The organism is Embleya sp. NPDC059237 (assembly GCF_042754105.1).
Lineage (GTDB): Bacteria > Actinomycetota > Actinomycetes > Streptomycetales > Streptomycetaceae > Embleya.
Genome location: NZ_JBHZAE010000006.1, coordinates 247,541 through 303,104 on the forward strand (window position 1 = coordinate 247,541; position 55,564 = coordinate 303,104).

Sequence of the window (55,564 nt, forward strand, 5' to 3'; positions counted from 1 at the left end):
GCCGCCGCCGCGGCGTTGGCGGCGATCGTGGTGGGCGCGGCGTTGGCCTTCTCCTGGCGCTACTTCGAGGAGGTGGAGGCGCATTTCCACGCGCTGATATTGCTGTTCACGGCGGGCATGCGCGGATTCGCGCTGACCGGCTATCGGGTCGAGGAGTCGCGGGCGGTGCACGGCGCGCTGAATTTCGGCCTGCTCAACTCGCTGGGCGCGTACTGCACACTCCTCGGCATCGGTCTGCTGTACGCGCGCACCGACCGGCTGGGCTTCGCCCGGATCGGCGCCGAACCGGCCGGGCATCGGCCGGATCCGCTGGTCGTCGCGGCGTTCGTGCTGGTGACGACCGGGCTGCTGGTCAAGGCGGCGGCGGTGCCGTTCCACTTCTGGCTTCCCGACGCACACGCGGTCGCGCCCGCGCCGGTATGCCATGGTCTTCTCCGGCGTGATGGTCGAACTCGGGCTGTACGGCCTGGCCCGGGTGTACTGGATCGTCTTCTCCGGCACCGTGCCGGCCGCGACGATACACCGGGCACTGTTTACGCTCGGGGCGCTGACCGCGCTGGTCGGCGCGCTGATGTGTTGGCGACAGCGGCACCTGAAGCGGCTGTTGGCGTTCTCGACCCTCGCGCACATGGGCCTGTTCCTGATCGCGATCGGCGCCGCGAGCGGGCCGGGGGTTGCCGGTGCGGCGGTGTACGTGGCGGCGCACGCCGGAGCCAAGGCCGCGTTGTTCGCGTGCGTGGGCATCCTGCTCGACCGTCTGGGCTCGGTCGACGAACTCGATCTGTACGGGCGGGGCCGGCAACTGCCTTTGACCGACGTGCTGTTCGCCGTGGGCGGGCCGGCCCTGGCGGGGCTGCCGCCGTTCGGGGTGGGGCTGGGCAAGGCGCTCGCCGAGACAGCGGCCGGCGAGTCGGGCGCGCCCTGGGCACCGGCGCTGTTCGTCCTGGTGTCGGCGGTGACCGGTGCGGCCGTGCTCCGCGCCGGGCTGCGCGTGTTCGCGGGGGCGGGCCCACGCCCGAGCGACCGGAAGGAGGCGGACCGTACCGCCGGCGACGACAGCGATCCCGACACGGGCCGGCCGCTGCCGCGCACTCCCGCGACGATGCTCGCCACGCCGCTGATCCTGCTCCTGGGCACCCTGGCCGTGGGAACATGACCCGGTTTCCCCGACGTGGTCGGCCGCGCGGCCGAGGTGTTCACCGACCCGACGGGCTACCTCGCCTCGGTACAGGGCGCGCCGCCCGCTCCCCCGGCGACGGCGACGGCACCCGGTTGGACCGGCGAGGGCCTGCTTCCGGGCGCGGTGTCCACGGTGCTCGCTGTGGGCGGGGCCGCGGCGGCGGTATGGGGGCCGCGCCTCCACGGCAGGAGCGCCGACCGAGCCCGCACCGGACTGCGCCGACTCGACCGCGCCGCGGCCCCGCTCCGCCGCCTGCACTCGGGCCACGTGGGTGACTACGTGGCCTGCCTGGTCACCGGGATGGCGGTGTTGGGCCCGCGGGTCCACCCCTGGACGGCCGGCGGATAGCCGAGTTCGCGCCGGTGGCGGCCACGCGTCGTCTCAGCCTCGGGAGGAGCGCCGGGCGATGCGCTCGACGAGCCCGAGGGCGGCCTCGGGGTGCTCGCCCAGCCACCTGCCGAGCCGGTCCCGAACCGCGTCGCGGACACAGGCACGCACCGGGGAATTGCCCAACACCTGACGGGTGGAGCCCTCGAACTCGGGGCCGTCCAGCTTCACCGACACGACCGCGGTCAGGCCCACGCCGATCCGGTCCATGTCGAGATCGGGGTCCGTCGCCGTCAGCAGCCCTTGCTTGCGCGCGTACGCGGTGAGCGCGGCCGTCAGCCCATCGCGGAAGCCCACCAGGTGCGTGCCGCCGATGGTGGGCCGGCTGTTGGCGAAACCGCGAACACGCTCCTCGGTGAAGCCGCCCCAGCGCAGGGCCACCTCCAGCGTCCCCGCCATCCGCGCGTCCTCGCATTCGACATGGACGATATCCGTGGAGGTAGCCGCCGTCGGCGAATCGTCGAGGAACGTGACGAAGTCCCGTGCCCCGCCCGGGAACCGATACCGCGTCGGCTCGGGCTCGCCGGGGCCCCGCCGATCGGTCAGCGAAATGTGCAACTCCCGGTACAGGAAGGCCAGTTCTCGGCAGCGCGCACCCAGGTCGTCGAACGAAGGCTCCGTGGTGGTGAAGATCTCGGCATCAGGCTGGAAGGTAAGGGTGGTCCCGCTCCCGGTCGCCGCCCCCGATTCGGTGAGCGGGGTGACGGCCTCGCCACGCGCGTACTCCTGGACCCAACGGACCCCGTCCCGCCGCACCTCGGCCGTCAGCCGGCTCGACAGGGCGTTGACGATGGACAGTTCCACACCGTGCAGGAACGACACGTCGCGACGGCCGATGGGCCGCGGCCCGACCGACAGCCGGGTCAACAGGCTTTCCGGGTCGGGCACTCCGGGCCCGTCGTCTGCGACGCACACGGCACCGTCGGGCAGGAGCGTGATGTCGACGGAGCCGCCGGCGGCACCGGCCAGGGTCTCGTTCACGGCCCGATCGACAACCTCGCACACCATGTGATTCAGGCCATGTTCACCGGTCGAGCCGATGTACATCCCGGGCCGCGCCCGAATGGCCTCCGCCCCGTGGAGCAGCCGGATATGGCTCGCGTCGTACGTGCCGGCGTCATTGCTCACGATGTCCCCTTCGACAATTTGCGACAGGACCCCCAGCCTAGGCAAATCTCGGGAAAACACCAGGTCAGAGCCGGTATGGCGATCCCGCGAGCGGCCGGCTGAACGCCTCCCCGGAGGGGGCCGCCCCGACCCTCGCGAACCCCCGCCCGAGCACGCGTGCGGGTCGGCCCAGCCCCCGTGCGAGGCCATTCCCGACGCCCTTCGGGTCACCGATTCTTTTTTCCGCCGGGCCCGTTCCGCGCCGGCGATCGGTGGCCCCGCGAACTGCCCGGACGACCGGGCCCGTTGGTCGTCCGGGCGACACGGGCGCTACGAGTGGTCGACTGCTCGCCGCGCCGGAGGGAAGCCGGTACGGCGGGCGAGGGCGGTGGTCAGGACGGCTGCGGCGAGGAGCGCGGAGGCCGTCCACGGCAGGGCCTCGCTGCCGGCGCCGGAGAGCACGGCGCCGCCGAGGAGGGATCCACCGGCCATACCGATGTTCCAACCGGTGACCCACAACGAATTGGCGGTGTCGGGGTCCTGCGGTGCCGCCCGGACGCCCGCGGTCTGCATCAGCGTCGGGATGCCGCCGTGCGTCGCGCCCCACAGGAACGCGCCGAGCAGCACGGCCGCGGTGATGTCCGCGAACAGCCCGAAAGCCGCCAGGCACAGCGTGGCCAGGGTCAGCAGGGTGAGGGTCGCGGCGCGCAGCCGGCGGTCGGCGGTGAGGCCGGCGAACCAGACGCCGACCATCGAGCCGAGGCCGAAGACGAAGAGCACGGTGCCGGTGCCGACGCCCGGATCCGCCCGCTCCAGAAAGGGTGCGATGTAGGTGTAGAGCACGTAGAAGCCGAGGACCATCGCCATCGAGGCGGTGTTGATCGCGGCGATCCCGGGTGTCCTGATCGTGGCCGTCAGTCCGCCGCCGCGCCGCGCCCGCTCACCCGGCAGTTGCGGCAACCAGCGCAGGGCCGCGCCGAGCAGGGCCAGGGCCGCCAGGGTGAGCAGGGCGAAGGTCCAGCGCCAGCCGATCAGGCCGCCGAGCGCGGTGCCGGCCGGGATACCGAGCGAGAGCCCCACAGTCATGCCCGCCAGCGCGGTGGCGATCGCCTTGCCGCTGCGCTCCGGGGCCAGTCGTGCGGCGTACGCGGGCACCATGGCCCACAGCAATCCGGCGAACACCCCCGAGACCACGCGGGCGCCGAGGGTCAGGGCGAACTCGCCGGACACCGCCGTCACGGCGTTGGTACCGGCGAAGCCCAGGAGCAGCGCCACCAGCAGGGTGCGCCGCGGCACGATCAGCGTCCGGGCCGTCATCGGTATCGCGGTCAGGGCGGCGGCCAGCGCGTAGACGGTGACCAGCAGCCCGGCGCGGGCCTCGCTCACGTGCAGATCGGCGCTCATGGCCGGCAGCACACCGGCCGGCAGGGCCTCGGTGAGGATGGTCACGAAGGCGGCGCCGGACAGTACGAGCAGCCCGCCGAGCGGCCATCGCGGCGTGCCCGGCGCGGTGTCCGCGGCCGGGAGGGAATCCGTGGTCGAAGTCATGCCCGGACGGTAAAACCCTCACGTTTGCGTGAGGGTCAAGCGCGCACCGCCGCCTCGTGCTCGCGGTCCGCGCGAGCCGCCGTGCGCGCGGCGCTCAGGTAGGCGTCGATGGCGTTGCGGTTGCGGGTGAGGCACCGGATACGGCGGTCGAGTTGTTCCCGCTCCGCCGCGACCTGATCGAGCATGCGCGCACACGGGATCTGCGGCAGCAGGTCGGCGGGGCCGTCGAGGTAGGGCAGGATGTCGCGGATGATCCGGGTGGGCAGCCCACAGTCGATCAGCCCGCGAATCTGCCGAACCACCTCGTCCGCTCCGGCGCAGTATTCGCGATAGCCGTTGCCGCCGCGCGCGGGCCGGATCAGCCCCTCTTCCTCGTAGTAGCGCAACGCCCGCACACTGACCCCCGTCAGCCGGGACAACTCCCCGATTTTCATGCGATCCACCCCACAACGACTCCGTCGACCCTCACATCGACGTAAGGGTTTCACCTTCACGCTACCGCCGACGCGTGAGCCGGCGGCGTCAGCGTGCCGCGATGAGGTCGATCACGAAGACGAGGGTGACGTTCGGGCGCATCGTGCCGGGTGGGGTCGCGCATCCCGTGCCGCCCGTGCCTGCTCGGCCGCCTCACCACGGCCCGTATCGCGCCACCGCGTCGGACAGCGCCATGCCGTCGACGTACACCGTGGCCGGCCACGGGCTCGGCGCGTCCGGCGCCGCGTCGACCACGGCCGCCGTGAACGCCCCGCTCACCGCCCGGGCCGCCGCCACCTCACGGGCGAACCGCCCCCGGAAGTCCGCATGCTCGGCCAGGTCCGGCCGCACCACCTTGACCGCCACGGCCCGCCCCGACGCCGACCGCCCGAGGTACACCCGGCCCATGCCGCCCTGCCCGAGCCGCCGCTCGATCCGGTAGGGCCCGATCCACGCCGGATCCTCGCCCGTCGGCCCGCTCACACCGTCCCACTCGCGTCCCCTCGCCACGTGCCGCCCCGGCGCCACCCGCCGCCCGCGCCGCGCCTCACCCGACCGGGCCCCGGCCCGGGTGTCCGCGATCATCCCACTCGCGAGCTCATCCGCGCGCCGTGTTCCCGTCGGCGCCCTCACCCCGAGGCAGCAACCCCGTCTCGATCGCGGTGACCACCGCGTGGGTGCGGTCGCTGACGTCGAGTTTGGCGAAGATGCGGAGCAGGTGGGTCTTGACCGTGGCCTCCGCGATCACCAGTCGGGCGCCGATGTCCGCGTTGGACAGCCCGTCCGCCACCGCGTTCAGGACCTGGATCTCGCGGGTGGTGAGCACCACCGGGGCGGGTCGGCGCATCCGGGCGACCAGGCGCTCCGCGACCCTGGGCGCCAGTACGGTCTGGCCCCGGGCCGCCGAGCGGATGGCGTCGACCAGTTGTTCGCGGGTGGCGTCCTTGAGCAGGTAGCCGATGGCGCCGGCCTCGACCGCGCTCTCGATCTCGGCGTCGGTGTCGTAGGTGGTCAGGATCAACACCCGGGTCCGCTTGGGCAGTCCCACGATGCGGGTGGTGGCGGCCACCCCGCCCAGGACCGGCATGCGCAGGTCGAGCAGCGCCACATCCGGTTCGAGCCGCTCGACCAACTCGACCGCGGCCAACCCGTCGCCCGCCTCCCCGACGATCTCGATCGTGGGATCCGCGGCCAGCAGCGCGACCACCCCCGCCCGCATCACCGAGTGGTCGTCGACCACGACGACGCGCAGCGTGTCCCCGCTCGTGTCGCTGCTCATGTCGTGCTCTCCCGCCGGTAGTCGTGCACATCCGCCACATCCGCCCCGGCCGCGCCGTCGACGGGAATCATCGCCAGGATCCGGGTACCGTCCCCGATCGAACTGGTGACCGTCAACTCGCCGCCCAGCTCGGCCAGTCGCCGACGCATCCCGTCCAGGCCGAAGCCTCGGGCCTCGTCCACCACGAACCCCCGCCCGTCGTCGGTGATCTCCAGCTCCACACCATCCGCGACCCGGGTGAGCACCACACCCACCGTGCCGGCGTCCGCGTGTTTGCGGATGTTGGCCAACGACTCCTGCGTACAGCGCAGCAGCGCGATCCGGGTGCGCTGGTCACACTCGACGTCGGGCAGTTCGGCGTCGACCGTGATCCCGGTGTCCTGGGCGAAACGGTCCAGCGTCCGGCGCAGCACCCGGGCCGGCGACCCGGTGACCAGGCCGCTCTGCGGGGCCGCGCCGACCAGTACGCGCGCCTCGGCCAGGTTCTCCCGGGCGGTGCGCTCGATCGACGCCAACTGCCGCGCGCTCGTGTCCGGATCGTTCGCCAGGCCCGAGCGCGCGGCCTCCGCGAGGACCACGATGGACGCGAACCCCTGGGCGAGGGTGTCGTGGATCTCCCGGGCCAGCCGCTCCCGCTCCTCCGCGGCGCCCCGGCGCAGATCGGCGTCGGCCAACCGCTCCCGGGCGCCGGCGAGTTCGCTGTCCAGGGCCCGCACACGAGCCCCGTTCTGCTCGATGTAGCGATGTACCGACAAGCCGACCGGCACGCTCACCGCGTAGGCGATCAGGGTCGCCGTGGTGTTCCCGGTGAGCAGGTCCGGGCTCCAGCCCTGCGGGGCGACGCCGCCGAGCACGGTCCCGGCGGCGGCGACGCCGCTGCGCATGATGGCGGGATAGGGGGCGCGGGCGGCGAACCAGAAGTGCGGAAGGCTCGCCACGTACAACGACGCACCGCCGTCGCGCACGTAGGCCAGCGCGACCAAGCCGACGATCAGCACCGCCGGGAAGGCGCTCGGCCGCAGCACCCGGTTGCCCGGGAACACCCGGACGACCAGGTAGCACAGGCCGAGCAGAACCGGCAGCCCGACCGCCCACAGCCGCCTCGCACCGGAATCGCCCGTCCCGGCCAGGGCCATCGGGCCGAGCCCGAGCAGCACCCAGAACAGGATGTACCAGCGGTGCAGCGTCCACGTCGGGAAACGCTCGGTGGACCGCGGCCGTTCGGACATGACGCTCAGCCTACGTTTTGGACCGGTCGAACCTCGGCTGCGGGGGTGTGCCCCCGGCTCCGGCGCAGCCCGATCGCCGGCCACCAGCTGCGTTCGCCCAGCAGCAGCATGGCGGCGGGCAGGATCATGATCCGGATCACGAACGCGTCCAGGAGCACGGCCACCGCGAGGCTGAAGCCGAACTCCTTCATCTCGATCAGGTGCAGGCCGATGAAACTGGCGAACACCGTGACCATCACGAACGCGGCGCTGGTGACCACGCCCGCCGAGTTGCCGATCCCGTCGAGTACGGCCTGCCGGGTCGACACGCCGCGCTGCACGGCCTCGCGGATCCGACTGATCACGAACACCTGGTAGTCCATGGACAGTCCGAACAGGATCACGAACAGGAACAGCGGCACCCGGGAGCCGATCGAGCCGGTCGAGTCGAAGTCGAGCAGCGCCTCGGCCCAGCTCCCCTGGAAGACCAGGACGAGCAGCCCGAGCGCGGCGCCGGCGGACAGCAGGTTGAGCAGCATGCCGAGCAGGCCCAGGACCACCGATCCGAACGCGATCACGGTGATCACGAAGGTCACCAGGAGCAGTGTCGTGACGATCATCGGCAGCTTGGTCTTCTGGTGTTCGGGATAGTCCGCGTAGCGGGCCACGTCGCCGGTGACCGCCACGTCGACCCCGCGCAGTCGGCCGATCGTGGCCGGTACGTAGTCGTCGCGGACCCGGTCGAGGGAGTCCTGCGCCGTGTCGGTGCCGACGAAGTGCGGTACGCGCAGTTCCAGCATGGTGATCCGGTGGTCGGGCGAGGTGCGCAGTTCGGCGATGCCGGCAAGCGCCGGGTCGGTCTTCGCCCGTACCTCCAGCTCGCGCAGCGCGCCGGCCACCTCGTCGGCCCGGGCGGCGTCGGCGCGGACCACGACCTGGTGCATCGACTTCAGCTCCGGGAACGCCTCGTTCTGCCGGTGCCAGGTGTCCATGGCGGGCAGGTCCCGGGAATAGGTTTCGCGGCCGATGTCGGTCAGTTTCAGGTTCGCGAGCGGGGCGGCCAGGGCCAGCATGGCGAACACGGCGACGGCGAGCGTCGCGGCCGGGCGGGCGGCGGTGACCCGCAGGATGGTCGAGGTGATCCGGCCGGCACCACTGCGCGCGGGCTTCGCGGCGACCGGCTTGCCCCGGCGGGCCGCGCGCTCGGCCTTGGCCGCGGCGCGGCGTTCGGCCCGGGCGCCGAGCTTGACGAGCAGCGCGGGCAGCGCGGTCAGCGAGCCGATCACCGCGACCAGGGTGACCACGATCGCGCCGGTGGCGATGGAGGAGAAGATCACGTCGTCGGCCAGGAACAGCGTCGCGCTGGAGGCGGCGACCGCGAGCCCGGAGACCACGACGGCGTGTCCGGAGGTGGCGGCGGCCAGTTCGACCAGGGCTCGGGAGTCGAGTCGCCCGCCCGAGCGGGCCCGTTCCTCGCGTTCGCGCTTGAGGTAGAAGAGCGCGTAGTCGACGCCGACGGCCAGGCCGATCAGCAGGATGACGTTGGTGCCGACCCCGGCGTCCGGGAAGACGTGCGACGCGATCATCGACAGGCCGACGGCCGCCACGATCGCGGACAGCGCGAGCACCAGCGGCACGGCGGCCATCGCCGCCGAGCGGAACACGATGAACAGCGTGATCAGGGTGATCGGCAGTGCGATCATCTCGGTCTTGGCGAGGTCGTCGCCGCGTTGGCCCTGGACGTCCTTGCTGATCGAGGGGCCGCCGCTCTCCTCGATCCGCAACCTCGGATGTTCCGCCCGCACCTTCGCGGTCTGCGCCAGGAGCGGGTCGACGTGCTTCTTCCCGTCCTGCTCCTCGCCCTTCATGGTGACGTCGACGCGGACGGCCCTGCCATCGGCCGCGCGCACCGGCGCGCCGACCGACGCCACCTCGGGCAATTGCCGCATACGGTCCGCGATCTCGCCGGCCGCGGCGTCCGCCTCCGGGCCCACCCGTTCCGCGCCGGCCTTCGCGGTGATCAGCACCCGCTCCATCGGGCGCTGCTCCAGGCCGCCCTGGGCGGCCAGCGCTTCCCCGCGACCGGCCTCGCCCACCCGATAGTCCTCGCTGGTGGCCGTATTCGTACCGGCGGCGATGCCGGCCCCGAGGCACAACGCGACAAACAGCACCCAGCCGGCGATCGCCCACCAGGGACGCCGAGCACTCCACCCGGCCACTCGAACAGGAAGTTTCGTCATGTCCGAATCCTGTTCGTCGGGCCGGTTGGCTCAACAGCCTCGACCGACGGAACCCGTTGTCCACCGATCGGTGGACAACGGGCCCGGAGAGTGGGGTTCAGTCCAGGATCGCGATGGCCTCGACCTCGACCAGATGGGCGGGAATGTCCAGCGCGGCGACGCCCAGGAGGGTGGCCGGAGCCGCGGGCGTGACCCCCAGCGCGGCGGCGGCGCGGGCGATGCCGTCGAGGAGTCGCGGCATCTTGTCGGGCGTCCAGTCGACGACGTGCACGGTCAACTTCGCGACGTCGTCGAAGGTCGCCCCGACACCGGCCAGGGCGGTGGCGACGTTGCGGTAGCACTGTTCGACCTGGGCGGCGAGATCACCCTCGCCGACCGTGACCCCGTCGGCGTCCCAGGCGACCTGCCCGGCCAGGAAGACCAGCTTCGACCCGGTGCCGACCGACACCTGGCGATACACGTCGATCTCCGGCAGACCGGCGGGGTCGGTGAGAGTGATGGCCATGGTGCTGCCTCCGTAGTGGTCTCCGATGGTTACTCGGGAACCATAGGAGAGCGATCCCCGACCTGGAAGAACGCACTTTTCGGTGCCCGAGGAACCCAAAGGTGACCACGGGAGGGCCGGAATCGCCATCGTCGCCCGAGCCCGGTCCGTCGGGCCCGGCCAGGCGTGTCCGACGAGGTGCCGGCGAGGCGTCGGCAGAGGTGCCCGCGCCCCCGACGGGAGGGGTTGGCGGACATTGCCCGAGCGAGTGGTCGGCCGCCCCGAAACGGGTCCGGCCAGGGGCGGAGCGTCGCGGCTCGCAAAAATGGTCTAGTCCATTTTTGGTCCAGACCATTGACTTCGATACCGCGTGAGCTATCTCATACCGATGCCGCCGAGAGCCACGCGAAGCGACGGCGGTCCGTCCCCTCTCACAGTCTGGACGCACGCACATGCGACTCCTCCGTACGTTACGAGCGGCCGTCGCCGCCACCGTCACCGCCGCCGCGGCGGTGAGCCTCACCGCCTTCGGAGCCGGCCCCGCCCAGGCCGCGACTCCCCTGCCCGCACACGTCTTTGCCCCCTACTTCGAGGCGTGGACCGGGGACAGTCCGGCCGCGCTGTCCGCCCAATCGGGCGCGAAGCACCTGACCATGGCGTTCCTGCAGACCGCCACCTCGGGCTCGTGCACGGCGTACTGGAACGGCGACAGCGGCATGCCGATCGCCCAGTCCACGTTCGGCGCCGACATCAAGACGATCCAGGGCCGGGGCGGGGACGTGATCCCCTCCTTCGGCGGCTACACCGCGGACACCACGAACACCGAGATCGCGGACAGCTGCACCGACGTCAACCAGATCGCCGAGGTGTACAAGAAGGTCATCACGACCTACGACATCTCCCGCCTCGACATGGACATCGAGGTCGACGCGCTCGACAAGACGGCCGGCATCGACCGCCGCAACAAGGCGATCAAGCTGGTCCAGGACTGGGCCGCGGCCAACGGGCGCAAGGTCGAGATCTCCTACACGCTGCCCACCACCACCCACGGCCTCGCCGAGAACAGCGTGGCGCTGCTGCGCAACGCGGTGAGCAACGGCACGCGGGTCGACGTGGTCAACCTGATGACGTTCGACTACTACGACAACGCCACGCACAACATGGCCAACGACACCGAGACGGCCGCGCAGGGCCTGTACAACACCCTCGCGCAGCTCTACCCGGGCAAGACCCCCACGCAGCTCTGGGGCATGATCGGCGTCACCGAGATGCCCGGCATCGACGACTTCGGCGCGGCCGAGACATTCACCCTGGCCAACGCCAACCAGGTGTACAACTGGGCGGTGTCGAAGGGCATCAACACGCTCTCCTTCTGGGCACTGCAACGGGACCGCGGCAACTGCGGGGCCTCCTCCGACAGTTGCTCCGGAATCCCGGGCAACCAGTGGGACTTCAGCCACGTCTTCGCGCCGTTCACCAGCGGCACGACGACCCCGACCAACGACTTCGCGGTACAGACGACGCCCGCCTCCGGAACGGTCGCCGCGGGCAACTCGACCACCAGCACGGTGAACACCTCGGTGACGACGGGTTCGGCGCAGACGGTGAACCTCACCGTCAGCGGCGCCCCCGCCGGCGTCTCGACCTCGCTCAGCCCGACATCGGTGACGGCGGGCGGCAGTTCGACGCTGGCCATCACCACGACGTCGGCGGCCGTCTCGGGTACGTACACCCTGACGGTGACCGGCGTCGGCACGTCCGTCAGCCACTCGGCGACCTACACGCTGACCATCACCGGCGGCAACGGCCACCAGTGCACGGCCCCGCCGTGGGCCTCCGGCACCGTCTACACCGGCGGGCAGCAGGTCTCGTACCAGGGCCACACCTGGAAGGCCAAGTGGTGGACAACCGGCGAGACGCCCGGCACCACCGGCCAGTGGGGCGTCTGGCAGGACCTCGGCGCCTGCTGAGTCCGGCCCGAAACGCCTGAACGCACGGTGTCGCCCGGCGGATTTCCCGCCGGGCGACACCCGCGTGCCCCCATCGAGAAGGTTTCCGCGTGTTCGGCCGAATTCGGGCGCATACTCGACTCCACGGCGGGTGTTCTCGGGGGAGGAACGCGATGCGGGTGCGGCGGGTCGGGACACGGGCGGGACTGGTCACGGTGTGCACGGTGATGGCGTTGTTCGGCGCCACCTCGTGCGGCTACCTGGGATTCGACGAGGACGGCGAACGGAAGACGGGTCTCGACGATCCGGTACTCGGCTACGCCATCGGGCCGATCAAGTTCTCCATCTCGACGCGCGGGAAGATCTCCGTATCGCTCGGGGCGCGCTGGGTCACCCCGGCGGGCACATTCAGCGTCGACGGCGGCGTCGACTACTCGAGGAAGGCGGCGACCGCCGGGAACGAACTCATCGTGGTGATCCGGCATCGCGAGGACGGTCGGGTCAAGGAGGACGTCTTCCGCGTCACCGCCGCGAAGGGGCTCCGGGTGACGCTGCAGGGCAGGGTGGTCCAGGAGTTCTCGCCGGGGCGAGTGCTGCTCGAGGCCGACCCGGACACCACGATCACGATCGATTCCCCGGGCGGCGGCGCAAGCCCGGGCCCGACACCGGACGCCGACGCGAGCGCGAGCGCGAGCGCGCGTGCGAGCACCGGGTCGACCACGAGGCCGTCCGACAGTCCGCTGCCCACCGGCTCCGGGCCGAGCAGGAGCACGAGCCCGCGCCCGACCGCGCAGCCGACCACCCGCCAACTGCCGACCGATTTCGCCGCAAGTTGGTACGGCAGCGCCGTCAGTACCGCCACCTTCATCGTCGGCCTGCGACTCCACGTGGGCAAGGCCGGAACCGTCGTCGGCGAGTCGGACTACCCCGGCAACTGCTCCGGAACCCTGACCCTGGAGACCGAGGACCGCGCCGCCATCCGCGCCGACCGGGTCGTCCTGCGCGAGGACATCGTCCGCAACCCGAAGCAGGGCTGCGCGCGCGGCGGCTGGGTCGTACTGAGCAAGGTCCCGGGGAACAAGCTCAAGTACGACTACTACACCACCTTCCCGACCGGCAACGCCCCGGCCCAGGCCGCCGGCCTCCTGCTCCGCAACACCGGCTGACCCCGCCCGAAACCGCCCCGCAGCCCGCCCGAACGGCCCCGCTCCCCCGGACAACCGGCCCCGGCCCGCCCCCCGCAGTCCCATCCCGGCCGCCCGCCCCACACCACCCCCGCCTGCCCCGGCTCGGGCGGCACCACCCCGCGCCCCCGGACGACCGGCCCCGACCCGCACGGGCCCCGCTTGCCGCGGCTCGGGTGGAGGGGAAGCATGGAAGCAAGATCGCTCCGCACTCGTACGGATGCGTCGTTGTCGCACGGACATGGAGCCGGACGATGTCTGGTCCTTTTCAACAGTTTCCGCTCGAAGGGGGCTCGACGGCGGATCTCTACCTGCTCCGCTACGACCGCGACGGCGGGCTGCGCAGCCCGGTCGCCGAGCAGGAGATCAAGGGCCGGCTCGCCGGGGTGAGCGACGTCTTCCTGTTCTCGCACGGCTGGAACAACGTGTTCGCGCAGGCCCTCGACCGCTATCGCAGCTTCGTCAACGGGTTCATCGAGCAGCGCCGGCAGTTCGCCCTCCCGCTCCCGCCGGACTACAAACCGCTGCTGATCGGCGTCATCTGGCCCTCCACGAGCTTCGTCATGCCCTGGGAGGCGGGCCCCGACATCGCCGCCGAACCGGATCCCGACGGTGCGGAGGCGCGGCAGGTCGAGGAGATGTTCGGCCTGGTCTCCGGCGCCCTGAAGGCCGAATCCGACCCGGAGTTCGTCGAGTTGACGGACGGCCGCACCACGATCGACGTCGACGACGCGCGACGGGCCGCCGAGATCGTGCTCGGCTCGCTGCGCGCCGGGCGCGATCCGGACGACGGCTCACCGCCACCCACCGCCGAGGAATTCCTCGACGTCTGGGCGGCGTTGGACGGCGGCGGAGCCGCGGCCCCGCCCGCCGCCCCGGAGGATTTCGGCGTCGCGCACCCCGCCGCGTCGGGCCTGCAGGTCGCGGGCGGCGGCTTCGATCCGCGCAGCCTGTTGCGTGCCGCGACGGTGTGGACGATGAAGGCCCGTGCGGGTGACGTGGGCGCCAAGGGGGTGGGGCCGCTCGTCGCGCACATCCTGCGCGAGAGCGGCGTGCGACTACATCTGGTCGGCCACTCGTTCGGCGCGAAGGTGGTGTTGTCGGCGCTGGTGGCCGCCGCGCCGACCCGTCCCGCCCGGTCGATGTTGCTGCTCCAGGCGGCCGTCAACCGCTGGTGCCTCGCGGCCGACGTCGCCGGCACCGGCCGCTCCGGCGGCTACCACGCGGCCCTCGACCTGGTGGACCGGCCGCTGGTCACCACGTTCTCCGCGTTCGACGATCCGCTGACCAAATTCTTTCACCTCGCGATGCGCGGCAGTCAACTGGGCGAACCGGGCGTCGCGGCGATCGGCGATCCCGAACTGTACGGCGCACTGGGCGGGTTCGGCCCCGCCGGCGTCGACGCCATCTCCACCCGGCGATCCGCCGCCGTACCCGGCCAGGACCACTACGACCTCGGCGGCGGCCTCCGGGTGATCGCCGTCGACGGCGGGGTCCAGATCGACGGGAAGCCCGCCATCTCCGGCCACGGCGACGTCAGCAATCCGGCGACGTGGTGGGCCATGCACGCCCTGGCCGGACCGGACTGAGGAACCGGATCCGCCGACCCGCCCCGGCCCGAACCGCCGGGAAGGCACGGTTCGCCGCCCGCATCGAAGGAGTCGTGATGTCCGAGGTCTCCGTCGAGAAGTGGCACCTGGCGATGCTTCGGGTGCGGCTCGATCTCGGGCGCGCGTCGCCGACCGCGACGGTCGAACTGCTCGGCTTCCCCCCGGGCGCGACGCCGGCGGGCACGAAGACATACTGGCGGGGCGACTTCGACTACGGCGGGTTCGGGCTCTCGGAAGGTGTCGAACCCCCGCGCGCCCCGACCGTGCCGGACGATCTGGTCGAGGGCGTCGTACGCTGCCTGGGCGCCGAGTTCCCGGCGGATACCGCGCTCTGGTTGCGACTGGTCCCGCCCTACGGCCACCTGGGCGGGGTGCCGTGGGAGGGCGCCTTCGTCGCGGCCACCGGCAGGCCGCTGGTCCGGGTGCCCGATCGCCTGCCACCCGGATCCGATCCGGGGCGGGTATGGACCGTGGCCGTCGCACTGTCCACCGCGCCGGACGCACCGTGGGTGGCCGGATACCTCTCGGCGTTCGTCTCCTCGCTGCGTGCCTGCGTCGCCGGCCGGGTGGACGTACACGTGTTCACCGAGCGGGGCGGCGAACAGGCGTTGCGGGCGCTGTTGTCGACCGGCCGCAACGGCAACCTGATCCACGTCCACGACCCCGACGGCGCACAGCGCTACGCCCGGTCCGGTCCGCCACGGCCCGAGGGCCCGGGTCCGGCCACCGGCCCGCCGCTGTGGGGCAATTGGATCGCCGGCGGCCTCGACGGCAAGGCGGTCCGGGCCCTGCACATCGTCACCGACGGCACGTTCGACGGCATCCGACCGGTGCTTTCGGTCAACCCCGATCCCGCGACGGGCACCGACCGGTCCACCCGCGCGTTCGTCACCGCCGACCGGGTAAGGCGCCTCGCCGACCGCGTCGGGGCGACCGTACTGTCCCTCGGCTCACCGCCGGACAATCCGTGCGACTCGGCGATCCGCATGATGGCCGACCACATCGGCCTGCGCCGGGCCGGGCCGACGATCTACAGTTCGCTGGCGCACGATCCCGCCGGATACGCGTTGGCCCAGGCACACGCGTTCGTCGCCGGCGGCCCGGGCGCGGTCCCGATCCCGCGTGATCCGTCGCTGTTCGTATACCTCCAGCCCGAGTTCGTCGGCGCCGCGCTCCGGGACGCGTGGCCCGATCCGGAGTCGCCCGGGATGTCCTGGCTCAGCGGGCGGGCGCCGATCGCGAATTCGACGAGCAGCACCGAGATCCTGCCCGATGCCCTCGGCATGGCCGGCGGCGACGAGATCACCGCGCGCTACGCGAACGCCGACTCCGTGCCGATGTGGGTCGCCTCGTCCACGCGCTACATCGAGAACCAGGTGGCCTCCCTGGTCCGCACCGCCGGCGTCCCCGGCGAGACCCCGGCCGCCAAACAGGCATACGACCTGGGAGTCGGCCAGGCCATCGCCGAGTTGCGCGCGCTTGTCGACGAACGTATCCGGGAGACCTGATGCGCACCGTGCTCGGCTTCGAACCGCTGGGGGACGAGCGCACCGTGCTCAAACTGCGCGAGGCGCCCGCCAACATCCCCGGCCTCGGCTCCAACCGGGTCACCGACGTCTCCGATCCCGGCGGCACCGTCTCCAGCCGGGGCGAGGCGCTGCTGAAACGGCTGTGCCGGCATCCCGCGGTCGGTCAGGGCCTGAGCGCCGCCCTCGCCCAACCGCCCGCCGCCGGACCGACGCCGCTGTACCTGCACATGGTCTCGAACCTGGCCGACCAGCTGCCGTGGGAGCAACTGCGCTCCGCCGCCCAGGGGTTCATCGCGCTCGACGCGCGCTGGCCGATCGTGCGTATCGCCGCCATCCGCAGCCCCGTCGATCGCCGCACGTTCACTCCGCCGCTGCGCATCGTCGCCGTCCTGTCCGCGGCGGGGCGCACCGGCGCATCCCAACTGGAGGCGCTGCTCGCGGCCTGCGCACTGCCCGACGCGCGGGCGCTGGACACCCGGCTGCACGTGATCAGCGCCGAGCGGGCCGTGCTCGACCGCGTCGCGGCGGCCGGGCGCCCCGACGTCACCGCCGACGTACTCCCCGGCACCGCCCCGGAGTTGGCCAAGCGGATCACCGCGGCCAAGCCGCACCTCGTGCACCTGCTCTGTCACGGCGGCGCGGCCGGTGGTGTACGAACGCTGGCCTTCGCCCACACCGCCGACTTCGACGCGGGGGAGCCCGTCGGCTCGGTGCAGTTGAAACTGCCGGACCTGGTGGTCGCGTTGATCCCGTGCGCGCCGTGGCTGGTGGTCCTGGGCGCGTGTCAGACGGCGCAGACCTCCGACACCCTCTCGCTCGCCCACGACCTCGTCTCGCAGGGGCTGCCGGCGGTCGCGGGCATGCGCCGGCTGATCGACCTGAACGACACGGACCGGTTCTGCGCGGCGCTGTACCCGGAGGTGCTCGCCACCGTGCGCGGCACGCTGAAGGATCCGGGCGAGCACGAGATCGACTGGGCGGCCACCTTCACCGCCCCGCGCCAGGCGCTGGCCCGGGACGATCCGGCCCAGACCGACGCGTGGTCGGACCCGGTGCTCTACCTCCAGGACGACCCACTGCGGATCGCGGCGAGTTCGGCCGCGGACTCGTCCGAGCTGGCGAACCTCCAGGGACGGCTGGACACGCACGAACGTTTCCGGGCGACCCTGGATCCGGTCACCACCGATCCGGCGCTGTTGGCGCAGGTGGACGCGTTGATCGCGGACCTGCGGGCACGTTTGGCGGAGGCGGGCCGATGACGCTGCCGGCGGACATCCAGCTCGACGCCTGGACCGGGGATGAGGTCGCCCAGGCCACGATCGACGACGGCGCGGCGTCGTGGGGCGCCGGGAGGGGCGGCATGCCGCGCTCCCAGGCAGTGCTCCCGTTCGCGGCCCCGGCCGATCCGCGGGATTGGCGTTCGGCCGACGTCGGCTATGGAATCCTGCTGCCGGACAGTACCGATCCGCAGGTGTCCGACGCGGCGAAGGCGGCCGGCGAGGACGCGGCCGAACCGGTCCGCGAGTTGTTGGCGGCGCGGCCGGGCACCGTGGTGCTGCGCTGGAGCCCGGATCTGCCCGACCATCTGCTGCGCCGGTACTTCGCCGCCGACCCGCCCCAGGAACCGGCCATCGGGCTCTCGGAGTTCGGGACCGGGCGGGGTCGGCTCCCGAAGTACGTGGCGATCATCGGCGGCCCGGACGTGATCCCGTGGTCCGTGCAGTACACGCTGGGCACCAGGCATCTGGTCGGGCGCATCCCCCTGGCCGGGGATGCGCTCGCCCACTACGTCCGGGCGCTGCTCACGGATTGGGCCGGCGCCGAGGCGCGGACCGACCGGGCGGTGACCTGGACGGTGGACCACGGCCCGCTGGACATCACGGCGTTGATGCGCGCGGTGATCGCCGCCCCGCTGGCGGCCCGGCTCACCCCGCCCCCGCTGGCCGGGTTCCGCGACGTGACCGCGGCCGAAGCGACCGGCGACGCGCTGATGGGCGCCCTCGCCGAGCTGCGCCCGGGGCTGCTGGCCACCTCCAGCCACGGCCGCACCGGTCCGCTCGGCGATCCCGCCGGGATGCGTGCGATGCTCGGGTTGCCGGTGGACGGCACGCACACCACCGTGGCGCTGCGCACGTTGTGCAACGGCATTCCGGGCGGGTGTGTGTGGTACGCCCAGGCGTGCTGCTCGGCCGGCGCGGCCGGTGAGAGCTTCTACGCCGGGCTGCTTCCGGTCGGCAGCTCCGCGCTCGGTACGGTCGAGGCGGTCGCGGGGTTGGGCACAATGGTGGCGCCGGCGCCGCTGGAACTGCTGGGCCGCGAACAGCCGGTGCGGGCCGTACTCGGGCACGTCGAGCCGACGTTCAGCTGGACCCTGCGCGTCGACGACACCGGCCAGGGCCTCGGCGGTCGCCTGGTCTCCGCGCTGTCCAGCCGGCTGTACGCGGGCGAGCCACTGGGCCTGACCCTGGCCGAATACCGCGCCGACGTCGGCGAGTTGCACACCCGCTGGGCCCGCCTGCGCGACACCTTGGCCAACGGCGACACCTCGGTCCGCGAAACCCTCACCCGACTCCGCGTAGCAGCCCTCGACCGCCAAAGCCTGGTCCTCCTCGGCGACCCCACGATCGCCCTACCACCCCTGACCACCACCGGGTGACACCCGGTTCAGGAAGGCGTGGTCGTCGTCCAGTCCCGCAGGCGGCGGGCTATGTGGCGGATGCCGATCGTATTGTGGGTGGCTTCGTTCACCAGGACGACAGCTTCCTTCGGCGGGTAGTCGAGCTGATGGCCGCACAGGAAGAGAAAGGCTTCGGTGGCGTGCCACGCGAATGCTTCGTTGGAGTGTTCGAGGCAAGGCAGTCGAACCAGGGTCTGCAGGAGCGCGGCAGCCTTCAGGTGGTCGGACCCATAGACGTCGCGGTCCATCGCATGGGCCTGGACGCGGCCGATTGCGGCATACAGTGGGCCGAGGTCATCAACCTGGGGGTCACCGGGCAGCAGTTCGGCGACGTGCAGCAGGAACGCGACATCCATGTGCGGTCGTTGCGGGTCACTCACGCGGCGTGGCCCCGCTTGGGCGCGGCGGACTCGGACTCCAACTCGGCTGCGGCCTGACGTTCCGCGGCTCGGTATTCCGGCGTGGGGTCGGCATCGCCGGCCGCAGCGGCAAACGCTTCACCGCTGCGGGCCATCGACGCGCGGAAAGCGTCAATGAAGCGGTTTTCGAGGGCAGTTGCCCGCGCATAGGCGGCACCCAGGATGTACTCCTGCATGCTGACCCCCTCGGCCTTGGCGGCTGCGGCGATCGCGGCTCGCTGTGCCGGGTCCGGAAAGCGGAGGTTTATGGCTTTCGGATCACTCATGCCCCCGATGGTACCACTGGGGCCACCACCACGGCAGGTCGCCGCGCGAAGTCGCCGAGCCCCGGGCGACCGGCCCGACGACGCTCCGTACCTCAGCTTGCGGAGCCGCCATCCCGAAGGGTCGTCATGGACACCGGTTCGCCCCCGCCCACCGACCTACGGCCCCCGACCCGGCCCCAGCCCCGGCCCCGCGAGCAATCTGCTCCTGCGTACCAGGCACTTCTTCCGCCCGTACGTCGTCCACCGCAGTCACGACACAGGGCCACCGGGCGGCACGGAACCCCGGCCCCGGTGGGAAGCGGCCGAACTGTAGCGGGGCCACGCCTCCCCTGTTCGAACAGACGTTCGGATCGATGGGGTATCGTGGTGGAATGTCCGGCTCACTCCAGGGTTCGCTCTTCGACCAGGGCGACGTCGTCCACGTCGGCCCGCCATGCGGGCTGCGCCGCACCGTGTTGGGCCGCGGCGCGTGGATCGACGAGTTGCCCGGGTGGGTGGCGGGCGCCGACACGCTGTTCACCGCGCTCGCCGAGACGGTTCCCTGGCGGGCCGAACGGCGGCTGATGTACGAACGGGTCGTCGACGTCCCCCGGCTGCTCGCCCACTACCGCGCCGCCGACCCGCTGCCGCACCCCGCCCTCGCCGAGGCGCGCGACCGGCTCTCCGAGCACTACGCGGCGGAGCTGGGCGAGCCGTTCGTCAGCGTCGGCCTGTGCCTGTACCGCGACGGCCGGGACAGCGTCGCCTGGCACGGCGACCGCGACGGCCGCGGCGCGCACGCCGACACGATGGTCGCGATCGCGTCCGTCGGCGCGCCGCGCGATCTGCTGCTTCGGCCGCGCGGCGGCGGCGAGCCGGTGCTGCGCCGCCCGCTCGGACACGGCGACCTGATCGTGATGGGCGGCTCCTGCCAACGCGCCTGGGAGCACGCGATCCCCAAGACGACCAGGGCGACGGGACCGCGCATCAGCATCCAGTTCCGCCCACGCGGCGTCGGCTGATCGGGTCGCGGCACAGTGCCCCGCCGGCCTCGGGTCGACGGGGCACTCGGTTCTCGGCTACTTGACGCAGGTGCCGTCGGTCCTCGGCAGTCGGCCCGTGGCCAGGTAGTCGTTGACCCGGTCGTCCACGCAGGAGTTGCCGTAGAGCCCGTAGACCGCGTGCCGGTTGGCTCCCTGGAGGGTGAGCAGCCGGGAACTCGGCAACAACGTGTGCAGCGCCACACTGCCGGTGTACGGGGTCCGCGGGTCACCGTCGGCGGCCACGATCAGCATCGGCACGTCCCGCCGTACCCGCACCGGGTCCTCGCGCGGCGCGTCCCAGAAGGCGCACGGCACGATGTTGTTGGTGAACGGGCCGTACAGCGGGTGCGCGGCGCGGGACGCCTCGACGTCGCGCCAGTACACCTCGGGATCGCGCGGCGCGGCCACGTCCCCGCACAGGATGGCGGTCTGGGCGCCCGTGGGTCCGTTGCCGCCGGTCAGGAACATCCGCAGTTTCCCCGCGAAGTCCGGCGACACCGGCGCCGGTTGCCCCGCCGCGGCCCTGGCCAGGGTGGCCACCTCGGCGGCGAACACCGTCCGCGCCGCGTCGGTGTCGTCCGCGTTCTCCATCAGCAACACGAGCCCGACCCGGCTGTCGTCCAGCCGGAAGACTTCCGGGGCGGTACCGACGACGAGCGGGTCGCGCGCCGACGCCTCCTGGACGCGGGTCACCGTGGCCAGCACCTCGGCGCGGGTGCGGCCGAGGTGGTAGGTGTCGTCCCGAAGCGCGGTCCAGGCCGCCCAGTCGGAGAGCGCCCGATCGTTCTCGCCCTCGCTGCCGCGCAACGCCCGGGGGCCGTAGTGGCGCGGGTCGAGCGCGCCGTCCAGGACGACGCGGTCGACGCGGCCGGGGAACATCTGGGTGTAGGCCGTGCCGAGATAGGTGCCGTACGAATAGCCGAAGTAGGACACGCGCCGCTCGCCGAGCGCGGCCCGCACGACGTCCATGTCGCGGGCGGTGTTGCGGGTGCTGATGTACGGCAGTACCGCCGCGTTGGTCGCCCGGCACCGGTCGGCCAGATCCTTCTGCAGCGCGACCTGACGATCGAAGCTCGCCCGACTCAGGCCGGCCGAGAAGAGGTTGGTGCCGACCGGCCATCCGCAATCCAGCGGCGTACTGCGGCCGACGAAGCGCGGATCCATGCCGATCAGGTCGTAGCGCGCGCCGACCTCCTTCATCGCGCTACGCAAATCCAGGGTCATGTCGAGGCCCGCGCCGCCGGGGCCGCCCGGGTTGGTCAGCATCGTGCCGATCCGGTGCCGGGTGTCGGTGGCCCGGATCCGCGAGATCGCGACGGTGATCGTCCGGCCCCGGGGGTTGGCGTAGTCGAGCGGGACGGTCACGTCGGCGCAGCGGGCGCCGCCGCGTTCGAGCCCTTGGCCCACGGCGTCGTCCGGGCCCAGGACACAACTGCGCCAGTCGAGCCGTTGGTGGTGGTAACGCTCCAGCGCGGCAACGGAGTTCGCCGCACCGTCGGTGTCGTCGACCTCGGCCGCCGACGCCGTCGCGGATATCGCGCCCAGACACGCGGCGAGGGCCAGGCCCACCGCCAGGACTCGGCGCGCGGGACGGGCGCGCCGATGGGGAGTTCCCGCCGTCGCCGTCGCGGTCGCCGCGTCGGGGTGGTGTTCACTCGTTCGGTGCGCCGACGTTATCGTCATGCTCGTCTCCGGAGTCAGATCCGCAGACGTACCCGAACACCCGCCCCCGCCACGGTTGTCGGCGCACTGTCGAGGCGACGCGTCGCCGCGTGTCGACCCGCGTCCCGGCGCGGAACGGATCGACGTGCGGCGGCACGGGCGGCGGCAGAGTCCGCAATCCGGCGGGGCGGGTGGGGGGACGCGCGGATGCCTCGTATGAACGAGCACGACCCTACGAACGTGTCCAGGGTCGGACATTGGCCGACCGCACGACGAGCGGTCTCCCGCTTCGTGGGCCCGGCCAATCCTGCCTGCGCGTGTCGCCCCCTACAATCGCCGGTCGCCGACCGGCGGTTCAGCCGCCCAGGGCGTTTTCCCGGTCCGGGTGCACACACTCGATGCGGTAGTCGCCGTTCTCCGGGTCGACGACGCCGTGGGTTTCGCTATGGAAGCCGGGGAAGTGCCGGTCGAACGCCTCCAGGGCGCCGAGGTAGCGCAGGAGCGGGCCGTCGGCGGCGCCGATTGCGCGCCACGAACCCGCCATCACCGTTTCGAGGCTCACCCAAACGGTCATGCGAAAGCTCCCGAAAGCTCCCCGAGCCCCCCTTTCGAGGGAAAACACGGTCGGGCAGGCACGGCGGTGACGTAGACCCACCCGGGGGACGCGCGTCGTGTGGACGGGTCCGCGCGCTCCGCCATATCGTGTCGTGGCTGAGACCACGCCGATCTGACGACAGCGAGATAAGGAGACCCCACAGTGGGCACGGGTGGCAGTGTCGAGACGTTGGAATTCCAGGCCGAGACCCGGCAGTTGCTCCAGTTGGTGATCCATTCGATCTATTCCAACAAGGACATCTTCCTGCGTGAGCTGATCTCCAACGCCTCCGACGCTCTGGACAAGCTGCGACTGGAGTCGCTGATCGACTCCGACCTCGAGGTCGATACGTCCGACCTGCACATCGCCTTGGCCGTCGACAAGGACGCCCGCACGCTGACCGTGCGCGACAACGGCATCGGCATGAGCCGGGACGACCTCGTGGAACTGATCGGCACGATCGCCAAGTCCGGCACCGCCGGTCTGCTGGAGAAGCTCAAGGAAGCCAAGGAGACCCAGGACGGCGCCGCGGCGCAGAACCTGATCGGACAGTTCGGCGTCGGCTTCTACTCGGCGTTCATGGTCGCCGACAAGGTCACCCTGCGCACCCGGCGTGCGGGCACCGACTCGGGCACCGCGTGGGAGTCCGACGGCGAGGGCACCTACGAGATCCGGGCCGTCGACGACCTGCCCGTGGGCACCTCGGTCACCCTGCACCTGAAGGCCGCCGACAACGAGGACGGGCTGGCCGACTACCTGTCCGAGTGGAAGATCCGGCAGATCGTCAAGCAGTACTCGGACTTCATCCGCTGGCCGATCCGGATGGCGACGGAGCGGACCGACGCCGACGGCGTCACCACGCACGGCGTCGACACGCTCAACTCGATGAAGGCGCTGTGGGCCCGGCCGCGCAGCGAGGTGACCGAGGCCGAATACGCCGAGTTCTACAAGCAGATCAGCCACGACGGGCTCGACCCGGCCGAGACGATCCACATGCGCGCCGAGGGCAACTTCGAGTACGAGGCGCTGCTGTTCATCCCGTCGCAGGCCCCGTTCGACCTGTTCTCGCGCGAGACGAAGCGCGGCGTACAGCTGTACGTCAAGCGGGTGTTCATCATGGACGACTGCGAAGCGCTGATGCCGAACTATCTGCGCTTCGTCAAGGGTGTCGTGGACGCGCACGACCTGTCGCTGAACATCTCCCGCGAGATCCTGCAGCACGACCGGCAGATCCGTGGGGTGCGCCGGCGCCTGGTGAAGAAGGTCCTCGGCGCGATCAAGGACATGCAGGCCAAGGACGGCGAGCGCTACACGAAGTTGTGGGCGCAGTTCGGCCGGGCGCTGAAGGAGGGCCTGCTCGAGGACACCGACAACACCGAGGCGCTGCTGGAGCTGGTGTCGGCCGCCTCCACGCACGACCCGGAGAAGACGACCACGCTGCGCGAGTACGTCGAGCGCATGAAGGACGGTCAGGACGCGATCTACTACCTGACCGGCGAGACCCGGGCGATGGTGGAGAACTCCCCGCACATGGAGGCGTTCGCCGCCAAGGGGTACGAGGTACTGATCCTCACCGACCCGGTCGACGAGGTCTGGGTCGACCAGGTCCCGGCGTTCGCCGGCCACGCGCTGCAGTCCATCGCCAAGGGGCAGGTCGACCTCGACGAGCCCGCCGGCGGCGACGGCGAGGCCGAGTCGGACAAGGCCAAGCGCGAGGAGGACTTCGCCGCCCTGCTCCCCTGGCTGACCACGACGCTGTCGGAGCAGGTGAAGCAGGTACGCCTGTCGTCCCGGCTGACCACGTCGGCGGCCTGCATCGTCGGCGACGCGCACGACATGACGCCGACCCTGGAGAAGATGTACCGGGCGATGGGCCAGGAGATGCCCCCGGTCAAGCGCATCCTGGAACTCAACCCGACGCACCCGTTGATCACCGCCCTGCGCGCGGCCCACGCGACGAACGCGGAGGATCCGGCACTCGCCGAAATCGTCGAACTCGTCTACGGCGGCGCCCTGCTCGCCGAAGGCGGCGACCTCCCCGACCCGGCCCGCTTCACCCGCCTCCTGACCAACCACCTGGCCAGGGGCCTGTAACCCACCCGGGGGTGGGGGGGGGGGGGGGGCCCCCGCGCCGCCCCCGGCGCGCGCCCCCCCCCCACCCCCGCCCACCCGATCGTGGCGAGCGGGAGCGGGGCGGGGCCTCAGACGAGGATGACTCGGCGCCCGCGGGTGTGGCCTGCCTGGCTGTCGACGTGTGCCGCCGCGGCCTCGGCGAGGGTGTACGACTTCTCGATCGGGATGTGCAGCCTTCCCCGGGCGATGAGGTCGGCGGCCTCGGCGAGCGCGTCGGGCACGCTTCCGGCCGTGCCGGAGAAGCGCACTCCGAGGTCCGGCGCGCCGAGGTCGGCGATGGAGATCACCCTGCCCGGATCCCCGGTCAGCTCGACGAGTTCGCGGATCACTCCCGAGCCGGCCAGATCGAGCGCCGCGTCGACCCGGCCGAGCCCGCGCACCCGCTCGACCCAGCCCTCGCCGTACGTCGTGGCGACCGCGCCCAGGCCGCGCAGATAGTCCTGGTTCGCGGCACTGCCCGTACCGATCACCGCGATGCCACGATCGCGGGCGATCTGCAACACCGCCGACCCCACTCCCCCCGACGCACCGCTGACCAACAGCGTCTGCCCGGCTTCCACACCGACCTCACGGATGATGCGCAGCGCGGTCTCCACCACGGACGGGTAGCCGGCCGCCTCCTCGAAGCTCAGCCCCTCGGGCATCCGGGTCCAAGCCGACATCACGGCGAACTCGGCGTAGGTGTCCCACCCTTCGCCGAACACATGGTCGCCGATCTCGACTCCCTCGACGCCTTCGCCGACCTCGTCCACCACCCCGGCGGCGTCCAGCCCCACTCCGGCGGGCAGCTCGATCGGATGGGCCGACAGTTTCTGGCCTTCCCGGATCCTCCAATCGACGGGGTTCACCCCCGCCGCCCGCACGGCGATGCGTATCCGGCCGGGGCCCGCGTGGGGCTCCTCGGCGTCCAGCAGGTGCAAAACATCGGGGCCGCCGAACTCGGCGAAGCTCACTTTCTTCATGCCGTGGACCGTAGCACTAACGGTTAGTGTTTTGAAACTGTTGCAGTCTCATACCTGATAGCATCGGCGCATGACCGAGCCAGTCGGCCGCCGCGAGCGCAAGAAGGCCGCGACCCGCCGGAATATCGCCGACACCGCCCTGCGGCTCTTCCTGGAGCGCGGATACGACGCGGTGGGCATCCGTGACGTGGCCGCCGAGGCCGACGTGGCCGTCACCACGCTCTTCTCGCACTTCGCCTCGAAGGAGGCCCTGGTGTTCGAGCGGGACGAGGACTTCGAACAACGCCTCACCCGGGCGGTCGGCGACCGGGAGCCGCACGAGCCGATCGTCCCCGCGTTGCGGCGCGAGATGCGGGCCATGGTGCGCCATTGCGCATCGGAGGGCGCCGCCCCGACCTGGCACATGATCGACACGACGCCCGCGCTGCGCGAATACGAGGAGTCGATGCGACTGCGTCACGCCGAATCGCTGGCAGCGGCCATCGCCGCCGACCTCGACCTGCCCCCGGGCACCACGGCCTGCCGGACGATCGCCAGGTTCGTGACCGACGCCCATTCGCTGGCCCGCGAGGCGGCCGATCCGGACGCTGCGGTGGATGAGATCTTCCGGATGATCGAGGCGGCCTGGGAGGTCACCTTCCCGGTGGCGTCTCACTCCGCGTACAACCGATCGGCGACCGCAAGCACCACCACAGGCGGCACACCCGGGGTTTGAACAACCGTCGGACCGCCGCACCACAACCAATGGTTGTGCCCATAGGGTGTCCGCATGGACCTCGACGCCGTCCGGACCTTCGTCGCCGCCACCGAGGCGGGGCAGTTCCAAGAGGCCGCCACCGAGCTGGCGGTCACCCAGCAGGCCGTCTCCAAGCGCATCGCCGCGCTGGAGCGCACCCTCGGCGTACGACTGTTCACCCGCACCCCGCGCGGCGCCGAACTCACCATCGACGGACAGGCGTTCCTGCCCCACGCCCGGGAGCTGCTGCGCGTCGCCGAGCGGGCCGTCGAGTCCGTACGCATCGGCCGCCGCCCGCTGCGCGTGGACGTGCTCAGCTCACGCGGCGCGGCGTCGGGCCTGCTTCGCGGCTTCCATCGGGCACACCCCGAGGTCGAGCTCGACGTGGTGATGTTGTTCGGCATCGACACGGCCATCGCCGCCATCCGGTCCGGCGCGATCGACGCGTCCTTCCGCGCCGTCACCATGCCGGGCCGGCCGCTCCCCGACGACATCGAGTCCGCCCGGGTGCTCGACGAGCCGCTCCAACTCCTCACCGGCCCCGCACACGTGCTGGCCGGCGCCCGCTCGGTGCCCCTGGCCGGGCTCGCCGGGCATCGGATCTGGATGCCCGGCATCGTCCCCGGCACCGAGTGGGCGGCCTATTACGACGACCTCGTCGCCGAGTTCGGGCTCACCATCGAGGCGACCGGCCCCAACTTCGGCGCCGACGCACTCCTGGACACCGTCGCGGACACCCCCGCCCTGGCCACCTTCATGGGCGGGGACACCCGCCTGGTCTGGCCCACCGACCACGGCCTGCGTCGCATCCCGGTGACCGACCCGATGCCCGTCTACCCCCACTCACTCCTGTGGCAGCGCGGCAACCCCCACCCTGCGCTGGCGACCCTGCGCACCCACCTCGCCGACACGGCCACCGCACCCGACGCGCCGGGAACCTGGACCCCCGACTGGGCGCGCCCGCGCTGAACCCGCAGACCGGCGCACCCGGCCTCAGACGCGTTGCCCGGGCGCGAGTTCGACGATGCGGTCCGGATCGGGGCGGCGGGCGACGACCGGCTGATCGAAGTCGAGCCAGTCGAGCGTGATGCCCGTATCCGCCCCCTCCCCCACGGTCATCCGGGCCGGGAGCGCGATCCCCTCGGCGGGGATGTACAGCAGCATGTCGCCCAAGGTGTCGTCGTGCCCCCCGAGCACGATCATCCGCCGGCCGTCCACCTCGGCGTCGCGATGCCGCTCACCGTCGCGGACGGCCTCGGCGAGCTCGCGCATATCGGCGAGGTCCTTGATCCGGTCCGGTTCGGTGACGAGCGGGCTGTCCGAGGGCAGCCGTACGTACTTGTCCGTCAGTCGCTCGGCCAGTTCCCGGTTTGTCCGGCTCCAGGTCCCGGCGTCCCCCTTGAGGTACACCTCGGAGCCGGTCCCGACCACATCGAACACCCCGACGCCGACCTCCTCGACGGTCGCGGTGAAGGCCTTCGAACCGAGGTCGATCCGCATGTCCATACGCACCGTGCGCGCCTTCACCCGGATCACACCCCGCAGATGCACGGTCCGCACCCGCATCGCGGCGAGCGAAACGCGCGTGTACAACACCCGATCACTGAGCGTCGAGTTGTCGCCTGCGACATCGCTCGCCGTCTCGTCCGGCGAACTCCCCGATGGATCCGGGGTTTCCGCACATCCCGCGACCAACATCAACACGATCCCCGCGGCCCCCACCGCGTTCCGCACCGACCTCATCCGCACACGCTTGAACAACTGACTCCCCATCACCCACGGCCCCACCGGCGCCAACTGCCGTACATCATCCCGGGATCCCAATCCGGGCTCCCCGCCGGGGTCCAACGGCCGCGTCGGCGGCCCTGTGCCCGGCCCGGCGCCTCGATCGGCCTGCCGCACAGACGAGTTCGTACCAAGCACCGGCACCCGCCGTCGTGGTCACGGTTACCGAATATTCACACCACGTAGGGTCCCGGCGGCCCCTCGGGGTCCGGCACGCTGGTCGCGATCCGCGCCCGGGTCCGGGCCGGACGCCACCACGTCACTCGGGAGGCCACACCTTGTCCACCTCGACCGTGCTCCGTCGCGCCGCAACAACCTTCTGTGTCACCGTACTTGCCCTCGCCGCGACCTCGACCCTGACCACTCCCGCGCAGGCCGCGTTGCCGACACCCGTCTCCGCCGCGACCGCCCGCTCGTATCTGGCCGGCATGTCCGCCACCGCCGAGACCCACGGCGACAGCTACGACCGCAGCCTGTTCCCGACCTGGATCACCATCTCCGGGACCTGCGACACCCGCGAGTGGATACTCAAGCGCGACGGCGCGGGCGTGACCACGAACTCGGCCTGTTCCGCCACCTCCGGCACCTGGACCAGCGCCTACGACAACGTCGTCACGACCGACCCGTCGACGTTCGACATAGACCACGTGATACCGCTGGCCGAGGCCTGGGCCTCCGGCGCCTGGGCCTGGACCACCACGCGTCGCCGCACGTTCGCCAACGACGTGAACGACCCGCAACTCATCGCCGTCTCCGCCTCGTCCAACCGCTCGAAGGGCGACCGGGACCCCGCCGAATGGCTGCCCCAGGCCTCCTACCGCTGCACGTACGCCCGGGCCTGGGTCCAGGTCAAGCACGACTACGCGCTCACCGTCGACAGCAGCGAGAAGAGCGCCCTCACGTCCATCCTCAACGCCTGCTGATCACCCGCCGCGAACCGGGCACCCCGGCCGCCCGTTCACCCGTTTCCCACACTGCGGATGCGGATTTCCTCGACAGAAGCGATCATGTAGACCGCACGAGGAGAAAGCGGCACATATCCATGATTGTTGCGGAAAACCTCACCAAGAGGTACGGCGCGAAGACGGCCGTCGACGACGTCGGCTTCGAGGTCCACCCCGGACGGGTCACCGGGTTCCTCGGACCCAACGGCGCCGGGAAGTCCACCACGATGCGGATGATCCTGGGCCTGGACCGACCCAGTGCCGGTCGGGTGACGGTGGACGGTCGGGCCTACCGCGACCTGAGCGCGCCGATGGTGGAGGTCGGCGCGCTCCTCGACGCCAAGGCGCTGCACGGCGGCCGCACCGCCCGGGACCACCTGGTCGTACTGGCCAAGTCCAACGGCATCCCGCTCACCCGCGTGGACGAGGTCCTGGACACCGTCGGCCTCACCTCGGTCGCCAAGAAGCGCTCCGGCGGTTTCTCCCTGGGCATGGGCCAGCGGCTGGGGATCGCCGGAGCGCTGCTCGGCGATCCTCGGGTGCTGCTGTTCGACGAGCCCGTGAACGGGCTCGACCCCGAGGGAATCCTGTGGATCCGCAACCTGATGAAGCGCCTCGCCGGCGAGGGCCGCACGGTCTTCGTCTCCTCGCATCTGATGAGCGAGATGGCGCTGACCGCCGACCACCTCCTGGTCATCGGGCGCGGGCGGATCCTCGCCGACACGGGCGTCGCCCAGTTCATCGCGGAGAACTCGGTCAGCCACGTGAAGGTGCGCTCGCCGCAGGCGGATCGGCTCGCCGAACTCGCCGCGGCGGAGGGTTGGCAGGTGAACCGGGACCCGGCGGGCGCGCTGTTGGTCCGGGACGTGACCACCGATCAGGTCGGTGATCTCGCCGGGCACAACGGGGTGTTCCTGCACGAGCTGGCGAAGGTCGAGGCCTCGCTCGAAGAGGCGTTCATGCGGCTCACCGCCGACAGCGTCGAATACCACACCGGCGGTACACCCCCGAAGGTCGCCGCCGAGGCGGTCCCGGGATGGGGTCCGCCGACCGTCGCCGACCGGATCGGATGAGGCCACGATGACGACGACCGCACCCGCCGCGCCGACCGCCGTCGCGCCCGGCGCGCGACTGACCTTCGGCCGAATCCTGGACTCCGAGTGGGCCAAGATCAAGACCGTACGCTCGACCGTGTGGACCCTGCTCGCCCTGTTCGTGGTGAGCGTGCTGATCAGCTGGGGCATCGCGGGCCTGGCCGCGAGTGATGTGGCCAAGCACGTGGCCGAGGGCAGGAAGAACGACGCGCCGGATCTGCTCACCGTGGGCGTCGCGTTCGGCCAGATCGCCGCGCTGGTGCTCGGCGTGATGTCGATGACGGCCGAATACTCGACCGGCATGATCCGTACCAGCCTGACCGCGGTGCCGTGGCGCGCGTCGATGCTCACCGCCAAGGCCGTGGTGCTGGCCCTGGTCCTGTTCGTGGTGGGCGCCGTCACCGGGTTCTGCTGCTACTTCCTGGCCAACCTGATGCTCGACGCCAAGGACGTCGGCGTCCCCCTCGGCGATCCCGGCGTGATCCGGGCGCTGATCGGCACGGGCCTGTACCTCGCCGTCCTCGGCCTGTTCGGCATGGCCCTGGGCGTACTGCTGCGGCACACCGCCGGCGCCATCACCCTGGGCATCGCGCTGATCTTCGTGGTCGGCGGCGTGGTCGGCCTGATCCCCGGCAAGACCGGCGACTGGATCGCCAAGCTGATGCCCGCAAACGCCGGCAGCCAGGTCATGTCGGTCGAGGGCGCGGACAAGATGCTTCAACCCTGGCCGGGCTTCGCGGTCTTCGCGGCCGAAACCCTGATCCTCCTGCTCCTCGGCACCCTCCTCCTCGAAAAACGCGACGCCTGACCCCGCCGCACCGGAGCCGGCCCCGTCCCGGCACGGGACTCGGGTCAGTCGTCCTCCTCCTCGTCGTCGATGTCCTCGTAGACGTCCACGAGCCGGCTGCGGAGGTCGTCTGCGCGGGGGCTCTCGTCGGCCCACCACGGGGTGGGGCGGGGTTCGCCCGCGGGGTCCATGAGCAGTGAGCCGTCTATCGCGGTCAGCCAGGGGTATGCCTCGGCCGCGGCAACCGGCTCGTCCCATTCGTCGGGGTCGAAGTCCATTTCCTCGATGCCGCGGATCCTGGGGACGGGTACCGGCAGTTGGTGGTGCTTCACCATCCACGTGTTGCGGAAGAAGTCGAACCGCAGATGGAAGCAGTCGTCCGTCTCGGTGTAGAGGATCGGCGGCACGAGGAAGTGGGCGGCGTCGACCGTGGCCGCCACATCGAGGTAGTTCGTCTCCGTGCCACCCGCGTTCCAGCAGGCCGCGAAGTTCACCGGAGTCAGCGAATCCTTGCCGAGCACGTAAATCCGGTTGTCCCGGACGACGAACTTCTCCGGATCCAGAACCACGTCCTGGCCGAGCATCAGGATCGGCGCGGGCATGATGTGCGCCTTGGCGAAGTCCTGTGCCGCCTCGTTGAGTTCGACGATCTCGCCGAGGCGCGTGGCATCGAAGCTCAGAAAGTCGTGGAACGGACAGCAGGCGCCGTTCGACTCCTCCGATTCGGGGAAGAGCAAGGACTTGTCGAAGGGCGCGACGGCGTCCCCGGGGCGTGCTTCCGCGAACTCGCCCTGGACCCCGCCCCATTGCTCGGCGAGGAAGGCGGGGATCCAGTCCGCGTCCTCGGCCTCGATCACGACCGACTCGCACGTGTCGCGGAACGCCGTGTCGCCGAGCTTACAGTTGAAGTAGTCGAGCAGGGTGATCGCGGCACACGCGGCGAGTGACAACCCCTCGCGCCGCCCGAACCAGAAGTCGTAGCCGTTCGCGACGAAGTCCACCCCGCGGAACCGCTTGTGGACGAACGGTTCGCGCCGTGCGTCGGCGGCGGTCGGCACGTTCCAGTGCGCGGCGGCGACACGGTTGTAGTAGGCGTCGGCGTAGCGGGCCAGCTCCGGGGCGAAGACGCTTTCGCCGGTCAGGTAGCACGCCTTGCCGAACAACGCGCCGATCTCGGGATCGTGGGCGATGTCGGACTCGGCCCGGTGGTAGACGAGTTCGGTGCGCAGGAACACCTTGCGGCCGTCCCGGTAGGGCGCGCCATCGTGTTCGTACCGCTGGTCGAAGACGACGCAGTCGAAGGCCGCGATGTCGGTGAGCGCGACGCCCCCGGTCAGGTCGAGCGCGGGCTCGCCCGAGCCGCCGGTGAGGTAGAGCAGCACCGTGTACCGGGAGACGTGCCCACGTGCGGCGTCGTAGTAGGGCGTGTCCCGATGCCGGTGGAAATTGGCGTCGCCGGGCTCGAAGCGGTTGCACCGGAATACCGGGTTGACGTGCGAGAAGCCGTCGAGCATCGCCTCCGGCAGCCCTCCGGCCACCGCCTGGGTGAGCGCGTCGGCCAGGAGCGCCGAGTGGAAGATGAAACGTTCGCCGCCACGGGAGCCGCCGTTGAGCGGCGGGACGTAGAGGTTCGACGCGTCCAGGCCCTCGAGGCGGGCGCGGGCGGCGTCCGGCAACCGCAGCCGTGCCGAGTAGGCGTCCCGCGCGAGTCGCACCGGTTCGTCTAGGGTGCACTCCAGCGGGACACCCTCGAAGAGGCGGTCCAGGGGCACGATGTTCTCGAAGGTTCGGAACGACAGTTCGCGCGGGTCCACGAACACGGCGGCCAGGTGCGGGACTTCAGCGCTCGGCCGGGCGAACCGCTCCCGAACCGCCGCGTCGATGTGCTCCGCGTCGACGAAGCGCACCGCCTTGAAGCGTGCCGTCGGATGCCAGGACACCGCCAAGCCGTCGACGACGGCGGCCGCTCCGGTGTCGATCGTGTCGACCTCGGCGCGGTAGCGGGTCACCTCGTCCCGGTCGGCCGCGCCCGTCGAGCCGGCCGACAACGCGAAGAAGCGGTCGCGGAGTTCGATGAGGTCGATGGCGGTCACACGCTCCTCCAGAAGCTGCGCAGTGCGCTCGAAAACCCGGTGGCGGACGCCAGAATCCGCACGCCGGCGTCGGTGACGTCCTGGCGGTGGGCGAGCAGTCGCCGTAGCGAACCGGCGAACGGCGCCTCGACCAAGGCCTGCGCGCCGTCGGCGCCGATGTGGTTGTAGCGGAGGTCGAGGTCCCGAAGCCGCTCGAAACGGGCCAGTTCGCGTACGCCCTCGCCGGTGAGTCGGTTGCGCTGGAGGTGCAGTCGCCGGACGTGGGCGAAGTTCGGGGAGGCGGCCAGGGCCGCCATGCCGTCGTCGCCGATGCCGCAGTAGCGCAGGTCGAGCGTGTCGATCCGTCCGGTGGAGGTCGCCGCGGCGAGGCATCGGGCGCCGGGGTCCGCGAAGCGGAAGTACGAGAGGTCCAGTTCGCGGATTCCGCCGAGGTCGAGATTCGCGAGGGCGTCCGCCTCGTGGGGCGGCGGCGGGAGCGGCATGTCGTGTTCGTCGAAATCGGGTTCGTCGTCGAAGTATTCGGCGTCCGCCTCCTCGGCGGCGCTGCCCGGCCGGATCCGCAGTCCGGTCACGAAGCCGCCCGCCAGGGCCTCGGCGATCCGCGCGGGGGCTTCCGGCTCCCAGGCGACGACCACCTTCGTGGCGAAGCCGTGCAGCCGCGCCACGGCCTCTACGCCCTCCGGCAGTTCGGCGTCCCAGCGCTCCCGGTGCTCCTGCGTCAGGAGTTCGATCTCGGCTCGCAGCGCCCGCCGTCGGTCGTCGCGGACCTCGCTCGCGAGACGCAGATCCAACTCGATGAGGCTGCCACGGGCATCACCCTGCTCCCGCAACAGCTCACCGTAGGCCCGCCAGGTGCCGAGATCTCCCGGATCCGCACGCAGTATTCGCTCCAGCGACGCAACTCCCATGCCGGGCAACAGTAGGGGCCGTCTCCGACACACCGGCCTGCACGGCCCAACACCCCGCCACGACCGGCGGTTACCGCGCCGTGCCCATCGGCCGCTTGGAATCCCGGTAGGGGCAGGCCAGTTGGTGCAGGATCTCCTGGGCGAGCAGGTCCTCGCGACCCTTCAACGCGTCCGCCGAGCGCCGGTCGTGCGGGAACACCAGTTCCGCGGCAACGTTGTCCTGCACGATCCGGGCCAGGTTGTCGAGGGCGACGAGGACCGGGTCGGTGGGCGGCTGGGCGGTCGCGATGTCGATCAGGTGTGAGTCGGCCGTCGCGGGGTCCATGAACCGTTTGACGATGATCGAGTTCTGGTTCAGGGCGGACGTGGTCCAGATCGACAGGACGACGACGTACAGGCCGGGCCAACCGGCGGGGCCGACCTCGTCCCGCCACCGGTTCATCAGCTCGGTCACGCCGTCGATCTGCGCCCGGGCCGCGTACTCGATGTTGGTGGCGATGGCCTCGCCCAGGCCGCCGGTGAAGTCCTCGAACGACCGCATGTCGAACGCGGCACGGCCGGTCGCTTGTGCGATGAACTCCAGGGCCGCGTCGAGGATTTGCCCGCTCGCCACAGCGAGCCGGCCGGGCAGGCGCGCATCGTCGAGCTGCCGTCGGGCGTCGGCCAGGGTGGCGCCGAAGGCCCGAAGCGGACCGATCCACTCGTTCGTACCGGGGCCCTTGAACGCCACCATCTCCACGTCGTGCCGGTCCAGGCGCGCGGTACCGGGCGGGTTCGGGATTCGCCGGCTCAGGTATGGCGCGAGGATCGAGAAGATGCCCAACGGCACGTGGGCGATCGACTTGGCCGGTTCGAAGATGTCGGAGACGGGCCACAGCGACTCCCGTCGGCCCTCGTGTACGAGGGTGAACAGGCCGCCTCGGGCGTCGTTCTCCACGACGACGACCGGCCCGAGGTGCGGGATCAGCTCGGCCCGCAGCGTGTCGTAGTGGCGCCGCGTGTCGCCGTCGATCGCGACGATCGTGTTGCGGGCCCGCAGTTCGGCGCCGGCCGGATCCGGCCCCGGATCGCCCGCGTCCGGGGCCGCGGCGCCGATCCCGCCGAGGAACGTCGAGGCGCCGATGGCCGTCACGGACCCGAGGAAGTCCCTACGCGCGGTCATGCTGCACACGCCCGCCTCTCCGCCGCTGCGTCCCGGGCCCGGCCCCGTTGTCGACCTCCAGCGTGAGGGCGCGCGACGGCGCGATGCCATCCCTCGTTCGACTGAACGCGCGGGGCCGTCCCCCCGAGCCACGGCGCCGGCCGGGAGTGGGAGAGGTGATGATCTCGGAGGCGCGATGATCGTCGTGGGAGTCGGATGGGGCGAGCGAAGGGGGCGGAGCGTGGGCGAGAACGACGGCGCCGGGATCGAGTCGGCGCAGGATGCCGCGAACGACGAGCTGGTGCTCGCGTTCGGGCGGTTGCAGGGGGCGGCGGGGCGGCTGGAATACCTGCTCGGCGGCGCGATCGAGGAGGAGTTCGGGATCAGTCACCTGATGTACGAGGTGCTGCTGATCGTGGGCCGGGCGGGTGGCGCCGGCATGTCGATGCGCGCGATCGCACAGGAGCGGGTCCTGACCACGGGCGGGATGACCCGCCTGGTGGACCGCATGGAGGCGGCCGGCCTGGTGACGCGCACCGACGACCCCACGGACCGTCGCGGCAAGCTGGTACGGCTCACCGCGCACGGCCGGGACGTCGTGGTGCGGGCCAGTCGACTCCACGTGCAGAACATCCGCCGCCACTTCCTGGCCCCGCTGCCGGAGGAGGCCCGGGAACAGTTCATGGAGTGCCTGCGCATCCTGTCCCACTCGGCCCGCGACGCGCTGCCGCGCCTGCGCTAGAGGCCCTGTCCGGCGGATCTTGGCGGGTCGCCCGATCGAGTACACACCGCGACGGGAATACCTGACGGGGCAGATACTGTTGGAGCAGAGACATTGCCCCGGGCAGCGGTTGCGCCCGGAGCGGTGCGGTGCGTGCACCCGAGCCATTCCCTCCCGAAAAGGTCCCTTCCCGTGAAACTCATCTACGTCTTCGACGCATACTGCGGCTGGTCCTACGGCTTCGCCCCCACCCTCGCCGAGGTCACCGCGCGCCGGCCCGAACTGCCCGTCGAGGTGGTGTCCGGGGGGCTGTTCACCGGGCCGCGCGCCGTGCCGATCCGCGAGTTCGGCTACGTACAGGGGGCGAATGCCCGGATCAGCGAGCTGACCGGGGTCGCGTTCGGGCCGGCGTACGAGCGGCTGATCGCGGACGGGTCGTTCGTGATGGACTCCGCGGCGGCCGCGCACGGCATGGCGGTGCTTCGGCGGGCGGCGCCGGATCGGGCCGCGGCACTGGCCGGTGACGTGCAGGCCGCGTTCTACCGCGACGGGCTGAGCCTGTCGGAGCCCGGTACGTTCCTCCGCGTCGCCGCCGCGGCCGGCCTCGACACGACGGAGATCGCCGCCGCGCTCGACGCGCCGGCCGGCCGTCACGCGGCCGAGGCCGACTTCCGGCGGGCGGCCGAATTGGGCGTGACGGCGTACCCGACCCTCCTGGCCCAGGACGGCGAGCGCATCGCGGTCCTGGCCGTCGGCCGCGCCGATCCCGACACGATCGACACCGCGCTGGAACGATTCGGCGCGGGCCGCACCGAGACCACCAGCAGGTCCGCGAGGCCATGACGCCCTGACGCCCTGACGCCCCGGTCGGCCGGGCCCCCTCGACACAGGGTTGATTATGCGCATAATCTTATGCGCATAATCAATCTGCCGTCAGGCACAGTCACCGCCCGTCGAGGAGAGCCATGACCACCGACATCGACCAGAGCACGAGCGCAATACCCACCGGCGACTACGAACCGAGCGCGTCGCCGTGGGTCCGCGAGCACGTCGAGCAGATCATGCGCACCGGGACCACCGAGGGCATCACGATCAAGGGCCTGCCCACCGTGCTGCTCACCTATCGCGGCGCCAAGTCCGGCAAGATCCGCAAGACACCGGTGATGCGCGTCGAGCACGAGGGGCGTTACGCGGCCGTCGCGTCCAAGGGCGGCGAACCGACCAACCCGCAGTGGTACGCCTCCCTCGTCGCCGAACCCGTCGTCGGCCTCCAGGACGGCACGGTCGCCGGCGGGTATCGGGCGCGCGAGGTGTTCGACGACGAGAAGGCCGTGTGGTGGCGCCGGGCCGTGGCGGCGTACCCGGACTTCGCCGACTACCAACTCCGGACCGACCGCCTGATCCCGGTCTTCGTCCTGGAACCCGTCGACGCGAACACACCGGCGCAGCACGACGTCGAGCACTGAGTCGACCCTCGCGCCCGGCGAAGGCGGCCTCCACCCCAGGGCGCCGCTTTCGCCGGCGCCCCACCCCCGCCATCTCGACGAAACCCCCGCCGGCGCAGGCGAGTCCGCCTACCCTGATCGGGGAGGGTCGTACGCGGTGGTGCGCGGCGACCGTGGGGGGAAGCGCGTCCGTATCCGCGTCCACCGGGCGCCGATCACCGGACGCGGTGAGACAGTGGGGGTATTCGGCATGTCCTTCGGTGTGTCCTCGAACCAGGCGTCGGGCGTGCGCACGCTCGGCCGGACGGTGTGTGCGGCGACCGTGGCGGGATCGCTGGTCGCCTGCGGGGTGGTGGTCAAGCAGGGTCTTCCGGCGCTGACCGTCGAGGTGGCCCGGCTGATGATGAGCCAGGGCGGCGACATCACGGTCGAGCAGGCCGCCAAGCTCACGGTGACCGTGCTGGGACCGATCGCCCTGGAAGCACTGCTCGCCGCGAGCACATCCGACCCCGACCCCGGCACCGGCCCGTCCGGCGGCATCGTCCCCGTGACGCATCGAATCGCCCCCGCCACGACGCAACCGGTCGACAACGACTGGACGATCGTGGTGCGCCGCAAGGTCGGCGGCACCGTGCGGAACGCCGGATACCGAGTTGCCTACGCGGGCAAGGTGTACGTGCTCACCAACGGCCGTACCGCGCAGTCGTTCGAGCCCAGTCGGAAGCTGATCACGATCGACGCCACCTCGGACACCGCGACCGCCGTCGCCGTCGTGGACAGCCTGGAGCAACCGGTGCGCAGCTCGGGCAAGTTCCGGCTCCTGGTGGCGGGCAAGTACACCGACTACGACTTCGACTCCGACAAACGCTCCGCCTCGCACGCCGGCACCGACCTGCACGCCGGCCTCGGCGGCCCCTCGGCCGCACACGGCGCGCGGTACGCGAAGTTCTCCGGCGACAAGACACCGTCCCTACAGGACTGCATCACCGAACCACCGGACGCCTGGGGCAGCGACTTCAACAAGCTCAACCCCTACGGCCACTACTGCCTGCAAACCACCGACGGCCACTTCGGCACCCTGGCCCTCAGCACCACGAGCGAATACTCCTACACCATGTGGCAAACAGCAGCCGCCACAAAGTGACATACGATCACCCCAAACCAACGCAACCCAACCCGAAGGGAAACGTGGCGCGGGTGGATGTCATCGAGGCGCGGGCGCGGTTGGCGGACAAGATGGAGCGGCGCGGCGACTGGCCCGAACGGGCGCCGTGGATCCGGGCGGCCGTGGCGGCGGGGACCCGCACCTGGTGTTCGCGCTGCGCGTTGCGCTTTCCGACGTGCGGGTGTACGCCGCGCGCGATGCCGACGGCGTGAACGCGTGGGTCCATGACGGCGCGACGTCCTGGGCCACGTACTCGGCCGCCGCCGACGGCACGACAACCCTGCATCAGGGCGGCCCGCGCCGTTTGGGCGACGAACTGGAAGCGGCGTGGGAGCGGTGGGCGGCGATGGGGGCGCCGGGTGTGTACGACCACGGGATGACCGTCACGGCCGACGCGCAGTATGTATGGGTTCACGACCCGGAGAGCGGGCCTACATGGCCGTCGGGTGCGTGAGTTGCGGGCCTGGGCCGGTCGGGGGGATCAGGTGCGGCCCGCGTCGTGCTGGGCTTGGCGCAGTGTCTGTGAGGGGGGCATCCAGTCGGCGCGGATCACCCGGAAGCCTGCGGCTCGGTAGGCGTCGCAGACCAGGGCGTCGTCGTCGACGACCATCGCGACGGTCCGGCCGCGTGCGAGCTTTCGCAGCAGTGCGGGTTTGGCGACCCGGGCCGGGCGGCGGTCCCGCTCGGCACGCATCAGCAGGCGGCCGGCGGGCAGCCCGTGGCGATCCAACCAGTCGACCGTGTCGCGCCTGCAGCGCTCCGGGCGGCCGGTCAGGTACACCACCTCGTGCGCCTCCGCACTGCTCCGCGCGAGTTCGACACCCTCGGCGAGCGGCGCGTCCCGCGTCGCGGCCGCGAAGAACGCGTCCCAGTCCCGGGGCGACGCCTCGACGAAGTGCAACCGGTGTCGGGTATCGGCCACCGTGCCATCCAGGTCGAACACCGCCAGCGGACGGGATATCACAAACGCCTCCACGACAATCCGGACTCGGTCGCGCAGTCTACGCCGACCCCGCAGGGTGCCCGAGCGTCGGCTCGGCTCCGCCGCCTCACGCCCCGCCGTCGGTCGGCCCGATCCGCGCGGCCGCGATGTTCACATGCCCGTTGTGCCGTCGAGGCGTTCGCGGAGGAGGTCGGCGTGGCCGTTGTGGCGGGCGTATTCGGCGATCATGTCGACCAGGATTCTGCGTAGCGAGATCGGCTCCCCCGTACGCTTGCGCGTTCCCCTTTCGTCCAACGAGGGCGCGGCGGCGGTGATTCGGCGCGAGTGTTGGCACTCGGCCCGCCAGACGGCGAAGGCTTCGTCGGTGTCCCCGTCGAGGCTGTCGAAGTCCTGGTCGGGATCCTCGTCGGAGTAGTAGAGCAGCGGGAGTTCCTCGCCGGCGAACTGGATGCGGAACCACCAGCGCTCGACACCGGCCAGGTGCCGCACCAGGCCGTGCAGGGACATCGTGGACGGCGGTACCGCCCGTTCGGACAGCTGCTCCGAGGACAGCCCGGCGCACTTGAGCTCGAACGTGTCCCGGTGCCAGTCCAGCACCGCGCTCAGCGTTTCCCGCTCGCCTCCCACGGAGGGCGGAGCGGGTCGATCGTCCCCGTCCCATCGGGGTGCGTAGTGCCGGGGCGGGGGCGTGCCGTCCATGGTCCACCTTCCGGGTCGGAGTCCGACCGAGTATGACCGGCTCCGCCGACACCCGGCCCGAGCGAAACCCGGCCCCACCGACATCCGGTGACAGATGCGCGAAACGCGTGCTACGGTCACTCTCGTCGAACTGAGTCAGTCAACTAACTAACAAGCAGGAGACGACAATGATCGTGATCACGGGTGCGACCGGCAACATCGGCCGGGCGCTTGTGGGGCAGTTGGCGGCAGCGGGCGAGGACGTCGTGGCCGTGTCGCGGCGCCCGCGACTCACGGACCTTCCGGACGGCGTACGGCACGCCCGCGCCGACGTCGGGAACGCGGCGAGCATGCGGCCGGTCCTCGACGGCGCCGACGCGTTGTTCGTCCTTGTGGCGGGTGAACTCAACGCCCACGGAGAAAGCCCGGACCACCTGGTCGGCGCCGCCGCGGACGCCGGGGTCGGGCGCATCGTCCTGGTCTCGTCCCAGCTCAACAGCACCCGCCCCCAGGCCACTTCGCATGCCCGGTTGCGGGCGTTCGAGGCGGCGGTGCGCACGTCGGGGACGGACTTCACGGTCCTGCGCCCGAGCGCCTTCGCGTCCAACGCCTTCGCGTGGGCAGAGTCGATCCGCGGCAAGCGCACGGTCTTCGCCCCGTTCGGCGACTCGGCGCTGCCCGTCGTCGACCCCGCGGACATCGCCGACATGGCCGCGGTCGTACTGCGCGAGGACGGTCACGCCGGCCGAACCTACGAGTTGACCGGACCCGAGGCGATCAGCCCGCGCCGGCAGGCCGAGGTCATCTCGGCGGCGCTGGGCGAACCGGTCGCGTTCGTGGAGCTGTCCCGCGAGGAAGCCCACGCGCACATGGCGCAGTTCATGCCGGAAGAGGCGATCGGCGGCACCCTGGACGCCCTCGGCCTCCCGCTGCCGGCCGAGGTGGAGGTCGGCCCGGACGTGGCGAACGTCCTGGGTCGTCCGGCCCGACCGTTCGGCGAATGGGTGGCCCGCAACCTGCCGGCGTTCCGGTAGCAGCCCTCCCGGGCGCGCGAACGGCGGCGCGTCCGGGAGGGGCTTCGGCCGACGAACGGTTTCCGACCTCCCACCGGGCCCACGGGACACGCCGAACTCCCCTATGCCACCGGCCACTTCGCGCCGGCCGAACGATCGGACGGCCGCCCGACCCGTGATGGCATCGCGTCGCCTCACCAAGCCGTCCATCCCTTCGGTGACACGCACCCCGACCACGACCATCGCCACATCGGCCCACCTCGGCGGGACAGCGAGGCCGCCAAGCCGTCACCGCCGCCGGTTGCCACCGGCCCGGGCATCCGGCTCCGCCGGCCCACTTTCCCCGTGGCCGAAAGAAATCCGTTTATTCGCGCTCGCACTCGCCTCCCGCACATGCCCGGAACCGCCGACGGATCTTCCGGCAACCGCACACCCAAGATCGACGAACAGCCGCTTACATCTTTTGTGTGAGGAGTGTGTGAGTAGCGTGTGAGGAGTGTATGGGAGCCTTTTTGATCTGTGATCTACATCACATTGACGCACCTTTCGTATCAAGGCTTCACTTTCGAGGCGACGAGAATCGAAAGGCGGATTCTCTAGCAGTGGATATCGCTCCACCGGCCCGGGTCGTATAGGGGACCCGGCCGGTCCACAGTCACCTGGAGGTTGTCGTGGTGAAGATCGTCAACTCTTTCTCCAAGAGGTTCAGGGTCGAGAAGAGCCTCAAATCCGCCACCTGGTTCATCTGGTACAGCTGATCGTTTCGATCGACTCCGCCTGAGCTTCGGCCGAGTCGGATCGCCGCCCGGGCTCGCGCCCGGTGGAGCCGCGTCCCAGCTCCACCGGGCGGGAGACTCTACGTCCTGTGGAGAGCACCGATGAATCGTTTTGACACGGTCGGAAGTGCCCGGGTCACCCTTTTTGCACCGAGGATCGAGGAACTCCTGCGCGAGCGTCGCGGTGCGGGGTTTTTCCGCATCGACGGCGACACCGTCGGAGTCGCCGATCCGGAATTGATCAACAAACTCCTGGAGAGCAGATCGGCCCACGAATTCGAGCGGCCGACTTTCAAGCCGCTCCAGGGAAGATCGATAGAGCGGGTGGAGGCCAACGACGTCCTGCGGGCCGTGTCGCACGACGTGCGCGCCGCATTGGGCGGACCGGCTCCCGATTCCGTCGATCTTTCCGGAATCTGGCCGCGTATGGGTCACGCCTATCTTCGCGATCTTCTTTTCGGGTCCGACCCGTTGCGGTTCCGCATGCTCACCGATCGCCGCCTCGAAAAGGCGCCGGTACTCACCCGCGCCATGGTCCGCACGAGTGCCGTCCTGCCGGGAAAGCCCGCTCTCGACCCACCGGTGTCCCGCCTCGCGGCCGCCACCGCCGCCGCCGAGCACGGCGACCGGCGCTACGCCATGGGCCTGTACCGCCGGGTCGCCGCGCCGGTGTGCCTGGGGGTCGCGGCACTGGTCGCCAACGCGCTCTGGCTCGGCTCGCCGTTCCATCCCGACGCGAGCAACCGGCACATCGTGCTGGAGTCGCTGCGGTTGTTGCCGCCGTCGTGGAACATCCTGCGAGTGGCGTCCCCCGAGTTTTCCGCCGTGGACTCCCGGATCGGTCCGCACGACGACGTGCTGCTGCTGCCGCTGCTGACCCATCGCGATCCCGAACTGTGGCCCGATCCCGACGTGTTCAGCCCCGAGCGCTGGCACGAGTCGGACGAGGACGACCACCCGGGCTACATCCCCTTCGGCCACGCGAGCGATCGTTGCCGAGGCCGGCACCTGATCGTCCCACTCGCCGAACACCTCATCGAACGCCTGCGCGCCGACGGCCTCGCGGTGAACCCCGGACAGACCACTGCCAAAGTGCCGCTCGCCGGCCTGCTCGGGGTCACGCGGGTACAGGTGTCCAGAACCTGCCCACCCGGCACCTGAGTTCGGCGCGACGCACCGTCACGCTCGGGGTCCCGGGACCCCGTCCGGCCCTCAGCCCTCGTGCGCCACGACCCTGCCGCCTCGATAGAGATACCGAGTCCCGTCCAGCGTGAAGAACTTGATCGTCTGCCACTCGCGCGTGTCGGACACGCGGTGGACGTACAGGTCACGGCCGGCCGGCAGGAGGCGGAACTCCGACGGCGTCTGCCCCTCGAACGTCCGGCGCACGTACAGCGCGCCGTCGCGTTCGAGGACATCGTCGACGATGCCGGTGGCCGGGTAGCGGCCCAGGTATCCGCCGGCATCGCGTGGCGGAGTACTGCCGTCGGGGGTGTGCTGCGGGCGTGGTGCGACGTGGGCGAGGTCGGTGAAGATCTCCCGGAACAGGTCCACGTGCAGCGCCGCGTTGTCGCCGCCGTTGGTGAGCAGGACCACGGCGATCCGGGCGTCGGGCAGGATGCGCAGGAAGGACGCCTGGGCGTGGGTGGTGCCGTCGTGGCCGTAGGCGGTCCGGCCGTTCCAGTCCCAGCGGGCCCAGCCCAGTCCGCGGGTTTCGCCGCCGTCGGCGGTGTCGGGGGTGTTGGTCTGGAACGAGCGCATCGCCTCGGCGGAACGGGTCGACAGGATGCGCGTGCCGTCTGCCGCGCGGCCGTCGTCCAGGTGGAGGCGGGCGAAGGTGAGCACGTCCTCGGCGGACGAGCAGGCGATGCCGGCGGGGCCCGAGGAGCGGGGTATCCAGACGGGGTTCACGTGCGGGGGCCGATCCCGTTCCCAGGTGTGTCCGGCGGCGGCGCGGTGGGCGAGCACGTCCTCGGGCAGGGTGTGCGTGCGGGTCAGCCCCAGCGGCTTCAGGAGGCGTTCGTGGAGTGCGGCGTCCCAGGTCGTACCGGTGACGCGCTCGATGAGTCGGCCCGTGAGCATCAGTCCGGCGTTGCAGTACGAGTAGGCGCGACCGAGCGGGTGCACGCCGCGAACGTCCCTGAGCAGCGCGGCATATCGCTCCAGGCAGTCGTCGCCGCGACCGGTGTCGGTGAGCACGTCGCCGTCGATCCCGCTGGTGTGCGTGAGCAGGTGACGCAGGGTCAGGCGGGCCGTACGGTCCGGGTCCGACAGGCGCAGTTCGGGCATCACGCGTGTCACCGGTGTGTCGAGGTCGAGCAGGCCCTCGTCGACCAGGCGCATCGCCACGGTCGCGGTCCAGACCTTGGTGACGGAGCCGATCTGCCAGACGGTGTCCGGTGTGGCCTCGACCCGGTCGTCGACGTTGGCCATGCCGGTGGCGAGCTTCGTGACACGGTTGCCGAACAAAATGCCCAGCGCGGCGCCGGGGACCTGGTGGCGGGCGGCCAGTGCGTCGAGCCTGGCCTGCCAGTGCCGCGCGGCCGGGCCGGCGGCGGACGGGTCGGCGGGCGCGGGTGGTTGCTCGGCGGCGGACGCGGACGGGGCGAGAGCGGAACCGGCCGCGGTGGCGCCGGCCGCGAGGCCCAACGACCCACGCAGCACGGCACGCCGGGTGGGCGACACGGACTCGTGGTCGGCGGCCCCGTCGGAGGAGGGGGTATCACGATGGTCGATCACGGTGCGAGGCTACGAAGCCGACCCGGGTGCGCACGTCCCCCGAGCGTACGAGGACCCGAGTACTGCCCCGCACACTCGACCGCCACGCGCGTCGTACGCCCGTACTCGCTCCCAGAGCCGATGCCGCCGCCCGGGCCCCTCGCCGGCCTCGCCCTTCCTGTTCGGCTCATCGTCGTTTCGGGCGTACCCGTTCGAGTCTGGTCCAGCCGGTCCAGCCGCGTTGTTCGAGCAGTTCGATCAGACGGCGGGCCGGGGGCGCGGCGTCGAAGGCCAGGGTGTCCATCAGTTCGGCGAACGGGGGCTCGATGTCGGTGTCGTCGACGTACGCCTCGCCCCGTTCGTCGGCCATCCGGGTGAGACAGGCGGCCAGTTCGTCGGCCAACTCGACCAGGCTCGGATCGTCGTCGGCGCGGTCGAGGGCTTGGCCCAGGATGCGGTGGAAGGCGATCAGGTGCGGGTCGGCGAGTTGTTCGCGTTTGCGCGCCATCCATTCCGGGACACGCTCGGGCGAGCGTGCGACCAGGGGGATCCAGCCGTCGCGCTCGACCCGGACGATGCGCTCGTCGACGCCCGACGCCCGCAGGTGGTCCAGGAATTCGACCACCTCCGGGGGCAGCACCAGGCCGTCCCCGGAGGCGAGCCGGGCGATGCGCTCGCGGTGCCGTTGCCGCTCCCGGATCTCGGCCCGCAGCCGCCGGTCGACGGCCGCGATCGCGGCGGCGAACTCCTCCTCGTCGGCCCGCAACAACTCCCCTACCCGGGCCAGCGGAACGCCGGCCTCGGCGAGCGTGCGGATCCTGATCAGTTCGACCACGGCGCCGGCGCCGTAGCGGCGGTATCCGGAATTGTCCCGCTCCGGCTCGGGCAGCAGTCCCTTGGCGTGGTAGTGCCGCACGGCGCGTACCGTCACCCCGGCATACGACGCCAGTTCACCGATGGTCAGCACGTGGGCACGGCCTCCTCGATCGTTCTCCTCTGCCCGTCCGGCTACTGGTTGGCCGCGCGGGTTCGGTACAGCCGCCGGGACCACGCATATCCCACCGACCCGATTCCCACACACCAGCCCACCGCCCACCACACGGCGGACCCGTCCGGCGATCCGGCCACAAGGCCGCGGCAGGCGTCCATGATCGGCGTGAACGGCTGGTGTTCGGCGAACCACCTCAGCCCGGTCGGCATCGACGCGACCGGCACGAATCCGCTGCCCACGAACGGCAGGATCACGAAGATCATCGGAAGGTTGCTCGCGGTCTCCGGATCCGGACTGGCCAGCCCCAGCGCCACGGTGAACCAGGTCATCGCGAACGACAGCAGCGCGAGCAGGCCGAGCAGCGCCGCCCAGTGCGCGGCCGAGGCGTCGGTCTCCAGACCGAGCAGGAACGCCACCCCGAGGACCACCGCGAGCGCGTGCGCGGTCTGGATCATCGCGCCCAGCACATGCCCGGTGAGCACCGAACTCTCGGCGATCGCCATGGTCCGGAACCGGTCGATGATCCCGTTGGTCATGTCGCCGGCGACCAGGACCGCGGTGCCGATGGACACGCTCGCCACCGTCATGGTCAGGATTCCGGGGGTGATGAAGGTCAGGTAGTCGTCGCGATCCCCCGCCCCGGATCCAGACAGGCCGGCGCCCATCGTGCCGCCGAAGACGTACACGAACAGGAGGAGGAACAGCAGGGGTTGCCCGATCAGCATGATCGTCATCGACGGGTAGCGGACCATGTGCCTGAGATTGCGCCGCAGCATGGTCATCGAGTCGCGGACGACGTACCTTGACGTCGCGGTGCTCATACCGACACCCCCTCGGCGGGCGCGCCGACGCCGGACCGACCGGTGAGCGCCAGGAACGCGTCGTCCAGGTCGGGGGCGTGCAGGGCAAAACCGGTGACGGCGTCGTCGTCCACTCCGGCCAGGAGCCGACGCAGTGCGGCGAGGCTGCCGTCGTATGGCACGGTCACGGTCAGCGCCTCGGCGTTCGGGCTCGACTCGGGCCACCGGCGCGCCAGTTCGGCCAGGTGCTCCCCGTCGACGGCCCGGAACTCGACGCAGCCTCCCGGGACCAGCCGTTTCAGCTCGGTCGCGGTGCCCTCGGCGACCAGCCGGCCGCCGTCGAGCACGCCGATCCGATCGGCGAGCCGGTCCGCCTCGTCGAGGTATTGCGTGGTGAGCAGGACGGTGACTCCCTCGGCCACCGACTCCCTGACGATCCCCCACAGTTCGCGGCGGCTGTACGGATCCAGGCCGGTGGTCGGCTCGTCCAGGAAGATCAGCCTCGGCCCGGTCAGCAGGGTCATCGCCAGGTCCAGTCGGCGCTTCATGCCGCCGGAGTACGTCCCGGCCCGCCGATCGGCGGCATCGGCCAGGTCGAACCGCTCCAGCATCCGCTCGACGCCGATCCGCGCCCGATGTCGGTCGAGCCGGCCGAGATCGGCCATCAGCCGCAGGTTCTCACGCCCCGTCAGCAACTCGTCCACGGCGGAGAACTGTCCGGTCACCCCGATCGACGCCCGCACCCGAGCGGCTTCACGGTGTATGTCGTATCCGCCGACGCGGGCTCGGCCGGCGTCGGCCGGGAGCAGCGTGGACAGGATCCGGACCGTGGTGGTCTTGCCGGCCCCATTGGACCCGAGCAGGGCGTAGACGGTACCGACGGGAACGGTCAGGTCGACGCCGGCGAGCACCCGGTGGTCGCCGTACGCCTTGCCGAGGCCGGTCACCTCGATCGCGTGCGTTGTCTGTGTCGTCATGCCGACCATGCTGGAAGGTTGACCCTGCGTCAGGGTCAAGCCGTCGCAACGCCCCTCGTACCTCCGCCCGTCCCGGGTGCGGAGGATTGCGCGTGGCACGAAATACTCTTCCGTGCCAGTGCAGTTCGTGCCCTGTCACCGCTCCCGCCCGCACCGCAGACTGGCCGCGGCCCATGATCCGCCCGCGCGGCTCCCTCCCTTCCCCGTGGGTGAGTTCGCAGCCGCGCGGGCCCGGCCGACCCCGGACGGCCCCCGCGTCGTGCCGCCGCCGAGCGCCCGCGATCATGTACCGCAGCCACGATCGATGGGGTCGGGGCGGGAGCGGATCGGAATCATCGATGGCGCGTGTGGGTTCGGCTGCGTCGGGACGCCTGGCGGCGGCCGCGGCGGCGGGAATGGTCCTGGTGACGGGATGTTCGCCGGCTGCGGATCTGGCCGACACGGCCTCGGCCGATCTGGCGACGTTGAGCGTCGAGGCGGTGTCGAAGCGGGTCGCCAGGGCCGTGGACCGCGTGCATTCGGTCCGCGTCACCGTGGAGTTGCGGCGCAACGGCGCCACCCAACGCACCGATCTCCGGTTGGACATACGCACCGGCAACTACTCGGCGACCGGCAAGACGTCGAGTTACACGATCGAGACGGTGCGGATCGGTGAGGATGTCTACGTCAAGGCTTCGCGCGCCTACTGGCAGTCGCGGCTCGGGCGCGACAAGGCCGCCCTCCTGAACTCGCTCGACGGCAAGTACGGCCACGTGGCCACCGACGACCCGGCCCGGTCCACCATGAAGAACCTCAGCCAAAAGGCGGACCCGCACACCGTGCTCCCCACCCTGGAGAAGGCCGATCGCCGTCCCGACTCCACCGTCGACGGCCGGCGCGTGGTCGTGTTCGCCGAGCCTGGCGAGAAGAACCCCGACCTCCTGTACATCCCGGCCGAGGGCCCGGCCCTGCCCGTCAAGATGGCCGGCTCCTCGGCCAAGGGCGGCTCCGACACGGCGACCATGACCTGGTCCGAGTACGACCAGCCCGTCGACATCCAGGCCCCCGCGCCGGACCGAATCGTCGAACTCCCCAGCCTCGGCACCGCCCCACCCGGCGCCGGCCTGCTCTGAGCCACCCCTCACCCCCTCGCCCGGTGCCGACGGCGCGCGCCCCGGCACGACGGTGACTGGACGTTTCGTCCGGTCCGGACGTACAGTCCAGGCATGGGTGTGGTGGCGAACGAAGACGACGCGGATCCCCGGGTGCGGATGTGGGAGCCGGTGGGGCGGGCCGTTGCGTTGTTGCTCGGGCCCTACGCCGAGGTCGTGTTGCACGATCCCGGGACCGACCGGGTCCTGGCCGTGTGGAACCCGTTCACCTCGCGCGGGCCGGGCGACCCCTCGGCCTTGGGCGAGTTGGCCGCGTTGGATCCGGCGGCGCGCGACGTATACGGGCCGTACGAGAAGGTGCTCGCGGACGGCCGCCGGCTGTCGTCGGTCAGCGCGGTGTTGCGCGACGCGCACGGGCAGCCGGCCGCGGTGTTGTGCGTCAACCTCGACCGCACGCCGCTGGAGCGGGCCGCCGCCGTCCTGTCCGCGTTCGGCGCGCCGACCGTGCGACGCCCCGAGCCGCTGTTCGAACAGGACCTGTCGGCGCGCGTCGCCGAGGTGGTCGGCGGCCATGTCCGCGCCACCGGGCGCCCCGCCGAGCGCATGACCCGCCCGGACCGGTTGACCGTCGTCGCCCGCCTGGACGAGGTCGGCGTGTTCGCGGTGCGCCGCGTCGTCCCGGTCGTCGCCGAGGCCCTGCGGGTGTCCCGGTCCACCGTGTACGACCTGTTGGCCGATGTACGAGCGACGAGCGAGAGAAGCTGACGACCATGACCCGGCTGCCCGATTTCCGGCTGGAAACGTATTTCTCCCGCTGGGAGTTCACCGCCCGCCACCACCTGACCGCGTCCGACGCGCAGACCATGACGCTGAGCGAACTGCTCGAACTGGCGGACGACACCGACCGGGACGCGTTCGAGCACCTGTCCCTGGGCTACACCGAGACGTTCGGCGACCCGGGCCTGCGGGCAGCGATCGCCGGCACCTACGACCACATCGAGCCGGACGACGTCATCTGCTTCGCGGGCGCCGAGGAGGCCCTGTACGTGGCGATGAACGTCCTGCTCGACGCCGGCGACCACGCCGTCGTGCTGACCCCGAACTACCAGTCCGCCGAGACCGTTCCGCTGGCCCTGTGCGAGGTCACCGGCGTGGCGCTCGACCCGGCGCGGGACTGGGCCCTGGACCTGGACGCGGTGGTCGCCGCGATCCGCCCGAACACCCGGGTCGTCTCGGTGAACTTCCCGCACAACCCCACGGGCAAGGTGATCGACCGCGCCGAATTCGCCGCCCTGATCCGGCTGTGCGACGAGCGTGGCATCCATCTGTTCGGCGACGAGGTGTATCGCGGCCTCGAACGCGATCCGGCCCGCACCCTGCCGCAGGCCGCCGACCTGTCGCCGCGTGCCCTGTCGCTGAACGTGACGTCGAAGTCCCTCGGCCTGCCCGGCCTGCGCATCGGCTGGATCGCCTGCCGCGACCGGGCCCTGCGCTCGCGCCTGGAGCGGGCCAAGCACTACACCACGATCTGCAACTCCGCGCCGAGCGAGGTGCTGGCCAGGATCGCCCTGAAGGCCCGCGAGACGATCCTGGCCCGCAACCGCGCCCTGATCACCGCCAACCTGACGGCGTTCGACGCGTTCTTCGCCGAGTATCCCGACGACTTCGAGTGGCGGGCCCCCGACGGGGGTTGTGTCGCCTACCCCCGCTACCTCGGCGCGGACGGGGTCGAGGCGTTCTGTACGCGCCTGGTGGAGGAGGCGGGCGTGCTCCTGCTGCCGGCGAGCATCTACCGCTCCGACCTCACCCCGACCCCCACCGACCGTTTCCGCATCGGCGTCGGCCGCGACCACGCCGAGGCCGCCCTGTCCGCCTTCTCCACCTGGCTGCGCACCGGCCGCTGACGCCGACGCCGAGCCTTCCGGCGGAGCGGCGTCATCCCGTGGCGCGCGGCGCCGAGCGCACGACGGCGCTCGGACCGTCGAGCCGATTCCGGCTGTCCCGGATCGCCTCCCGCTCCCGGGCCGGATCGAAGCCCCGGGTGGCCAGGAAGTAGGCGGCGCCGGAGACGACCAGGCCGACCACGAACGCGATGTCGGCGCCGTCGAGCGCGTCGACCATGGGCCCGGTGTAGAAGCCGGTGGTCATGAACGGGATCGACGCGGCCACACCGAGGGCGTAGGAGAGCAGTCCCGCGAGGCCCCAGCGGCCGTAGATGCTGTCGGGGCTGAAGATCTCGGTAATGGCGTAGTGGCCCCGGCGCACGAAGTAGTAGTCGATGAGATTGACCGCGGTCCAGGGCGCCAGGGCGTAGAGGATGAGCGTGATGAAGTCGTTGAAGCTGTCCAGGTACTTCCCCGGCAGGCCCTCGGCCACGGCAAAGACGACCGCGGCGCCGGTCGCGACGCCGACGACACGGGTGCGGGCGGTCAGCGCGATCGGCCGGAAGGCATGCACGATGCTCAGGCCCGAGAGCATCGCGCCGTAGAGGTTGACTCCCATGATGGCGATCGCGCTGGGGACCAGGACCGCGATCACGGCGGTCTTGCCGAAGCCGGAGAAGAGCGTGTCGCCGATGTCCTGGAGGTTGACCAGCGCGTCGGGGACGGGAACGGAACCGGCGATGAAATTCCCGAGCACCATCAGCCAGATCGCCGACAGGGCGGCCCCGGCGTAGGTCCAGCCGATCACCCCGCGCGCGGAGGTGTCAGCGGGCAGGTATCTGGAGTAGTCGGAGACGTAGACGGCGTAGCCGAGCTGGTAGCCGGCGGCGGCGACGAACTGGGCGAGTGCGGCGGCCCAGGTGAAGGAGGCGGTGTGCGGGTCGTGATGCGGGCTCAGGTGCATCAGGGCGAGCACGGTGAGGATCCCGAACACCGGTACGACCAGGTACGGCAGCAGGCGCAACACGGTGTGCAGCAGGTCGTAGCCGACGATCGCGAGCACGGCCGCGAGCAGTACGATCACCACCGCCCACAGCGTGGTCGAGCCGGGTAGGACCGTCTCCAGCACCTGGGAGGCCAGCAGTACGCCGAAGGCGCTGAAGCCGATGTAGACGCAGATGACGGCGAGCATCGGTACGAGCGCGCCGCGGGTGCCGAACTGGGCGCGTGACTGGATCATCTGCGGCAGGCCCATGGTGGGCCCCTGGTTGGCGTGGAAAGCCATGAAGCAGGTGCCGAACAGGATGCCGAGGACGGTGGCCGTGATCGACCAGCCGACGGTCAGTCCCATGACCGGTCCCGCGAAGCCGACGACCATGGTGGTCGGCACGAACTGTCCGGTGAACCAGAACGGCGCCTGGTGCCAGGCGCGGCCGTGCCGCTCGGACTGCGGGATGTAGTCGATCGAACGTGTTTCCAGGACCGGGCCGCTGCGCGAGTTCTCGCCGGGTGCCGGCTGCCGGCTCCTCGTCGCGCCTGTGTGGTCAGCCATGTGCCCTCCTTCACGTGGGGCAGAATCTACAGTTGTCTGCCGGTTTGTCTGCTCGGGGAGACGCGGCCGGTGTCGGCCTGTGCCACGAAGTCGGCGAATCCCGCGATGGCGCGGGCGAAGGTGCGCGCGGCGAGGGTGAGGTCGCCGATCCCGACCCACTCGTCGGCGCCGTGGGCCTGCTCGATCGAGCCGGGGCCGTAGACGACGGTGGGAATGCCGAGACGATTGCGTAGGAACCGGGCGTCGGAGCCGAGCGAGAGGCCGATGAAGCCCTCGTCCGGCGCGACGCGCGAGCGTGGTCGGGAGTGGGATCGGGTGCGCGGGCGTGGTCGGCACGTGTCGACGAAGTCCGCGAAGGGGTGGGGCAGGGGCAGCTCGGATGCCTCGCAGAAGAACGTCGGCAGTACGCGATAGTCGACGTCGGGGCAACTCGCGTCGATGGTGCGCACGATCGAGGCGTACACGTCGTCGGAGCTCTCCCCGGGCAGCGTGCGCCGGTCGATGGTCAGTTCGCAGGCGGGGGCGATCACGTTGGCCGCGACGCCGCCGCGCACCATCGCCACGTTGCACGTCGGGCTGCCGAGCAGCGGGTGCGGCCGGTCGTGGAAGCGGGCCAGGTGCAGGGCGGTGGTGATCCGCGCCGCGTCGGCCACCGCGGAGCGGCCGAGCGCCGGTTCGCCGCCGTGTCCCGCCGTACCGAAGACTTCGATCCCGGCCTGCCAGGAGCCGCGTTCGGCCACCGCGACGCGCAGCCCGGTCGGCTCGGGGACGATGCACGCGTCGGCCCGGACCAGGCCGGCGTCGACGAGTGCCGCCGTACCGTGGGCGCCGCCGGTCTCCTCGTCGGCGACGAGGTGGAAGACGATGTCGGCGTCCGGTACGAGCCCGGCGTCGAGGCACGCGCGCAGTCCCTCGACGGCGGCGGCGATCCCGCCCTTCATGTCCGCCGCGCCCCGACCGATCAGCCGGCCGCCGCGCACGACCGGGTCGAACGGCGGCGTGGTCCAGTCCGCCTCGACCACGGGCACCACGTCCACGTGGCCGTTGATCAGCAGGGTCGGCCGCCCGGGCGCGCCGGTGCCATGGCGAGCGAGCACCGACGGCCGGCCGCCGCTCGACGTGAACACCTCGGTGGCGCAGCCGATCGCCCCCATCACGTCGAGCAGCGCGGGTACGGCCGCGGCCTCCCGGCCGGGCGGGTTGCGGGTGTCGACGCGCACCAGGTCGGCCGCGGTGCGGGTGACCCGATCCACCCGGACGAAGGCGTCGACGGCGGACTCGGGTGTGTGCGGCGAGGGGCTCGCCATCAGCGGGTCACCTCGCTCCGCGGCAGGATACCGACCTGCGCCAGGCCGCGCGCGAACTCGGCCAACTGCGGTCGCCCGGCGCTCAGTTCGTCGATCAATGCGCGTCCGGCGTCGACCCGGCCGCTGCGCAGCAGCACGACCGCCCGCCACAGGTCCGCCTCACGGTTGGCGCCGAGGCCGATCGCGGCGGACGCGAGCGCGGCGATCGTCTCCCGGGCCCGGTCCGCGACGATCCCCGAGGCGTCGCCGATGACCAGGGGCGGGGCGAACAGGGCCGCCCCGATCGCCCGGAAACCGTCGTGGACGGGCAGCAGCCGGCGCAACTCGCCCACCGGGTCGGCGTGGTCGTCGACCCGGATGTCCGCGAGCACGTGCCGCCAGGGCCGCTCGTCCCGGACCGGGCCGACCACCTTGAGCACCGCCGACTGCGACCCGCGCGCGTCTCCCCCGGCCCGTTCGCCCGCGAGCAGCGCCGCGACGAGCCGGTCGGCGTGGGTCGAGGTCGAGGCGCGGTGGGTGGCGAGCATGGCCGTGCACACCGTGTCCGAGGCGAGCATGTTGCCCACCGCAGCCATGCCCTCGCCGCGCGCGACGCCGGTGTGCGGCGCGCAGCCGGTACCGGCGAAGCAGGCGTAGCGGCCGCCGGCGTCCATCACGATCGCCTGGCGATACTCGGCCTGCGGATCCGCCGACGTGAGCGTGTCGAGTACGTCGTCGGGCGTCGCGCCCGCCCGCAGCAGCGCCAAGCCCTCGTGCGGCCAGTCGGTGTTGGCGAACGCCTGACTGACCACCACGCCGACGCCGGCCTCGGCGTCGCCCACGACGGAACCCACGGCGAAGAAGTGCGACTGCGAGGCGAACCCCAGGGAGCCGTCGTCGGGATTGAAGCTCACCATCGAATAGGTCATCGGAATCTCCGATCGCTGTCGTATGCCGTGTCGTGTGCCGTGTCATGTGCCGTTGTGGGGCGGCCGGCCCGGGGATGCCGGGCCGGCCGCCCGACGTCTCAGCCGCCGGCGCGTCCCCGAAGCAGCGGAAGCAGTTCGCGCGCGAGCAGGTCGACCTGTGCCTCGGCGTCCCGATCGGGGTCGAGGCAGAGCGCGACGCGGTCCGCCCCGGCCTCGGCGAGGAGGGTGATCCGCTCGGCGCAGTCGGCGGGGGTGCCGACGACCGCCAACTCCTCGATCCAGGCGTCGGGAATGGCCCGTACCGCGTCGTCGAAGTCCAGTGCGGCCAGTGCCTCGGCCTCGTCGGCGATCCCGTGCGCCTCGGTCATCGGGTTGCGCGGTCCGGCGAGGAGGTACAGCCCGAACAACTCGCGCAGCCGCTCGCGGGCGACGACGGCGTCCGGGTCGACCGAGCACAGCGCGTACGCCACCAGGTCGTGCCCGGCCCCGGCGCCGCCGGCGGCCACCCGCTCGGCGGCCCAGCGCACGTAGCGCGTGCCCGCGAGCACGGAGAGCACCGTCCCGTCGGCCGAACCGCCGGACATGGCGAGCGCCTTGGGGCCTCCGACGCCGGCGAGGATGGGCGGCACCACCGCCGGCGGATGTGCCAGTCGCACCTCGCGGGCTCGATACGACGACGCCTCGACGGTCAGCGTCTCCCCGGTGAGGAGGGTGCGCAGCCCGGCGATGACGTCGCGGACCGAGGCCAGCGGCGTCCGGCTCCGGATCGCCATCTGATCCAGCCAGTCCGGGACCCCGGCGCCGACCCCGGCGCTCAGCCGGCCCGGGTACAGGCCGGCGAGCGTGGCCAACTCCATGGCCAGCAGCGCGGGATGGCGCGAGGTGGTGGGCACGATGCCGATGCCGACCGGGAGTTCGGTCGCGGCCAGGACGGCTCCGGCGGCGGCGATCGCGCCGGTGTAGAAGTAGTCCTCGCCGACCCACAGTTCGTCGAAGCCGCCGCGCTCGGCGGCCCGGGCCGCCGCGACGATCTCGGCCGGTCGTTGCGAACTGCCCAGCACGAGGGCGATCCGTGGGACGCGTCCGGTGGTGGTCATTGGCTCAGACGCCCTTCGGGAGCGGGTTCCAGGGTGTCCACCCCAGGCCGCGGCTGTCGGTGGAGTCGTCGAACCCGGGCCGCTTCTCGTCCGGGT

54 protein-coding genes and 1 pseudogene (1 of these 55 only partly in view) are annotated in these 55,564 nt (G+C 71.4%); 27 read left to right on the top strand and 28 right to left on the bottom strand.

What is annotated here, in order from left to right:
• Positions 1-117 precede the first annotated feature (117 nt).
• The 3 genes and pseudogenes from ACFXKZ_RS20630 to ACFXKZ_RS20640 all read left to right on the top strand — a co-directional run.
• Positions 118-357, top strand: a pseudogene (locus ACFXKZ_RS20630) (NADH-quinone oxidoreductase subunit D); the annotation flags it as partial.
• Positions 358-424: 67 nt separating this feature from the next.
• On the top strand, positions 425-1,156 hold the full coding sequence (locus ACFXKZ_RS20635; protein ID WP_380002330.1) for a proton-conducting transporter membrane subunit: 732 nt from the start codon (positions 425-427) through the stop codon (positions 1,154-1,156).
• A 15-nt stretch (positions 1,157-1,171) separates the two neighbouring features.
• Positions 1,172-1,528: a hypothetical protein gene (locus ACFXKZ_RS20640; RefSeq protein ID WP_380002331.1), complete on the top strand. Its 357-nt coding sequence runs from the start codon at positions 1,172-1,174 to the stop codon at positions 1,526-1,528.
• Between the two features lie 33 nt (positions 1,529-1,561).
• On the opposite strand, the gene ACFXKZ_RS20645 is transcribed toward ACFXKZ_RS20640, so the two are convergent.
• The 8 genes from ACFXKZ_RS20645 to ACFXKZ_RS20680 all read right to left on the bottom strand — a co-directional run bounded on the left by ACFXKZ_RS20645 (position 1,562) and on the right by ACFXKZ_RS20680 (position 9,928).
• Positions 1,562-2,884 (bottom strand): ATP-binding protein, encoded by a 1,323-nt coding sequence (locus ACFXKZ_RS20645; protein WP_380002332.1) that lies wholly within the window; start codon positions 2,882-2,884, stop codon positions 1,562-1,564.
• Positions 2,885-3,004: 120 nt separating this feature from the next.
• A complete protein-coding gene (locus ACFXKZ_RS20650) occupies positions 3,005-4,222 on the bottom strand; it encodes an MFS transporter (RefSeq protein WP_380002333.1) in 1,218 nt (405 codons plus the stop codon).
• Positions 4,223-4,257: 35 nt separating this feature from the next.
• Positions 4,258-4,656: a MerR family transcriptional regulator gene (locus tag ACFXKZ_RS20655; protein ID WP_380002334.1), complete on the bottom strand. Its 399-nt coding sequence runs from the start codon at positions 4,654-4,656 to the stop codon at positions 4,258-4,260.
• A gap of 193 nt (positions 4,657-4,849) precedes the next feature.
• Positions 4,850-5,281, bottom strand: a complete 432-nt coding sequence (locus ACFXKZ_RS20660) for a hypothetical protein (protein WP_380002335.1) — start codon at positions 5,279-5,281, stop codon at positions 4,850-4,852.
• 13 nt (positions 5,282-5,294) lie between these two features.
• A complete protein-coding gene (locus ACFXKZ_RS20665; RefSeq protein WP_380002336.1) occupies positions 5,295-5,975 on the bottom strand; it encodes a response regulator in 681 nt (226 codons plus the stop codon).
• Positions 5,972-7,204: a sensor histidine kinase gene (locus ACFXKZ_RS20670; RefSeq protein ID WP_380002337.1), complete on the bottom strand. Its 1,233-nt coding sequence runs from the start codon at positions 7,202-7,204 to the stop codon at positions 5,972-5,974. Before ACFXKZ_RS20670 ends, ACFXKZ_RS20665 begins: the two co-directional genes overlap by 4 nt.
• A gap of 5 nt (positions 7,205-7,209) precedes the next feature.
• A complete protein-coding gene (locus ACFXKZ_RS20675; RefSeq protein ID WP_380002338.1) occupies positions 7,210-9,423 on the bottom strand; it encodes an MMPL family transporter in 2,214 nt (737 codons plus the stop codon).
• Positions 9,424-9,520: 97 nt separating this feature from the next.
• Entirely contained in the window at positions 9,521-9,928 is a 408-nt protein-coding gene (locus ACFXKZ_RS20680) for a RidA family protein (protein WP_380002339.1), read from the bottom strand.
• A gap of 431 nt (positions 9,929-10,359) precedes the next feature.
• Here ACFXKZ_RS20680 and ACFXKZ_RS20685 point away from each other — a divergent pair, with 431 nt between their 5' ends.
• From ACFXKZ_RS20685 to ACFXKZ_RS20710, 6 genes are all read left to right on the top strand, one after another.
• Positions 10,360-11,877, top strand: a complete 1,518-nt coding sequence (locus tag ACFXKZ_RS20685) for a glycosyl hydrolase family 18 protein (protein WP_380002341.1) — start codon at positions 10,360-10,362, stop codon at positions 11,875-11,877.
• Positions 11,878-12,029: 152 nt separating this feature from the next.
• Positions 12,030-13,022 (top strand): hypothetical protein, encoded by a 993-nt coding sequence (locus tag ACFXKZ_RS20690; RefSeq protein WP_380002342.1) that lies wholly within the window; start codon positions 12,030-12,032, stop codon positions 13,020-13,022.
• A 272-nt stretch (positions 13,023-13,294) separates the two neighbouring features.
• Complete coding sequence (locus ACFXKZ_RS20695; RefSeq protein WP_380002343.1) at positions 13,295-14,629, top strand: hypothetical protein; 1,335 nt, start codon at positions 13,295-13,297, stop codon at positions 14,627-14,629.
• A 77-nt stretch (positions 14,630-14,706) separates the two neighbouring features.
• Positions 14,707-16,158: a hypothetical protein gene (locus tag ACFXKZ_RS20700; RefSeq protein ID WP_380002344.1), complete on the top strand. Its 1,452-nt coding sequence runs from the start codon at positions 14,707-14,709 to the stop codon at positions 16,156-16,158.
• The gene (locus tag ACFXKZ_RS20705) at positions 16,158-17,438 is read left to right on the top strand and encodes a CHAT domain-containing protein (RefSeq protein WP_380002345.1); all 1,281 of its coding nucleotides are present in this window, start codon (positions 16,158-16,160) and stop codon (positions 17,436-17,438) included. The genes ACFXKZ_RS20700 and ACFXKZ_RS20705 overlap by 1 nt, the downstream gene beginning before the upstream one ends.
• Entirely contained in the window at positions 17,435-18,835 is a 1,401-nt protein-coding gene (locus ACFXKZ_RS20710) for a hypothetical protein (RefSeq protein ID WP_380002346.1), read from the top strand. Before ACFXKZ_RS20705 ends, ACFXKZ_RS20710 begins: the two co-directional genes overlap by 4 nt.
• A gap of 8 nt (positions 18,836-18,843) precedes the next feature.
• On the opposite strand, the gene ACFXKZ_RS20715 is transcribed toward ACFXKZ_RS20710, so the two are convergent.
• Positions 18,844-19,212 (bottom strand): fic family toxin-antitoxin system, toxin component, encoded by a 369-nt coding sequence (locus ACFXKZ_RS20715; protein WP_380002347.1) that lies wholly within the window; start codon positions 19,210-19,212, stop codon positions 18,844-18,846.
• Positions 19,213-19,232: 20 nt separating this feature from the next.
• Positions 19,233-19,541, bottom strand: a complete 309-nt coding sequence (locus tag ACFXKZ_RS20720) for a hypothetical protein (protein ID WP_380002348.1) — start codon at positions 19,539-19,541, stop codon at positions 19,233-19,235.
• Positions 19,542-19,912: 371 nt separating this feature from the next.
• On the opposite strand from ACFXKZ_RS20720, the gene ACFXKZ_RS20725 reads away from it, so the two are divergent.
• Positions 19,913-20,542: an alpha-ketoglutarate-dependent dioxygenase AlkB family protein gene (locus ACFXKZ_RS20725; RefSeq protein ID WP_380002349.1), complete on the top strand. Its 630-nt coding sequence runs from the start codon at positions 19,913-19,915 to the stop codon at positions 20,540-20,542.
• 57 nt (positions 20,543-20,599) lie between these two features.
• On the opposite strand, the gene ACFXKZ_RS20730 is transcribed toward ACFXKZ_RS20725, so the two are convergent.
• Positions 20,600-22,246 (bottom strand): alpha/beta hydrolase, encoded by a 1,647-nt coding sequence (locus tag ACFXKZ_RS20730; protein WP_380002350.1) that lies wholly within the window; start codon positions 22,244-22,246, stop codon positions 20,600-20,602.
• A 334-nt stretch (positions 22,247-22,580) separates the two neighbouring features.
• Positions 22,581-22,799: a hypothetical protein gene (locus tag ACFXKZ_RS20735; RefSeq protein ID WP_380002351.1), complete on the bottom strand. Its 219-nt coding sequence runs from the start codon at positions 22,797-22,799 to the stop codon at positions 22,581-22,583.
• 183 nt (positions 22,800-22,982) lie between these two features.
• On the opposite strand from ACFXKZ_RS20735, the gene htpG reads away from it, so the two are divergent.
• Entirely contained in the window at positions 22,983-24,914 is a 1,932-nt protein-coding gene (gene htpG, locus ACFXKZ_RS20740) for a molecular chaperone HtpG (protein WP_380002352.1), read from the top strand.
• 107 nt (positions 24,915-25,021) lie between these two features.
• On the opposite strand, the gene ACFXKZ_RS20745 is transcribed toward htpG, so the two are convergent.
• Positions 25,022-25,915, bottom strand: coding sequence for an NADP-dependent oxidoreductase (locus tag ACFXKZ_RS20745; RefSeq protein ID WP_380002353.1), 894 nt, complete (start codon positions 25,913-25,915; stop codon positions 25,022-25,024).
• Positions 25,916-25,985: 70 nt separating this feature from the next.
• Between ACFXKZ_RS20745 and ACFXKZ_RS20750 the strand changes: the two genes are divergently transcribed.
• The gene (locus ACFXKZ_RS20750) at positions 25,986-26,630 is read left to right on the top strand and encodes a TetR/AcrR family transcriptional regulator (RefSeq protein WP_380002354.1); all 645 of its coding nucleotides are present in this window, start codon (positions 25,986-25,988) and stop codon (positions 26,628-26,630) included.
• A 54-nt stretch (positions 26,631-26,684) separates the two neighbouring features.
• Positions 26,685-27,620: a LysR family transcriptional regulator gene (locus ACFXKZ_RS20755; RefSeq protein ID WP_380002355.1), complete on the top strand. Its 936-nt coding sequence runs from the start codon at positions 26,685-26,687 to the stop codon at positions 27,618-27,620.
• 24 nt (positions 27,621-27,644) lie between these two features.
• Here ACFXKZ_RS20755 and ACFXKZ_RS20760 read toward each other — a convergent pair whose 3' ends face one another.
• Positions 27,645-28,394, bottom strand: a complete 750-nt coding sequence (locus ACFXKZ_RS20760) for a hypothetical protein (RefSeq protein WP_380002356.1) — start codon at positions 28,392-28,394, stop codon at positions 27,645-27,647.
• Between the two features lie 320 nt (positions 28,395-28,714).
• On the opposite strand from ACFXKZ_RS20760, the gene ACFXKZ_RS20765 reads away from it, so the two are divergent.
• The 3 genes from ACFXKZ_RS20765 to ACFXKZ_RS20775 all read left to right on the top strand — a co-directional run bounded on the left by ACFXKZ_RS20765 (position 28,715) and on the right by ACFXKZ_RS20775 (position 31,282).
• The gene (locus tag ACFXKZ_RS20765) at positions 28,715-29,359 is read left to right on the top strand and encodes an HNH endonuclease family protein (RefSeq protein ID WP_380002357.1); all 645 of its coding nucleotides are present in this window, start codon (positions 28,715-28,717) and stop codon (positions 29,357-29,359) included.
• Between the two features lie 119 nt (positions 29,360-29,478).
• Positions 29,479-30,453: an ATP-binding cassette domain-containing protein gene (locus ACFXKZ_RS20770; RefSeq protein WP_380002358.1), complete on the top strand. Its 975-nt coding sequence runs from the start codon at positions 29,479-29,481 to the stop codon at positions 30,451-30,453.
• Between the two features lie 7 nt (positions 30,454-30,460).
• On the top strand, positions 30,461-31,282 hold the full coding sequence (locus tag ACFXKZ_RS20775; protein ID WP_380002359.1) for an ABC transporter permease subunit: 822 nt from the start codon (positions 30,461-30,463) through the stop codon (positions 31,280-31,282).
• A gap of 44 nt (positions 31,283-31,326) precedes the next feature.
• Here ACFXKZ_RS20775 and ACFXKZ_RS20780 read toward each other — a convergent pair whose 3' ends face one another.
• The 3 genes from ACFXKZ_RS20780 to ACFXKZ_RS20790 form a co-directional block, all read right to left on the bottom strand.
• Positions 31,327-33,354, bottom strand: a complete 2,028-nt coding sequence (locus tag ACFXKZ_RS20780; RefSeq protein WP_380002360.1) for a hypothetical protein — start codon at positions 33,352-33,354, stop codon at positions 31,327-31,329.
• Positions 33,351-34,262, bottom strand: a complete 912-nt coding sequence (locus ACFXKZ_RS20785) for a hypothetical protein (RefSeq protein ID WP_380002361.1) — start codon at positions 34,260-34,262, stop codon at positions 33,351-33,353. Before ACFXKZ_RS20785 ends, ACFXKZ_RS20780 begins: the two co-directional genes overlap by 4 nt.
• Before the next feature lie 70 nt (positions 34,263-34,332).
• Positions 34,333-35,424 carry a hypothetical protein gene (locus tag ACFXKZ_RS20790; protein WP_380002362.1) on the bottom strand — a complete coding sequence of 364 codons (1,092 nt, stop codon included), beginning with the start codon at positions 35,422-35,424 and terminating at the stop codon, positions 34,333-34,335.
• Positions 35,425-35,599: 175 nt separating this feature from the next.
• Between ACFXKZ_RS20790 and ACFXKZ_RS20795 the strand changes: the two genes are divergently transcribed.
• The 5 genes from ACFXKZ_RS20795 to ACFXKZ_RS20815 all read left to right on the top strand — a co-directional run bounded on the left by ACFXKZ_RS20795 (position 35,600) and on the right by ACFXKZ_RS20815 (position 39,188).
• Complete coding sequence (locus ACFXKZ_RS20795; RefSeq protein ID WP_380002364.1) at positions 35,600-36,145, top strand: MarR family winged helix-turn-helix transcriptional regulator; 546 nt, start codon at positions 35,600-35,602, stop codon at positions 36,143-36,145.
• Between the two features lie 171 nt (positions 36,146-36,316).
• Complete coding sequence (locus ACFXKZ_RS20800; RefSeq protein WP_380002366.1) at positions 36,317-36,967, top strand: DsbA family protein; 651 nt, start codon at positions 36,317-36,319, stop codon at positions 36,965-36,967.
• Between the two features lie 122 nt (positions 36,968-37,089).
• Entirely contained in the window at positions 37,090-37,590 is a 501-nt protein-coding gene (locus tag ACFXKZ_RS20805; RefSeq protein WP_380002367.1) for a nitroreductase family deazaflavin-dependent oxidoreductase, read from the top strand.
• A 229-nt stretch (positions 37,591-37,819) separates the two neighbouring features.
• Positions 37,820-38,713 (top strand): hypothetical protein, encoded by an 894-nt coding sequence (locus ACFXKZ_RS20810; RefSeq protein WP_380002368.1) that lies wholly within the window; start codon positions 37,820-37,822, stop codon positions 38,711-38,713.
• Positions 38,714-38,840: 127 nt separating this feature from the next.
• On the top strand, positions 38,841-39,188 hold the full coding sequence (locus ACFXKZ_RS20815) for a hypothetical protein (protein WP_380002369.1): 348 nt from the start codon (positions 38,841-38,843) through the stop codon (positions 39,186-39,188).
• Positions 39,189-39,215: 27 nt separating this feature from the next.
• Here ACFXKZ_RS20815 and ACFXKZ_RS20820 read toward each other — a convergent pair whose 3' ends face one another.
• Together ACFXKZ_RS20820 and ACFXKZ_RS20825 are read right to left on the bottom strand one after the other, a co-directional pair.
• A complete protein-coding gene (locus ACFXKZ_RS20820) occupies positions 39,216-39,716 on the bottom strand; it encodes a hypothetical protein (RefSeq protein WP_380002659.1) in 501 nt (166 codons plus the stop codon).
• 111 nt (positions 39,717-39,827) lie between these two features.
• On the bottom strand, positions 39,828-40,376 hold the full coding sequence (locus tag ACFXKZ_RS20825; RefSeq protein ID WP_380002370.1) for a DinB family protein: 549 nt from the start codon (positions 40,374-40,376) through the stop codon (positions 39,828-39,830).
• A gap of 167 nt (positions 40,377-40,543) precedes the next feature.
• On the opposite strand from ACFXKZ_RS20825, the gene ACFXKZ_RS20830 reads away from it, so the two are divergent.
• The 3 genes from ACFXKZ_RS20830 (at position 40,544) to ACFXKZ_RS20840 (ending at position 43,305) form a co-directional block, all read left to right on the top strand.
• The gene (locus ACFXKZ_RS20830) at positions 40,544-41,389 is read left to right on the top strand and encodes an NAD(P)H-binding protein (protein ID WP_380002371.1); all 846 of its coding nucleotides are present in this window, start codon (positions 40,544-40,546) and stop codon (positions 41,387-41,389) included.
• 653 nt (positions 41,390-42,042) lie between these two features.
• Entirely contained in the window at positions 42,043-42,126 is an 84-nt protein-coding gene (locus ACFXKZ_RS20835; RefSeq protein ID WP_380002660.1) for a tryptorubin family RiPP precursor, read from the top strand.
• Positions 42,127-42,246: 120 nt separating this feature from the next.
• Positions 42,247-43,305 carry a cytochrome P450 gene (locus ACFXKZ_RS20840; RefSeq protein WP_380002372.1) on the top strand — a complete coding sequence of 353 codons (1,059 nt, stop codon included), beginning with the start codon at positions 42,247-42,249 and terminating at the stop codon, positions 43,303-43,305.
• A 51-nt stretch (positions 43,306-43,356) separates the two neighbouring features.
• Here the strand turns inward: ACFXKZ_RS20840 and ACFXKZ_RS20845 are convergent, their stop codons facing one another.
• The 4 genes from ACFXKZ_RS20845 to ACFXKZ_RS20860 form a co-directional block, all read right to left on the bottom strand.
• Entirely contained in the window at positions 43,357-44,883 is a 1,527-nt protein-coding gene (locus ACFXKZ_RS20845; protein WP_380002373.1) for a serine hydrolase domain-containing protein, read from the bottom strand.
• 166 nt (positions 44,884-45,049) lie between these two features.
• Positions 45,050-45,829, bottom strand: coding sequence for a MerR family transcriptional regulator (locus tag ACFXKZ_RS20850; protein WP_380002374.1), 780 nt, complete (start codon positions 45,827-45,829; stop codon positions 45,050-45,052).
• A gap of 41 nt (positions 45,830-45,870) precedes the next feature.
• A complete protein-coding gene (locus tag ACFXKZ_RS20855; RefSeq protein WP_380002376.1) occupies positions 45,871-46,674 on the bottom strand; it encodes an ABC transporter permease in 804 nt (267 codons plus the stop codon).
• Positions 46,671-47,630, bottom strand: coding sequence for an ABC transporter ATP-binding protein (locus ACFXKZ_RS20860; protein WP_380002377.1), 960 nt, complete (start codon positions 47,628-47,630; stop codon positions 46,671-46,673). The genes ACFXKZ_RS20855 and ACFXKZ_RS20860 overlap by 4 nt, the downstream gene beginning before the upstream one ends.
• A gap of 338 nt (positions 47,631-47,968) precedes the next feature.
• Between ACFXKZ_RS20860 and ACFXKZ_RS20865 the strand changes: the two genes are divergently transcribed.
• The 3 genes from ACFXKZ_RS20865 to ACFXKZ_RS20875 all read left to right on the top strand — a co-directional run bounded on the left by ACFXKZ_RS20865 (position 47,969) and on the right by ACFXKZ_RS20875 (position 50,625).
• Positions 47,969-48,742 carry a hypothetical protein gene (locus tag ACFXKZ_RS20865; protein ID WP_380002378.1) on the top strand — a complete coding sequence of 258 codons (774 nt, stop codon included), beginning with the start codon at positions 47,969-47,971 and terminating at the stop codon, positions 48,740-48,742.
• 93 nt (positions 48,743-48,835) lie between these two features.
• Entirely contained in the window at positions 48,836-49,486 is a 651-nt protein-coding gene (locus tag ACFXKZ_RS20870) for a PAS domain-containing protein (protein ID WP_380002379.1), read from the top strand.
• A gap of 5 nt (positions 49,487-49,491) precedes the next feature.
• Positions 49,492-50,625: an aminotransferase class I/II-fold pyridoxal phosphate-dependent enzyme gene (locus tag ACFXKZ_RS20875; RefSeq protein WP_380002380.1), complete on the top strand. Its 1,134-nt coding sequence runs from the start codon at positions 49,492-49,494 to the stop codon at positions 50,623-50,625.
• 31 nt (positions 50,626-50,656) lie between these two features.
• On the opposite strand, the gene ACFXKZ_RS20880 is transcribed toward ACFXKZ_RS20875, so the two are convergent.
• The 5 genes from ACFXKZ_RS20880 to ACFXKZ_RS20900 form a co-directional block, all read right to left on the bottom strand.
• The gene (locus ACFXKZ_RS20880; protein ID WP_380002381.1) at positions 50,657-52,156 is read right to left on the bottom strand and encodes a purine-cytosine permease family protein; all 1,500 of its coding nucleotides are present in this window, start codon (positions 52,154-52,156) and stop codon (positions 50,657-50,659) included.
• Positions 52,157-52,182: 26 nt separating this feature from the next.
• Positions 52,183-53,463 carry a M20 family metallopeptidase gene (locus ACFXKZ_RS20885; RefSeq protein ID WP_380002382.1) on the bottom strand — a complete coding sequence of 427 codons (1,281 nt, stop codon included), beginning with the start codon at positions 53,461-53,463 and terminating at the stop codon, positions 52,183-52,185.
• Positions 53,463-54,371 carry a DUF1028 domain-containing protein gene (locus ACFXKZ_RS20890; RefSeq protein WP_380002383.1) on the bottom strand — a complete coding sequence of 303 codons (909 nt, stop codon included), beginning with the start codon at positions 54,369-54,371 and terminating at the stop codon, positions 53,463-53,465. Before ACFXKZ_RS20890 ends, ACFXKZ_RS20885 begins: the two co-directional genes overlap by 1 nt.
• A gap of 98 nt (positions 54,372-54,469) precedes the next feature.
• Entirely contained in the window at positions 54,470-55,468 is a 999-nt protein-coding gene (locus ACFXKZ_RS20895) for an LLM class flavin-dependent oxidoreductase (RefSeq protein WP_380002384.1), read from the bottom strand.
• Positions 55,469-55,472: 4 nt separating this feature from the next.
• On the bottom strand, positions 55,473-55,564 hold the final stretch of the coding sequence (locus ACFXKZ_RS20900) for a YybH family protein (protein WP_380002385.1). Its footprint extends 457 nt past the window's final position; only the last 92 of its 549 coding nucleotides appear in the window; its start codon lies beyond the right edge, outside the window; its stop codon occupies positions 55,473-55,475.

Bases quoted from the DNA above. Each gene is read 5' to 3' on its own strand.
- ACFXKZ_RS20650 (WP_380002333.1), bottom strand. From the start codon at position 4,222: ATGACTTCGACCACGGATTCCCTCCCGGCCGCGGACACCGCGCCGGGC.
- ACFXKZ_RS20700 (WP_380002344.1), top strand. From the start codon at position 14,707: ATGTCCGAGGTCTCCGTCGAGAAGTGGCACCTGGCGATGCTTCGGGTG.
- ACFXKZ_RS20695 (WP_380002343.1), top strand. From the start codon at position 13,295: ATGTCTGGTCCTTTTCAACAGTTTCCGCTCGAAGGGGGCTCGACGGCG.
- ACFXKZ_RS20830 (WP_380002371.1), top strand. From the start codon at position 40,544: ATGATCGTGATCACGGGTGCGACCGGCAACATCGGCCGGGCGCTTGTG.
- ACFXKZ_RS20825 (WP_380002370.1), bottom strand. From the start codon at position 40,376: ATGGACGGCACGCCCCCGCCCCGGCACTACGCACCCCGATGGGACGGG.
- ACFXKZ_RS20855 (WP_380002376.1), bottom strand. From the start codon at position 46,674: ATGAGCACCGCGACGTCAAGGTACGTCGTCCGCGACTCGATGACCATG.
- ACFXKZ_RS20770 (WP_380002358.1), top strand. From the start codon at position 29,479: ATGATTGTTGCGGAAAACCTCACCAAGAGGTACGGCGCGAAGACGGCC.
- ACFXKZ_RS20795 (WP_380002364.1), top strand. From the start codon at position 35,600: ATGATCGTCGTGGGAGTCGGATGGGGCGAGCGAAGGGGGCGGAGCGTG.
- ACFXKZ_RS20895 (WP_380002384.1), bottom strand. From the start codon at position 55,468: ATGACCACCACCGGACGCGTCCCACGGATCGCCCTCGTGCTGGGCAGT.
- ACFXKZ_RS20760 (WP_380002356.1), bottom strand. From the start codon at position 28,394: ATGAGGTCGGTGCGGAACGCGGTGGGGGCCGCGGGGATCGTGTTGATG.
- ACFXKZ_RS20775 (WP_380002359.1), top strand. From the start codon at position 30,461: ATGACGACGACCGCACCCGCCGCGCCGACCGCCGTCGCGCCCGGCGCG.
- ACFXKZ_RS20645 (WP_380002332.1), bottom strand. From the start codon at position 2,884: ATGGCCTCGCACGGGGGCTGGGCCGACCCGCACGCGTGCTCGGGCGGG.
- ACFXKZ_RS20675 (WP_380002338.1), bottom strand. From the start codon at position 9,423: ATGACGAAACTTCCTGTTCGAGTGGCCGGGTGGAGTGCTCGGCGTCCC.
- ACFXKZ_RS20805 (WP_380002367.1), top strand. From the start codon at position 37,090: ATGACCACCGACATCGACCAGAGCACGAGCGCAATACCCACCGGCGAC.
- ACFXKZ_RS20635 (WP_380002330.1), top strand. From the start codon at position 425: ATGGTCTTCTCCGGCGTGATGGTCGAACTCGGGCTGTACGGCCTGGCC.
- ACFXKZ_RS20670 (WP_380002337.1), bottom strand. From the start codon at position 7,204: ATGTCCGAACGGCCGCGGTCCACCGAGCGTTTCCCGACGTGGACGCTG.
- ACFXKZ_RS20865 (WP_380002378.1), top strand. From the start codon at position 47,969: ATGGCGCGTGTGGGTTCGGCTGCGTCGGGACGCCTGGCGGCGGCCGCG.
- ACFXKZ_RS20690 (WP_380002342.1), top strand. From the start codon at position 12,030: ATGCGGGTGCGGCGGGTCGGGACACGGGCGGGACTGGTCACGGTGTGC.
- ACFXKZ_RS20785 (WP_380002361.1), bottom strand. From the start codon at position 34,262: ATGGGAGTTGCGTCGCTGGAGCGAATACTGCGTGCGGATCCGGGAGAT.
- ACFXKZ_RS20710 (WP_380002346.1), top strand. From the start codon at position 17,435: ATGACGCTGCCGGCGGACATCCAGCTCGACGCCTGGACCGGGGATGAG.
- ACFXKZ_RS20730 (WP_380002350.1), bottom strand. From the start codon at position 22,246: ATGACGATAACGTCGGCGCACCGAACGAGTGAACACCACCCCGACGCG.
- ACFXKZ_RS20810 (WP_380002368.1), top strand. From the start codon at position 37,820: ATGTCCTTCGGTGTGTCCTCGAACCAGGCGTCGGGCGTGCGCACGCTC.
- ACFXKZ_RS20745 (WP_380002353.1), bottom strand. From the start codon at position 25,915: ATGAAGAAAGTGAGCTTCGCCGAGTTCGGCGGCCCCGATGTTTTGCAC.
- ACFXKZ_RS20720 (WP_380002348.1), bottom strand. From the start codon at position 19,541: ATGAGTGATCCGAAAGCCATAAACCTCCGCTTTCCGGACCCGGCACAG.
- ACFXKZ_RS20755 (WP_380002355.1), top strand. From the start codon at position 26,685: ATGGACCTCGACGCCGTCCGGACCTTCGTCGCCGCCACCGAGGCGGGG.
- ACFXKZ_RS20725 (WP_380002349.1), top strand. From the start codon at position 19,913: ATGTCCGGCTCACTCCAGGGTTCGCTCTTCGACCAGGGCGACGTCGTC.
- ACFXKZ_RS20860 (WP_380002377.1), bottom strand. From the start codon at position 47,630: ATGACGACACAGACAACGCACGCGATCGAGGTGACCGGCCTCGGCAAG.
- ACFXKZ_RS20655 (WP_380002334.1), bottom strand. From the start codon at position 4,656: ATGAAAATCGGGGAGTTGTCCCGGCTGACGGGGGTCAGTGTGCGGGCG.
- ACFXKZ_RS20660 (WP_380002335.1), bottom strand. From the start codon at position 5,281: ATGATCGCGGACACCCGGGCCGGGGCCCGGTCGGGTGAGGCGCGGCGC.
- ACFXKZ_RS20875 (WP_380002380.1), top strand. From the start codon at position 49,492: ATGACCCGGCTGCCCGATTTCCGGCTGGAAACGTATTTCTCCCGCTGG.
- ACFXKZ_RS20885 (WP_380002382.1), bottom strand. From the start codon at position 53,463: ATGGCGAGCCCCTCGCCGCACACACCCGAGTCCGCCGTCGACGCCTTC.
- ACFXKZ_RS20790 (WP_380002362.1), bottom strand. From the start codon at position 35,424: ATGACCGCGCGTAGGGACTTCCTCGGGTCCGTGACGGCCATCGGCGCC.
- ACFXKZ_RS20880 (WP_380002381.1), bottom strand. From the start codon at position 52,156: ATGGCTGACCACACAGGCGCGACGAGGAGCCGGCAGCCGGCACCCGGC.
- ACFXKZ_RS20680 (WP_380002339.1), bottom strand. From the start codon at position 9,928: ATGGCCATCACTCTCACCGACCCCGCCGGTCTGCCGGAGATCGACGTG.
- ACFXKZ_RS20890 (WP_380002383.1), bottom strand. From the start codon at position 54,371: ATGACCTATTCGATGGTGAGCTTCAATCCCGACGACGGCTCCCTGGGG.
- ACFXKZ_RS20840 (WP_380002372.1), top strand. From the start codon at position 42,247: ATGAATCGTTTTGACACGGTCGGAAGTGCCCGGGTCACCCTTTTTGCA.
- ACFXKZ_RS20750 (WP_380002354.1), top strand. From the start codon at position 25,986: ATGACCGAGCCAGTCGGCCGCCGCGAGCGCAAGAAGGCCGCGACCCGC.
- ACFXKZ_RS20665 (WP_380002336.1), bottom strand. From the start codon at position 5,975: ATGAGCAGCGACACGAGCGGGGACACGCTGCGCGTCGTCGTGGTCGAC.
- ACFXKZ_RS20735 (WP_380002351.1), bottom strand. From the start codon at position 22,799: ATGACCGTTTGGGTGAGCCTCGAAACGGTGATGGCGGGTTCGTGGCGC.
- ACFXKZ_RS20870 (WP_380002379.1), top strand. From the start codon at position 48,836: ATGGGTGTGGTGGCGAACGAAGACGACGCGGATCCCCGGGTGCGGATG.
- ACFXKZ_RS20715 (WP_380002347.1), bottom strand. From the start codon at position 19,212: ATGGATGTCGCGTTCCTGCTGCACGTCGCCGAACTGCTGCCCGGTGAC.
- ACFXKZ_RS20685 (WP_380002341.1), top strand. From the start codon at position 10,360: ATGCGACTCCTCCGTACGTTACGAGCGGCCGTCGCCGCCACCGTCACC.
- ACFXKZ_RS20705 (WP_380002345.1), top strand. From the start codon at position 16,158: ATGCGCACCGTGCTCGGCTTCGAACCGCTGGGGGACGAGCGCACCGTG.